Source organism: Streptomyces sp. NPDC055189 (genome assembly GCF_053606765.1).
Map to the genome: position 1 here is coordinate 1 of NZ_JBSGSG010000042.1, position 56,561 is coordinate 56,561.

Below are 56,561 nucleotides of genomic sequence, written 5' to 3' on the forward strand. Positions count from 1 at the left end.
GGGCTGGGATATCCAGCCCGTCCGGCGTTTGAGGACGAACTCGGCGGAGCCGGTGATTTCCGGTGCGCCGGGCCCCAGGCCAGCTGCGGCTCAGTAGGAGCCGTTGGCCTGCCAGTGATTCCACGCGCCGACCGGGCTGCCGTAGCGGTCGTTCATGTAGTCGAGGCCCCACTTGATCTGGGTCTCGGGGTTGGTCTTCCAGTCCGAGCCCGCCGAGGCCATCTTCGAGGCGGGCAGCGCCTGGACCAGGCCGTAGGCGCCGGAGGAGGAGTTCGTGGCCGTGGCGTTCCAGCCGCTCTCGTGCTCCACGATCTTGCTGAACGCCTTGTACTGCGCGGGGTCCTTGATCATCTTCTTCGCGATGGCCTTCGCCGACGAAGGCGCCGCGGCGGGAGCGGCGGCCGGAGCCGCGGCCTTCGCCTCGGACGGGGCGGCGGCCTGGGCCGCGCCCGCGCTGAACACCATGCCGGTCGTGGCGACGGCCACGGCGGCACCGGCGAGGGCCTTCTTCGGGGTGGCGATGCGGCGGATGAGCGTGGCGGACAAAGCGTGACCTTCCGTGGGGAACATGGTGTCGCGGGCATGCCGTGGGCCACGGGGGTGTGGCTCGGGGGGCTGCTCCCGCGCCGCTGTTCGAACCTGCGGCGCTGTGCGACTCGATCCAGAGAAGCAGGGCTGTTGCGCCTCCGCAATGCCCCTTTTTACTAGTGGATGTCGCATCCGGGCGAAAGGTCCTTCGTGTGACGTGGCTCTCAATCCGCAGGTCAGAGGCGGTTTTGACGCGTGCGCGACAAGACGGGTGAGCTACGGCCCTCCTTCGTAGAGGACCTTGGTCCTGTGGGCCGCCTCACCCCGAACGGCGCTCCATGTAACGGAGAGCCAGTGGCCGCCTACGCCTTGGGCCCCTCGAAAGTGATCTGCGCCTCGAAGGCGGCCCGGCGCGTGGCCCGGCGCAGCGCCTTCAGTACGGCGGGGCCAAGCGCGAGGCTCAGCAGGACGGTCACGACGGCGCGGGGCAGGTCCCAGCCGAGCGAGGTCGCAAGGCAGTACGCGATGAAGCGGCCGAGGTTGTCGCCGACGGGATCGCCGGGCACGAACGAGACGCCGGTGGCGAGGCCGCCGATGTAGGGCCAGCCCTGCAGATTCATGACGGTGCCGTAGAGGACGGACGAGACCGCCCCGTAGGCGGCAAGGAGCCACAGCTCGCGCCGCCCGCGGATACTGTCGGCGCCCGGCAGCAGCCCCGCGCCCATGCAGACCCACCCCATGGACAGCATCTGGAACGGCATCCACGGCCCGACACCCCCGGTGAGCAGCGCGGAGGCGAACATGGACACCGCGCCGAGCACGAACCCGAAGCCGGGTCCGAGCACCCGCCCGCTGAGCACCATGAGGAAGAACATCGGCTCGATCCCGGCCGTCCCCGCGCCCAGCGGCCGCAGCGCGGCACCGGCGGCGGCGAGCACCCCGAGCATCGCGATGGCCTTCGCGTCGAGCCCGACATCGGCGATGGTCGCCACGACGACGGCGAGCAGGAGCGGCAGCAGCGCCGCGAACAGCCATGGCGCGTCCCCGGCATGCGCGCTCAGCCCCGATTCCCCGCTCGCGATGAGCGGCCACCCGAAGGCCACGACGCCGACCGCGCTGACGAGCGCGAGGGCGCCGACGGAGCGCGGGCCCAGGCGGATGGGGCGGGCCTGGCGGCCGGCGGACTTGCCCGCGGCGGGAGCGGAGCTCACGGGGTATCGCCCTCCGTGCGCAATGCCTCCCGTACCTCCGTGACCGTCAGCCACTTCTGCGGGGCGAGGATCTTGGTGGTCTGCGGGGCGAAGGACGGGGACGAGACCACGATCTCGGGGGTCGGGCCGTCCGCGACGATCTCGCCGTCGGCGAGGATCGCCACCCGGTGGGCCAGTTCCGCCGCCAGTTCCACGTCGTGCGTCGCCAGGACGATCGCGTGGCCGTCGGCGGCCAGTCCGCGCAGGAGCGTGACCAGGCGCGCCTTGGCCGCGTAGTCGAGGCCACGGGTCGGCTCGTCGAGGAGGAGCAGGGGAGGGCGGGCCGTCAGAACGACCGCCAGGGCCAGGGTGAGGCGCTGGCCCTCCGAGAGGTCGCGGGGGTGGGTGTCGTCCGTGATGCCGGGGAGCAGCTCCGACACCAGCGCGCGGCAGGTGCCGGGCTCCGCCGCCGCGTCGTGGTCGGCCGCCGCGCACTCGGCGGCCACCGTGTCCGCGTAGAGGAGGTCCCGCGGCTCCTGGGGGACCAGGCCCACGTGGCGGATCAGCTCGCGCGGGCCCGTGCGGTGCGGGACCTTGCCGCCGACGCGGACCGAGCCCGCCGCCGGTTCGAGCAGGCCCACCAGGGTGGAGAGGAGCGTGGACTTCCCGGCGCCGTTGCGGCCCATCAGGGCCACGGTCTCGCCCGCGCTGACGGTGAGGTCGACGCGGCGCAGGGCCTCCACACGGCCCCGGCGGACGGCCAGGCCGGTCACGCTCGCAGCGGCTGCTTCCGGCGCCTGAGTCTTCGTACGCCTGCGCAGGACGGACCGGCGGGGCGCCGGGGGTGCCTCGTCAGGCTCGGTTCCGGCGGGGGCCAGGCCGGTCAGCCGCTCCCGCAGCGCCCCCGCCCTGCGCCGCGCGTCGCGCACCGTCAGCGGCAGCGGCGACCAGCCCGCGATGCGGCCCAGGCCCACCACCGGCGGGTAGACCGGCGAGATCGCCATCAGCGAGGCGGGATCGCCGAGTACGGGCGGCTCGCCGGGGGCCGCGAGCAGCAGCACCTGGTCCGCGTACTGCACGACCCGCTCCAGGCGGTGCTCGGCCATCAGGACCGTCGTGCCCAGGTCGTGGACGAGGCGCTGCAGTACGGCGAGTACCTCCTCGGCGGCGGCCGGGTCCAGGGCCGACGTCGGTTCGTCAAGGACGAGCACCCGGGGGTGCGGCGTGAGCACCGAGCCGATCGCGACGCGCTGCTGCTGGCCGCCGGAGAGCGTGGCGATGGGACGGTCGCGCAGGTCGGCGAGGCCGAGCAGGTCGAGCGTCTCCTCGACCCGGCGCCGCATCACGTCGGGGGAGAGGCCGAGCGACTCCATGCCGTACGCGAGCTCGTCCTCGACCGTGTCCGTCACGAAGTGCGAGAGCGGGTCCTGGCCCACCGTGCCGACCACATCGGCCAGTTCACGCGGCTTGTGGGTACGGGTGTCGCGCCCCGCCACGGTCACCCGGCCCCGCAGCGTGCCCCCGGTGAAGTGCGGCACGAGCCCGCTCACCGTGCCGAGCAGCGTCGATTTGCCGACCCCGGAAGGCCCGACGAGGAGCACGAGCTCGCCCTCGGGCACGGCGAGATCGACCCCGCGCACGGTGGGCCCGGCGACCCCTTCGTACGTCACGGAGACATCCTCGAAGCGGATCATGAGGGCTCCTCGGAGCGAGCGGGGGCGGAAACAGGGGCGGTGGAATCGGCGGGCACCGGCGCCACGAAGGCGGGCAGCAGGCCGATGAGCACGGCTGCCGCGGGCCACAGCGGCAGCGTCGGCGCCGTCAGGGGGACGACTCCCGGGTGCAGGGCGGCAGCGTCGTACGAGGCGGCCCAGATCATCAGGCCCGCCACCGCGATGCCCGACCCGGCGACGAGCCAGGCGCGCACGCCCCAGGGGTCGGGCCGGTAGCGGGTGCGCACGGAGCGCCGCCCGCCCAGGCGCAGTCCCGCGAGGGCGGCGAGCAGACCGGCGGCCAGGACCGGCAGACCGTAGCCCGTACCGCCGGCGGTGAGCAGGCCGTATGTTCCCGCGCAGACGCCCATCAGACCGCCGAGCGTCAGTACCGCCGTGGTCCTGCGCACCCGTGCGGGGACCGGCGCGCTGCGGCCGAAACCGCGCGCGTCCATCGCCGCGGCAAGGGCGACCGACCGTTCGAGGGCGCCCTCAAGGACCGGGAGTCCGACCTGGAGCAGCCCCCGGATGCCCTTGTCCGCACGCCCGCGAAGGCGCCGCGCGGCACGCAGGCGCTGCACATCCATGATCAGGTTCGGCGCGAACGTCATCGCCACGACGATGGCGACCCCCACCTCGTACAGCGCGCCCGGCAGCGACTTGAGCAGCCGGGCCGGGCTCGCGAGGGCGTTGGCCGCGCCGACGCAGATGAGGAGCCCCGCGAGGCGCACCCCGTCGTAGAGCGCGAAGAGCAGCCCCTCGGCCGTGACCCGGCCGCCGATCCGCACGCCCTTCGCCCAGTCGGGCAGCGGCACTTCGGGCAGCGTCACGATGACGTGCGAACCGGGGATGGGGGAGCCGAGGACGACGGCGAAGACGAGCCGGATCGCGATCACGACGAGGCCCAGCTTCACGAAGGCGCCGTACGACCGTGCCCATGGCGCGGACGTCTTGCGGGCCGCGACGACATAGCCCGCGACGCCGATCAGGAGGCCGAGCAGCAGGGGATTGGTGGTGCGGGACGCCGCGACACCGAGCCCCAGCGCCCACACCCACCAGGCGCCCGGGTGCAGGGCGTTGCTCCGGTGCGCCTCGGGGGCCAGCCGCCGCCGCAGCGCACCGGGAGCGGTGCTCGGGTGATCGTTCATGGTGCGGTTCAGCCGCGTCGGCGGCGTGCCTGCCAGAGGGCGGCCCCGCCGAGCAGGGCGATGGCGGCCACGCCTGCGATCAGGCCGACGGAGGGACCGCCGGAGCCGCTCTCCTTGTCTCCGGCCTCGCTCGCGGTGGACTTCTTCCCGGACTCGCCGTCGCCCGCGACCTGCTCCCCGCAGCCCGACTTCGGGTAGTCGGCGATGGCGCACAGGAGCGCGTTGCTGTCGTAGCGCAGCGGCTTCGCGACCGCGGCGAGGGCGTCCGCGCTCGTCGCGTCGTCCGCGATCAGCGCGCAGGCGGTACGGGACTTCGGCGGCCTCTCGCCTTCGGGAGCGTCACCCGGCGTACCGAAGTCGATGACCAGGGCGATCCGCTTGCGGTCGTCCTCGGCGGGAGTCTTGGCGCAGATCGTGTCGAAGTCCGCGGCGGCGCCGCGCGGCTTCGCGGCGTCCTTGGAGTCCTCGGACACGGAGAACCGGAAACCCTGCACGGCACCGTCGTCGGGGCGCGCGGTGCTCGGCCCCTGGCTCGCGTACACCCACGCGGAGCCGTCCCGGTCCCAGAAGGACCAGTAGCGGTAGCCGGCGGCCTGGGCGGGGGCGGCGGCGAGGACACCGAGCAGGGCGGCGACGAACGCCCCCGCGAGCAGGCGCCCCCACCGCGCGCGACCCCGCGTCACAGCTGCTGCTTCTTCTTGTTGCCGCTGTACAGGAAGCCGATGCCGATACCGGCGACCATGCCGACGCCGATGATCCACCAGATGCTCACGCCGCTGCCGTCGTCGCTGTCCTTCTTCTCGTCGGCGGCCTTCTCGGTGGCCTGCGGGGCGGGGCCCGTCGCGTTCAGCTGCTTGACCAGGTCCGCGCCGCCGAAGTCGCGCGGGTCCATGCCCGCCGCGTGGGCGGCGAAGATCAGCTGGGAGTAGGCGGCGGGGCCGGACGTCTTCGCCCAGTCCGCCGAGTTCTTCGCCAGCCACTCGGCCGACTTCTTGGCCTGCTCCTGCTGACCGGCCGCGGCGAGCGCGAGCACCGAGTCGGCGGTGTTGCCGAGGTCGGGCATGTTCTTGGCGCCGGGCAGCGAGGACATCAGGTGATCGTCGCCCTTGGCGAGGGTCTTCAGGAGGTAGCCGGTGCCGTTCGACGCTGCCTGCTCGGCGGTGTCGGCCTTCGCGCACTTCGGGGCAGCGGCCTGCTTCTTCGCCTCGTCCACGACCAGGCCCTTGCCGTGGCCGCCGAGGACGCCTGCCGCCGTGGCGTCCGCGTTCGGCGAGAGCTTGCCGGTCTTGGCGTCCGCGAGGCCGAAGGCGCCGCCGTCCTTGTCGCAGCTCATGGAGAGGGCGGGCAGCGCGTCGTACGCGGACTTGCCGTCCTGCGACTTCACCGACTGCGGCTTCAGACCGGCCCCGGCGAGGGCGCCGATGACGATGCCGGTGGAGTTGGCGTCGGAGTCCATGCCGGGGCTGTAGCCCCAGCCGCCGTCGCTGTTCTGCACCGACTTCAGCCAGTCGACGCTCTTCTTGACCGTCTCCTTCTCACCGCCGAGCGCGGTGAGCGCCTGCACGGCGGCGGCGGTCGAGTTGCTGTCGACCATGGTCTTGGAGTCGCACGGCTCGCCCGCGTCGGCCCGGTACGCGGCGAAACCGCCGCTCGCGCACTGCTGCCCCGTGAGCCAGTCGACGGCCTTGGCGGCGGGCTTCACACCGGCCGAGTCCTGGGCGAGCAGGGCGTACGACTGCCGGAACACCCCGTCGAATTTGGGGTCGGAGTCGCCGTACAGGCCGGAGGGGAGCGCGGCGGAGGGCGACGGGGACGCGGTGTCCGCGAAGGCGGCCGGGGCGGCGACCGAACCGAACACGGCGACGGCGGCCAGGACCGCTGCGCTGCGGCGAACGTTCATGATGCGGCGGGTGCCTCTCCCTGCGGGGAGCGGGGCAGCACGGGCGCGTAGCTGGGCACGGGCACCGGGCGGCTCCGGCTCCGTATACCTCGACGGTGCCGGTCATCGGCGGTTCCGATGACGCGAGCCGGTCATGCTCCGTACCAGGCATTCCGGCTCACCGCGCGGATGCGGTATACGGCTGCGGGTCAGCGCCGGATTCGCACCGGCTTCCCCCCGTACGGGCATGATGACGACGGGCCCACTCTACCGGCCCGTAGGGGAGCGGCCCTGGCTGCCCGCCCCCGGCCGGAGGTCGCATCGCCCCGCCACGGAGGTCACACAGCCCGGTAGCGGACAGGATCGCTGCCCACCGCCTCCGCGCGCCCCAGCTTCACCAGGCGCCGCACATGTGCCTCGGCCTCGGAGACGGCGATGTTCCGCGAGCCGTAGCGGATCTGGTCCCAGGGGCGGTTCCACTCCATCTGCGTGGCGAGCTGCCAGGGGGTGAGGGGCTCGGCGAGGAGGGCGAGCAGGTCGGTGAGGCGCTCCTCGTGGTGGGCCAGGATCTCCCGGACGCGGGCCGGGGCGTCCGTGAACGCGTACTGGTGGGCGGGCAGCACCTCGGCGGGGCCAAGGCGGCCGATGCGCTCAAGGGAGTCGATGTAGTCGCCGAGCGGGTCGGTGACGGTGTCGTCGTCGGGGTCCTCGTACAGGCCGATGTGCGGGGTGATGCCGGGGAGCAGATGGTCGCCGGAGAACAGGCGGCCGTGCCCGGCAAGGCGTGCCGGGTGCTCCTCCTCCAGGTGCAGGCAGACGTGGCCCGGCGTGTGGCCGGGGGTCCAGATCGCGCGGAGCCTGCGCCCCGGCAGTTCGAGCAGTTCGCCCGGCGTGATGTCGCGGTCGGGGAGCGCGGCGGCCAGTCCCGGCAGCCGGGGCGTGCGGCCCGCGTCACGGGCGGCGATGAGCGGAGCGAGATGCTCGGCGGGGGCGCCCGCGGCCGTCAGCTTCTCCATCATGTAGTCGAACCAGCGCGCGGGCGGCCCGGTCCGCGTGCGGCGTACGACCGACGCGTCCGCCTCGTGCATCGCGATCCACGCACCCGAAGCCTCGCGGACCTTGGCCGACAGGCCGTGGTGGTCGGGGTGGTGGTGGGTGATGACGACGCCGTGCACCGCTTCGGCGGAGGTGCCGCAGGCGGCGAGGCCGGTGGCCAGAGCGTCCCAGGACGTCGGGTCGTCCCAGCCCGTGTCGATGAGGACAGGGCCCGCGTCGGTGTCCAGCAGATGGACGAGGGTGAACCCCAGGGGGTTGTCGGGGATCGGGACCTTGATGCTCCACACGCCCCCGCCGTGCTCGGTCACCTGCGGTTCGGTCACCTGCGTCATCGGGCGCCCTCTTCTTCTCTCGTTCTTCCCTCGGCCGTAACTAGAACTAGTTCCAATGATCGCCCAAGTCGACCGTTTCGTCAGGCTACTTGAGTCTTGCCCTTCGTGGACTAGTGGAACTAGAACTGGTATCAGTTCTGAAACAGTGTCAGAAAGCGTGCCGCGCAGGCGGAATCCCGCAGGAGGCAGTCAGCCATGACCGAGATCGTGGAACACGGGCAGCTTTTCATCGGCGGGGAGCTGGTGGACCCCCTCGGCAAGGACGTCATCGAGGTGATCTCGCCGCACACCGGCCAGGTCTTCGCGCGCGTGCCGCACGCCGCGCCCGCCGACGTCGACCGGGCCGTCGCCACCGCGCGCAAGGCGTTCGACGAGGGGCCCTGGCCCCGGATGACGCTCGACGAGCGGATGGAGGTCATCACAAAGATCAAGGACGCGTTCGCCGTACGGCACGAGGAGATCGCCCGCGTCATCAGCTCCGAGAACGGCACCCCGTACACCTCCAGCATCATGGTGCAGGCCCTCGCCGCGATGATGGTCTGGGACTCGGCGCTCACGGTCGCCCGTAACTTCACGTACGAGGAGCAGCGCGACGGAGCGCTCGGCAAGATCCTCGTCCGGCGCGAGCCGGTCGGTGTCGTGGCGGCCGTAGTGCCGTGGAACGTCCCGCAGTTCACCGCGGCGGCCAAGCTCGCGCCCGCGCTGCTCGCCGGCTGCCCGGTGATCCTCAAGACCTCCCCCGAGGCGCCGCTCGACGCCTACATACTCGCCGAGATCGCCACCGAGGCGGGTCTTCCGCCAGGCGTGCTCTCGATCATCTCGGCGGACCGCGAGGTGAGCGAGTACCTCGTCGGGCACCCCGGCATCGACAAGGTGTCCTTCACGGGCTCCGTCGGCGCGGGCAAGCGCGTCATGGAGGTCGCGGCCCGCAATCTCACGCGCGTGACCCTGGAGCTCGGCGGCAAGTCCGCAGCGGTGATCCTGCCGGACGCGGACGCGGCGTCCGCGGTGGCCGGCATCGTGCCCTTCGCCTGGATGATCAACGGCCAGGCGTGTGTGGCCCAGACCCGCATCCTCGTGCCGCACTCGCGCCACGACGAGTTCGCCGAGGCCTTCGCCGCAGCGGCCGGAGCGCTCAAGGTCGGCGACCCGCTCGACCCGGCGACCGAACTCGGCCCGCTGGTCGCGCAACGCCAGCAGCAGCGCTCGCTCGACTACATCCGCATCGGGCAGGAGGAAGGCGCCAAGATCCTTGCCGGTGGCGGGCGTCCGGCAGGGCTCGACGAGGGCTGGTACGTCGAGCCGACGCTCCTGGGCGGCGTGGACAACTCGATGCGCGTGGCCCGCGAGGAGATCTTCGGCCCGGTCATCTGCCTTCTCCCGTACGGCGACGAGAGCGAGGCCGTGAAGATCGCCAACGACTCCGACTACGGGCTCAGCGGCAGCGTCTGGACGGCGGACACGGAGCGCGGCATCGACATCGCGCGGCAGGTGCGCACCGGGACGTACTCCGTGAACACCTTCAGCCTCGACATGCTCGGCCCGTTCGGCGGCTACAAGAACTCCGGTCTCGGGCGGGAGTTCGGGCCCGAGGGGTACGGCGAGTACTTCGAGCACAAGATGATCCACCTCCCGGCCGGATATGAAGGGGCGGGTGCCTGATGGGTGACCGCTGGCACGTCGAGGTGGACCGCTCCGTCTGCATCGGCTCCGGGATGTGCGTGATCACGGCGCCGGGCGGTTTCTCGCTCGACTCCGCCCGCCAGTCGCACCCCGTGGATCCCGAGACCGACGCCAACGAGAAGGTGCTCGAAGCGGCCGAGGGATGTCCGGTCGAGGCGATCACGATCACGCTGTCCGGCAGTGGGGAGGTCGTCTTCCCGCCGGAGGACTGACCGGTTCGGAGCCGGGCGGCTGGCCGGTCCGGAGTTGGACGACTGGCCGGTTCGTTGCCGGAGGGCCGACCGGCCCGGCAGCGGCGGCGGACTTTACGTCCGCGACGCCGCCCGTACCGATTCGTATACATCTTGTACGTATCGTGTTCGATCGAACAGGTGCGAACACGAAGTTACCCGTGCGTTCCGCATGGCTGATCGATGACATCCGTGACTGTCCGCCCCCTTTGCGGCCTGGAAATCTCATTGCCAGACCACATGGGGAGGGGACGCCGTGGACAAGCGGTACGAGGTCTACTGTCTGGCCGACAGGCACTTCTACGAGACTCCGGACCGCTTGTCCGTGGGCGGCAGCGCCCCCGAATTCGGGACGGCACAGCGCCCGGTCCCGCAGGGATGGCGCTCGGCGCGCCAGGGCGACTGGCTGACCTTCGTCCCCGTCGACGAGGACGGGCACGCCAGGCCCGCGCTCCAGCAGGGCTGGAAGATCCACGTCTCCGCCACCCTGGAGAACGCCGACCGGATCGCCGCGGCGGTCACGGACCACTGTGTGCCGCGCTCCGTCCCCTTCAAGTTCATCGCGGGACGGCGCCTGCTGCACCTGCGCAACAGCAAGTACGCGGGACGCGACGGCAGCGGGAAATTCGCCACGATCTACCCCGCCGACGAGCTCCAGCTGAAGTCCCTGCTCGAAGAGTTGGGGCAGACGCTCGCAGGGCACGAGGGTCCCTACATCCTCACCGACCTGCGCTGGCAGGAAGGCCCGCTCTACGTCAGGTACGGCGCCTTCACCCGCCGTATGTGCGCCGACGAACACGGCGGTCTCGTCCCCGCGATCGAGGACGACCAGGGCCGCCTCGTCCCCGACTCGCGGGACCCGGCCTTCCGGGTCCCCGACTGGGTGACGCTGCCGCCGTTCCTCGAATCGCAGCTGGCGGCGCGCAACAACACGACGGTCACCGACCTGCCGTACCGCATGGAGAAGGCGCTGCACTTCTCCAACGGCGGCGGGGTCTACGCGGGCACCGACACCCGGGACGGCCGCAAGGTCGTCCTGAAAGAGGGCCGGCCGCACGCGGGCCTGGCATCCGACGGGGCCGACGCCGTGGCCCGCCTGGAGCGCGAGCGGGACGCGCTGGGGAAACTGGCGGGCCTCGGCGTCGCGCCCGAAGTGCGGGACTGGTTCGAGCTCGGCGGCCACCGCTTCCTCGTCATGGACTTCCTGGAGGGCCGCCCCCTCAACTCCTTCTTCGCCGACCGTCATCCGCTCCTTGTCAGCGAGCCGGACGCCGACGCGATCGCCGCGTACACGGCCTGGGCGCTGCGGATCCACCGCGCCGTCGAGGAAGCCGTCGCGGCCGTGCACGAGCGGGGCGTCGTCTTCAACGACCTCCACATGTTCAACATCATGGTCGCGCCCGACGAACAGTCCGTCTCCTTGCTCGACTTCGAGGCGGCGGGGCGTGTGGGGGAGAGCGGCAGGCAGGTAGTGGCCCACCCGGGGTTCATCGCGCCCGCGGACCGGGAGGGGGTCGACGTCGATCTCTACGCCCTCGCCTGTCTGCGCCTCGCCCTCTTCCTGCCGATCACCACGCTGCTCGCCGTCGACCGGGGCAAGGCCGCCCATCTCGCGACGGTGATCGCGGCCGAGTTCCCCGACGTGCCGCGGGAGTTCCTCGCCGAAGCGGTGGCGGAGATCGAGCGGGACGGGACCGGCAGGGGCGGGACCGGCCGCGGGGTGGGCGCCGCCAAGAGGACCACCGCGGGGTCGGCCACGGCACTCGTCGACGTCGCCGACTGGCCCGCGAGCCGGGACTCGATGGTCAAGGCCATCCTCGCCTCGGCCACTCCGGAGCGCGACGACCGGCTGTTCCCCGGCGACATCGCGCAGTTCGCCGACGGCGGCGGGCTCGGCCTCGCGCACGGCGCGGCCGGAGTGCTCCTCGCCCTCGCCGAGAGCGGCGCCGAGCGCTACGAAGAGGGCGAGCGCTGGCTCCTGAAGCACACCGAGTCCGCCCCGCCGGGTACGCCTCTGGGTCTCGACGACGGCCTCGCGGGCATCGCCCACGTACTCGAACGGCTCGGTCACCGCACCCGCGCGCTCGACCTGATGGAGAGCATCCTCCAGGAGAACTGGCAGCGGCTGCCCTCCGATCTGGACGGCGGTCTCGCCGGTCTCGGCCTCGCCCTCGACGCCCTCGCGCACAGCGCCGGCGAGGAAGGTCTTGCGCAACACGCGTTTCGTGCAGCCGAGTTGATCGGCGAACGGCTCACCGCCGGGGCCGGGACCCCGCCGAAGGGGCGGCCACGGGCCGGTCTGTTGCACGGGTCGACCGGCCCGGCACTCCTCTTCCTGCGGCTCTACGAGAGGAACGGCGACCCCGCGCTCCTCGACCTGGCGGCACGGGCCCTGCGCGCGGACCTCGACCGGTGCGTGGCGCGGCCCGACGGCAGCATCGGCGTGGACGAGGGGTGGCGCACGATGCCGTACCTCGGCGACGGCAGTGTCGGCATCGGGATGGTCATCGACGACTACCTCGCGCACCGCGACGACGCCGGGTTCGAGGCCGCGAGGCCGGGCATTCTGGCCGCCGCGCGCTCACGCTTCTGCGTACAGCCGGGCCTCTTCCAGGGGCGGGCCGGCTTCCTGCTGCACCTCAACCGCAGCACCGCGCCCGGCATCACGCCGGGGGACGGTGCCGCGCAGATCGAGGGGCTCGGCTGGTTCGCGATGCCGTACGAGGGGCAACTCGCCTTCCCCGGCAACCAGATGCTGCGCCTCTCCATGGACCTGCACACCGGAACGGCGGGCTGCCTTCTCGCGCTCGCCGCCGCCCTGGGGGACGGCGGAGCACACGTCCCCTTCCTGCCGCCCCTCGGGCGGCCCCGAACCCGGTCCCGCCACGCGGCGGGGTCGTGACACCACCCATAAGGACACTACGTCCCCAAATGAGAGGGAAGATCATGGCGCTTCTCGACCTGCAGAGCATGGAGTCCGACGAGATGACCGGTGGCGGCCACGGTGGCGGCGGCAGCAACGTGAGCCTGCTGCTGTGCTGGAGCGACGCGAGTGTCCTCCTCTGTCTCTGATGCCGGTCCGTGCCGTCTGACCGGCACGTCGTGAGGGACCGGGCGGCGCCTCTGCCCAGAGGCACCGCCCGGATCCGTCCCCCACCCCGCCACGGACAAGAGGACTGCGAGGACCCGGATCGCATGGCGACCACGACCACCCGTCCTCACCCACCCGACCCACCCGACGACGACGCCGGCCTGCTGAAGGCCGTGACCCGTCACAACGCCGTCCGCTGCGCGGCCCTGGCGCTCTGCAGTGTCGGGGGTGCGGGCGCGAGCCTGCTCCTGCCGTTCGCGATCGGCCGTGCCCTGGACGCCGTCCTCGCGGGGCACGCCGCGGGCCACGTCGGCGCCGACGCCGGCCGCTGGATCCTCCTGTGCACGGCGCTCGTCGGTGCGAGCGCACTCCTTGACGCGTTCGACGGCGTCCTCACCGGAACCACCAACGCCCGCGCCACCGCCTGGCTGCGGGGCCGTGTCGGACGCCATGTGCTGGCCGTCGGGCCGCGCGCCACTGCCCGCTTCGCCCCCGGCGACCTGGTGGCCCGCCTCGTCGACAACGCGGCACACGCGGGCGTCGCGCCCGCCACGCTCGCCGCGCTGCTCGCCGCCCTCGTGGCGCCCGTGGGCGCCGTGGTGGCCCTCGCCCTGATCGACGGCTGGCTCGCCGTGGTGTTCGTCGCGGGGGCACCCGTCCTGGTCCTGCTCCTGCGGGCGTTCGTGCGGGTCTCGTCCGACTGCGTGGCGCGCTACCAGCAGGTCCAGGGGGACATCGCGGGCCGCCTCGGGGAGGCGATCGGCGGGTCCAGGACCATCGCCGCCGCGCACACCGAGGACAAAGAGGCGGAGCGCGTGCTCGGGGCGCTGCCCGAACTCTCCCGGCAGGGACACCGCATGTGGCGGGTCCAGGGCCGCTCCCAGGCGCAGGCCGTCGCGGTCGCGCCGCTCCTGCAGATCGCGGTCATCGCGGTCGCCGGCCATCTCGTCGTCCAGGACCGCATCACCGTCGGCGAACTCCTTTCCGCCTCCCGGTACGCGGTCCTCGCCACCGGCATCGGGATGCTCGTCGGCCAGCTCGGCGGCCTTGTCCGGGCGAGGGCCGCGGCGCGCCGCCTGGGGGAGGTGCTCGCGGAACCCGCGACCTCGCACGGCCACGCGGAACTCCCTCCGGGGGAGGGGTTGTTGGAGCTACGAGGGATCAAGGCGGCCCGTGGCGGACGCACCGTGCTCGACGGTGTCGACCTGACGGTGCCCTCGGGGAGCACGCTCGCCGTGGTCGGCCGTTCCGGCGCGGGCAAGTCACTGCTCGCGGCCCTCGCGGGCCGGCTGGCCGACCCCGACGAAGGCGACGTACGCCTCGACGGCGTCCCTCTGGGTTCGCTCAGCCGCGAGGAGCTGCGCCGCGAGGTCGGCTACGCCTTCGAACGGCCCGCGCTGCTCGGCGCGACCCTGGAGGACACGATCGGCTTCGGCGCCCCGCGCCCGGCGCCGGGCCGCGTCCGCGAGGCGGCCCGCGCCGCCCGCGCCGACACGTTCATCACCCGCCTCCCCGACGGTTATGCCACGCCCTGCGCCGAAGCGCCCCTCTCCGGAGGTGAGGCCCAACGCCTGGGCCTGGCAAGGGCGTTCGCGCGCGGCGGCCGGATCCTGATCCTGGACGATGCGATGTCGAGCCTGGACACGGTGACGGAACACCACATAGCCGAGGCCCTCCTCCACCACACCCCGCACCGCAGCCGCCTGATCATCGCCCACCGCGCGGCGACGGCGGCCCGCGCGGACGTGGTCGCCTGGCTGGACGGCGGCCGGATCCGGGCGGTGGGAACGCATACGGAGCTGTGGGAACGGGCGGAGTACCGGGAGGTGTTCGGCGAGTGAGGCACGAAACATCCGACGCCGTGGCTCCGCCCGGCCCCTACCGCCGGGGTGTCCGCTTCCTGTGGCGCAGGTGGCCGGTGGTGCTGCGGCTCGCGCTCTGGTCGGTCCTGGAGACCGGGCAGACCTTCCTCACCGGATACGCCCTCGCGCGCGCCCTGGACGACGGTTTCCTCGCGGGGCGTGCGGCGGTGGGCCTCGGGTGGCTCGGCGGGGCCGGGCTCGGCGTGGTCGTGGCGGCTTACGGCACGGGGCGGGTGTTCCGGGCGGTGGCCGACCTGGTCGAGCCGCTGCGGGACAGCCTGGTGCGCCAAGTCGTCGGCCGGGGGCTGCGGGACGCGGACGGCGCCTCGGTCTCACGGCTCACCCAGCAGGTGGAGATCGCCAGGGACACGTTCGCGGGCCTGGTGCTCGTCTCCCGCTCCTTCGTCTTCACCGCGGCGGGCGCGCTGATCGGCCTGTTCTCGCTGGCCCCGCTCCTCCTCCTGGTGGTCGCACCACCGCTGCTCGCCGGTGTGGCCCTGTTCGCGGCGAGCCTGCGCCCGCTGGCCCGACGCCAGGAGAGGTTCCTGGTGGCGGACGAGGGGATCGCCGCACAACTGGGCTCCATGGCGCCGGGGTTGCGGGACGTGACTGCTGCCGGCGCCGAGCAGGAGGCGGCCGGGGATCTCGACCGGGGCGTAGCCGCCGAGTACGCGGCGGCCGGAGCCCTCGCCCGCTGGGGCATCCTGCGCACGGCGGCCCTGGTGACCGGCGGCCAACTGCCGCTGGTCCTGCTCCTGGTCACGGCCCCCTGGCTCCTGAACCGCGGGGTAACACCGGGCGCCCTGGTAGGCGCGATCGCCTACGTCACCCAGGCCCTGCTCCCGGCCCTGAACAACCTGATCCACGGCCTGGGCACAAGCGGCGCCCGCCTGGCCATAGTCCTACGCCGCCTGACCTGGACCCCACCGTCCCCCGAGGCCGACCGGGCTGACGAGGATCCCGGCACGGCGTCGGACGGCGGGGGGCCCGCAGGCGACACCGAGTCCGTGCGGGGTGATCGGCCGGCTCCCGGGGTCCCGGCGGCGGCTCCCGGCGGGCGCCCCGTCCCCGCCGCGGGCGGGGTTGGCGACGCGGCGCTGCTCGGCGTCGGGCCGGGTGGCCGCGCGGGTCCCGGCACCGCGTCGGACGGCGAGTGGCCCGCAGGTGACACCGAGCCTGTGCGGGGAAAGCGGTCTGGTCCCGAAGTCCCGGCGGCGGCTCCCGGAGTGGGCGCCGTCCCCGCCGCCAGGTCCGGCGGCAGTTCGGGGCCCGGCACCGCGTCGGACGGCGGGTGGCCCGTGCGTGGTGTCCGGCCCGTGCAGAGCGACCGGCGCGCTCCCGTGGGCCCGGGCGCCCCCGCCCTCCAGCTTTCCTCCGTCACCTTCGCCTACGGCCCCGTCGCCGAACCCGTCCTACGGGATCTGTCGCTCACCGTCCCGCGCGGCGGGCACCTCGCGGTTGTCGGGCCCAGTGGGATCGGGAAGTCGACGCTGGTCGGGCTCGTGGCCGGGGTGCTTGAGCCCGGGAGTGGTGTCGTGCGGGTGGACGGGCGGGGTGTGCGGGGGGCGGAGGCCGTTGGGCGGCGGGTGTTGATTCCGCAGGAGGCCTACGTCTTCAGCGGGACCGTGCGGGAGAATCTGGCGTATCTGCGGGGGGACGGCGTAGACGACGCGGAGTTGCTCGCCGCCGCCGAGGCCGTCGGGCTGGGCGGGGTCATCGAGCGGCTCGGCGGGATCGACGCCCCCGTCGACCCCGCCGCGCTCTCCGCGGGCGAGCGCCAGCTCGTCGCGCTGACCCGCGCCCATGTCTCGTACGCGCCCCTCGCCCTGCTCGACGAGGCCACCTGCCACCTCGACCCGGCGGCCGAGGCCCGCGCCGAGCGGGCGTTCGCGGCGCGGCCCGGCGGCACCCTCGTGGTCATCGCCCACCGCATCAGCTCGGCCCGCCGCGCCGACCGGATCCTGGTGATGGACGGAACGCACACCCTGTGCGGCGGACACGAGGAGCTCCTGGAGAGCTCCCCGCTCTACCGTGAACTGTCCGGCAGTTGGGGCCCGGCGAACGGGGCGGCGTCACACCCAGCCCTCCACGCGCGAGATCCGTATGGCGTCGATCCTGTTGCGCGCCCCGGTCTTGCGGGTGATGGCGGCCATGTAGTTGCGCACCGTCCCGTTGGTCAGATGCAGTCGGTTCGCGATCTCGGCGATGGGCGCGCCCCCGGCGGCGAGCGCGAGGACCAGTAACTCCCGGTGAGTCAGCGGCATCTGAGAGGCCTTCAGGAAGCCGAAGCCAAGTGACTCGTCCACGAACCGACCGCCTGCCGCCACCTGCCTGATCCCGGCGAGCAGCCGGTCCGGCGGGCTGGCCTTGTCCACGTAGCCGAGGGCGCCCGCCTCCATGCAGCGGCGCAGCAGTCCCGGCCGGTTGCCGGACACCAGGACGAGCAGCGGGCTGCCGAGGCCGCCGGTCACCGGATGGGACTGCTCCCCGAACTCGGTGGGCGACCCCGAGTCGCCGTCGGGGTCGACCACGCAGACGTCGGGTCGCGCGGCGCCGATACGTTCACGGGCTCTGCGCCACGGTGCATGGAACACCTCCAGGTCCGGCTCACGGGCGAGGCGTTCGGCCAGAGCCGATCGCAGTAGACAGGCGTCATGCACGAGAAGAACCCGGATCACGTTCCGATCCTCCAGCTCTCCGCTTTTGGTCCGATGGCTTCGTACGGCACGTAGACCATTCATAGCTGCGCCGACCGCCTATACGGACGCGGAGAACTGGCCAAGCGGGACCGGACGAGGCTCAGGGGCGCAAATGCCGGGCGAGTGTGCGCCCCCCATGCAACTGTTCAGAGGTTGTGTTCGAGTGGCTGCGGGCGCCGCGCCACTCGCTATGACCTGCCTCGCGGACCGGCGCGCTACGCGGACTCGGGAGACGTCAGGTCGATCAGCCGGCACACCATCTCGATGTCGATCTTCACCTGCGCGATCGACGCCCGCCCCGAGAGCCAGGTGATCAGCGCGGAGTGCCAGGTGTGCTCGATGACCCGGACCGCCGAGAGCTGCTCGGGCGTCGGCGCCTCCGCAAGACCCATCGCGTCCAGGATGATCGCCGTGGTCAGCCGCGAGACCGTGTCCACCTCGGGGCTCACGGAGCGATCGGCGAAGGTCAGCGCCCTGACCATGGCGTCCGCCAGGTGCGGCTCGCGCTGCAGGGCGCGGAAGGCCCGCATCAGCGTCTCGGCGCACCGCTCGGCGGGCGTCTCGCCGGCGGGCGGGCGCTTGCGGATCGTCGTGTGCATGTGCTGGAGCTGGTCCTGCATGGTGGCGACCAGCAGATGCACCTTCGAGGGGAAGTAGCGGTACAGCGTGCCGAGCGCGACGCTGGAGGACTCGGCGACCTCGCGCATCTGCACCGCGTCGAACCCGCCCCGGCTCGCTAGCTGGGCGCTGGCGTGCAGGATGCGGCGACGGCGCGCCTCCTGCCGTTCGGTCAGGGGCGGCGACGCCGGATCAGCTGCTGCGACTTCCGCTGCCTTGGCTTCCGCTGTCATATGTCCCGTTGTTCCGTCGTCCCGGTCCAGTGAGGTGGTCGGCCAGCATGGCAGGGGACCAGCCGTGGCGCGAATCACCTGATCCGGGCCTTACAGCGCGGCTACCTGCCGGTAGATTCAGACCTCGTTCAGCGATCATTCAACGATCAAGTCTGAAACTTGTTCTAGATTACCGTCCCGGCGTAACCTCGCGGACAACCGCGTGCAGAAGGGGGCCGAGAGTGACCGCTGAGGCCATGGAGGCGGGCCCCCGGACGGGCCCGCAGGGCTCCGATGGTGACCGACCGTTGCGCATCGCTCTCCTCACGTACAAAGGGAACCCGTTCTGCGGGGGGCAAGGCGTCTATGTACGTCACCTCTCCCGCGAACTGGCCCGCCTCGGGCACAGCGTCGAAGTGATCGGCGCGCAGCCCTACCCCGTCCTCGACGAGGGCCTCGAAGGACTCCGGCTCACCGAGCTGCCGAGCCTCGACCTCTACCGCTCGCCCGACCCGTTCCGCACGCCCAAGCGCGGCGAGTACCGCGACTGGGTCGACGCGCTCGAAGTGGCGACGATGTGGACCGGCGGCTTCCCCGAGCCCGCGACGTTCAGCCTGCGCGCACGCCGTCATCTGCGCGCCAGGCGGGGCGAGTTCGACGTCGTGCACGACAACCAGACGCTCGGCTACGGCCTGTTGGGCGACCTCGGCGCCCCGCTCGTCTCGACGATCCATCACCCCATCACCGTGGACCGCCGCCTCGACCTCGACGCCGCGCCCGACTGGCGCCGCCGCATGTCGGTGCGCCGCTGGTACGCCTTCACGCGCATGCAGAAGCGCGTCGCCCGCCGGCTGCCCTCCGTGCTCACCGTCTCCGGCACGTCACGCCAGGAGATCATCGAGCACCTCGGCGTACGCGACGACCGCATCGACGTCGTGCACATCGGCGCCGACACCGACCTCTTCTCGCCGGACCCGGCGGTCGCCGAGGTGCCCGGCCGGATCGTCACGACGTCCAGCGCGGACGTCCCGCTCAAGGGTCTCGTGTACCTCGTCGAGGCGCTTGCCAAGGTCCGCGCCGAGAACCCCGCCGCGCACCTCGTCGTCGTCGGCAAGCGCGCCGAGGACGGCCCCGTCGCGCAGGCCATCGAGAAGTACGGCCTCGCGGACGCCATCGAGTTCGTCAAGGGCATCACCGACGAGGAGTTGGTGGACCTGGTCCGCTCGGCCGAGGTGGCCTGCGTGCCTTCGCTCTACGAGGGCTTCTCGCTCCCGGCGGCCGAGGCGATGGCGACGGGGACGCCGCTGCTCGCGACGACCGGCGGCGCGATCCCGGAGGTCGCGGGCCCGGACGGCGAGACCTGCCTGGCCGTACCGCCGGCGGACCCCGGCGCGCTCGCCGCGGGCCTGAACCGCCTCCTGGGCGACCGTGAGCTGCGGGTGCGCCTGGGCGCGGCCGGACGCGAGCGGGTCCTCGCCAAATTCACCTGGGCCCGAGCCGCCCAGGGCACCGCAGAGCTGTACCGCGCGGCGATCGCCGGAAAAAACGCGGCCCCGCAATCCGGCCGCCCCCCGGCCACCACCCCGACGTACTCCGGGAGCCATCGCTGATGCTGACCGTCGACTTCACCCGCTTCCCGCTCGCCGCGGGCGATCGCGTACTTGACCTGGGCTGCGGCGCGGGCCGGCACGCCTTCGAGTGTTACCGGCGGGGGGCTCAGGTGGTGGCCCTCGACCAGAACGGCGAGGAGATCCGCGAGGTCGCCAAGTGGTTCGCCGCGATGAAGGAGGCGGGCGAGGCGCCGGCGGGCGCGACCGCCACCGCGATGGAGGGCGACGCGCTCAATCTCCCCTTCCCGGACGCGTCGTTCGACGTCGTGATCATCTCCGAGGTGATGGAGCACATCCCCGACGACAAGGGCGTGCTCGCGGAGATGGTCCGTGTCCTGAAGCCCGGCGGCCGCATCGCGGTAACCGTCCCGCGCTACGGCCCCGAGAAGATCTGCTGGGCGCTCAGCGACGCGTACCACGAGGTCGAGGGCGGCCACATCCGTATCTACAAGGCGGACGAACTGCTCGGCAGGATGCGCGAGGCGGGCCTGAAGCCGTACGGCACGCACCACGCGCACGCCCTGCACGCGCCGTACTGGTGGCTCAAGTGCGCGTTCGGCGTGGACAACGACAAGGCGCTGCCGGTGCGGGCGTACCACAAGCTCCTGGTCTGGGACATCATGAAGAAGCCGCTGGCGACGAAGGTGGCGGAGCAGCTGCTCAACCCGGTCGTGGGCAAGAGTTTCGTGGCGTACGCGACGAAGCCGCACCTGCCGAAGGCCGACGTGACGTCCGACGCCGGGTCCGACGCGAAGACCGACGTCAAGACCAACGCGTGACGAGCCCGGAGCGGACGGAACACCTGGTCCTGCCGGGCGTCCTGACGGCGGATCAGGCGATGCGAACGGTGCGCGGGATCCTGGCCGTCCAGCGCGAGGACGGCGCGATCCCGTGGTTCCGCGGCCACCACCTGGACCCCTGGGACCACACCGAGGCCGCCATGGCCCTGGACGCGGCGGGCGAGCACGCGGCGGCGGGCCGCGCCTACGACTGGCTCGCGCGGCACCAGAACCCGGACGGTTCCTGGTACGCGGCGTACGCCGACGGGGATCCGCACGACGTGACGGACCGGGGCCGCGAGACGAACTTCTGCGCGTACATCGCGGTGGGCGTCTGGCACCACTACCTCTCGACGGGCGACGACACGTTCCTGGACCGCCTGTGGCCGACGGTGGTGGCGGCGGTGGAGTTCGTCCTCACCCTGCAACAGCCCGGCGGCCAGATCGGCTGGAAGCGCGAGCAGGACGGTGAGCCGGTCAACGACGCGCTTCTGACGGGCAGTTCGTCGATCTACCAGGCGCTGCGGTGCGCCCTGGCGATCGCCGAGCAGCGCGAGGAGGCGCAGCCGGACTGGGAGCTCGCGGCGGGCGCCCTCGCCCACGCCATCCGCAGCCACCCGGAGCGGTTCCTGGACAAGGACCGCTACTCGATGGACTGGTACTACCCGGTACTCGGCGGTGCCCTGACGGGTGCAGAGGCCAAGTCCCGCATGAAGGAGGGCTGGGACCGCTTCGTGGTGCCGGACCTGGGCGTGCGCTGCGTCATCCCCAACAACTGGGTGACGGGCGGCGAGAGCGCCGAACTGGCCCTATCCCTCTGGGTGTTGGGCGAGTCCGACCGCGCCCTGGAGATCCTCCAGTCGATCCAGCACCTGCGGGACCCGGAGTCCGGCCTCTACTGGACGGGCTACGTCTTCGACGACAAGGCGATCTGGCCCGAGGAGCTGACGACGTGGACGGCGGGTTCCCTGCTGCTCGCGGTGGCGGCACTCGGCGGCGACGAGGCCACCTGCGCGGTGTTCTCGGGAGAACGCCTGCCGGTGGGCCTCGCGCCGGAGTGCTGCGTGCCGACTGCGGGGGATCAGTGACTGCAGGAGATCAGTGACTGCGGGGAATCAGTAGCGGCGCAGGCGGCCTGCGATGGCGTGGCCGATGAAGACGTAGACCAGCGCCGCGAGGCCGTAACCGCAGACCACGCGGGCCCAGGCCTCGTCGAACGTGAACAGGTCGTGCGACCAGCCGGCGAGCCAGCGGGCCACGTCGTGGATGAATTGGACGAGGTCGTTGGCGCGGTTCGCGTCCAACAGATACATGAGGATCCACAGGCCGAGGATGATGGCCATCACGTCCGCGACGATGACGATGACCCTCGCTGCGGTGCTGCCACGTGCTTGTCGGGTGGACATGACACCCGAGTACCTGTTTTCGCTTGGATGAAACCCGTACGGACTCGCCCGGGTGGCGGGCTCCGCTGCCGGGGGTGACGCTGCCGGGAGAGCTGTCCACTCCCCGGAGGTCCCCGTGTTGCTGTCCGCCGCGACCGTACGCCGGTCACTCGTCGCCCCTGTGCTGTGCGGCACCCTGTTCGCGGGTACGACCGCGTGCAGCGGTAACGACACCGCCGACGCGGCGTCGTCCACGCCGTCGGCTTCCAGCTCCGCGGAGAAGCAGAAGTTCGCGAAGACACGGTTCGTCGCGAACGCGGGGATCGCCGCCGGAGCGACGTACCAGTGGATCGTGAAGCCCTTCAAGGCCGGAAAGTTCAAGAAGGGCGCCGACGGGCGGAAGTTCGCCCTGATCAAGGCGGGGCTCGCGGGAACGCTCGCGTACAACCGCCTGAAGGCGGCGACGAAGAACGCGAAGGGCGACCCGACGCTTTCCAAGGCGGTGGCACCGCTGACGGCGGGGATCGACTCCCTGAAGGACCTCCCGAAGAAGCTTCGCAAGGGGGACTCGACGGACTCGGTCGTGAACTCCTTCGACGATGTCATCAACAAGGTGAAGGATGCGGGGAAGGGGGCCGGGGCGGAGGTCAAGGACAAGGTGCCGTCGGCGGGGGAACTGGCCAAGGGGTAAGCCCCATGACGGGCTGGGAATCCAGCCCGTCCGGCGTTTGAGGACATCTTGTCGGGGTCCAGGGGGCGGAGCCCCGTGCCACGCGGCGGAGCCGCACATCAGATGCAGCGGGAAGGGGCGGGATTGGGGATGCCCCGCAGGGAACGCCCTAACCGTTCAACTCGGCCAGCACCCGCAACGTATGCCGATCAGGCGCCAGCACCAGCAGATCGGTCACCGGCCCCTTGCGCCACAACTCCAGCCTCTCCGCAATGCGTTCGCGAGGACCCACCAGCGAGATCTCATCGGCGAATGCATCAGGAACCGCAAGGACCGCCTCCTCCCGGCGCCCCGCCAGAAACAGCTCCTGAATTCGCCGCGCTTCCTCCTCGAACCCCATCCGCGCCATCAGATCCGCATGAAAGTTTCGCGCGGAGTGCCCCATTCCGCCGATATAGAACCCCAGCATCGCCTTGACCGGAAGCAAGCCCTCCGCCACGTCGTCGCAGACCTTGGCCCGGGCCATGGGCGCGACCACGAACCCCTCCCGCGCTCCCGCGAGCGACGCCTCGTAGACGTCGGACCGCATCGGCGACCAGTACAGCGGCAGCCACCCGTCCGCGATCCGCACCGTCTGCGCGATGTTCTTCGGCCCCTCCGCGCCGAGCAGCACCGGCAGGTCCGCCCGCAGTGGATGGGTGATCGGTTTCAAGGCCTTCCCGAGGCCGCTTCCGTCCTCCCCCTGGTAGGGGTGGGAGTGGAAGCGTCCGTCGAGGGTGACCGGGCCGTCGCGCCGCAGCACCTGGCGGATGACGTCCACGTACTCCCGCGTGGCGGTCAGCGGCGACTTCGGGAACGGCCGTCCGTACCACCCCTCCACCACCTGCGGCCCGGAAAGCCCGAGCCCGAGCATCATCCGCCCGCCGGACAGGTGGTCCAGGGTCAGCGCGTGCATCGCGGTCGTCACCGGCGACCGCGCCGCCATCTGCACGACCGCCGTGCCCAGCTTGATCCGCGAGGTCTGCGCCGCGATCCAGGTCAGTGGGGTGAAGGCGTCGGAACCCCACGCCTCCGCCGTCCATACGGAGTCGTAGCCGAGCCGCTCGGCCTCCCGGGCGAGTGCCACGTGCCCGGGATCGGGACCGCGGCCCCAGTATCCGAGTGCGAGCCCCAGGCGCATGCCGTTGCCCATGCCCCGATCCTTTCTGACGGTACGTCAGTTCAGTGCAGAGGGGCGACTGTACGACAACGGCCCCCCGCCCGGAAGGGCGAGGGGCCGCGAGGTGCGGGAGGGCGGGCCGGTCAGCCGCGCTGGATCCCCGTGGTGTCCTGCAGTACGCCGCGACGGCCGTCCTGCGTCTGGGCCACCAGGCCGGGGCCGCGCTGCTCGACGGCCAGGTACCAGGTACCGGGCGCCAGTTCGGCGATCGGCGTCGGCGAACCGTCCTCCGCGTACAGCGGACGCGGCACCGGCACGGCGAACCAGAACGGCGAGAAGTCACCGGTGGCCTGCGCCGCCGCGGGAGGCGGCGTCTGCCCCTGCGGCTGACCCGGCTGGGCGCCGTAGGGCTGACCCTGCTGGGGCTGGCCGGGCTGGGCACCGTACGGCTGGCCCTGCTGGGGCTGGCCCTGCGCACCGGGGTAGCCGTAGCCACCCTGCGGCTGACCGCCGTAGGGCTGCGGGGCGGGACGCGGGGCGCCGACGAGGGGGGCCTTGAAGGCCGGGACGGTCAGGGAGAGGATCGCCCCGGCGGCCAGGACCAGCGTGGCGATCAGCGAAAGAATCGTGCCGATGCCGGCGTCGATGCCGCTGTCGCCCTGGCCCATGTTGTCGATGCCGCTGGCCGGGTCGAAGATCTGGCCGAGGGCGCTCCAGAGCGCGGCCACGGAGAAGACGACGCCGAAGTGGCCGAGGTCGATGCCGAGGACCTTCGGGGCCGCGGGCAGGCCGCGGGCCACGATGATGCAGACGGCGCCGATGAGGCCGGCCAGGGTGACGCTCAGCAGGAACGGCCCGCTGTTCCAGGCGTTGGGCATGTCGGCGGAGTCCGAGATGGTGTCGATATCCCAGATGTCCAAGAACGAGGCGATGAACAGCAACACCGCTGCCCCGATCACCACGCCGTCGCCTCGAGTGAGAGAGCGGATATTCACTTCAGGTCCTTCGTAAGTCGTCTCGTCGGTGGAGGCGTCGCTCGCCGCAGGTCTCGGCGCAGAGCGCGGGGATGGCCCCCCATCGTACGGAGGACATTATCGTTCCCACGGGTGGGGTGTCTGCTCGGGATAAAGAGCTACCGACGCGTTATCCCCGCAGAAAACTCACGATTCCGTCCGAGATCCCCCGAGCCGCCTTCTGCCGCCAGGCGTCATTCGTGATCAACGCCTCGTCCTTCGAGTCCCGCATGTTGCCGCACTCGATGAACACCTTGGGGACGGTGGAGAGGTTGAGGCCGCCCAGATCCTTGCGCACGTCGAGTCCGGTGCCGTTACCGATGTAGTTGGACGGGGCGCTGCCCGTCGCCTTCAGGAAATTGCCGGCGATGCGCTCGCCGAGGTCGCGTGACGGGACGACGATCTTGGAGGTGTCCGCGGCGCCGGACTTCACCGACGCGGGCAGGATGACGTGGAAGCCGCGGTTGCCGGCCGCCGATCCGTCGGCGTGCACGGAGACGACGGCGTCCGCGTCGGCTTCGTTGCCGATGCGGGCGCGCTCGTCGACGCAGGGGCCCCAGGGTCGGTCGCCGTCCTGCGTGAACTTCACCGTGGCGCCCTCCTTCTGGAGCAGCGTGCGCAGGTGGCGCGAGACGGAGAGGGTGAACTCGGCCTCGGTGTAACCGTTGTTCGTGGAGGTGCCCGTGGTGTCGCACTCCTTGCGGTGCGTACCGACGTTGACCAGGCGGTTGATCTCGGCCGTGTGCTTGCCGTTGCCGGTGTTGTGACCGGGGTCGATGACGACGACCTTGCCCTTGAGCGGGCCGGAGGCGGCGGGGCGGCCGGAGGACTTCGGGGGCTTCGACGCGCTGGGTTCGTCGCTCGCCTTGTCCTCGTCGCCCTTGCCGTCCGCCTTGTCGTCGTCCTTCTTCCCGGATGCCGACGGCGACGGCCGGGCGGACGAGGGGTCCTGCGCGGACTGGCTCGTGGCGGGCAGCGATCTCGCCGGCTCGTCGCCTCCCGGCCCGCTCGTCGCCTCATAGATGAGCCACCCGGCCAGGCAGGTGGGCACCAGCGCGGCGAGCGTCACGGTGAGGGGGCCGCCGGTGAAACGGCGGGGCGGGCGTGGGGGCTGACTGTCCGGGCCTACGTACGACACGAGAGCGACTCTAACCGGGAGGTCAGATCCCCGCGCCCGTTCGACGCAGGACGCGCAGGGAGTCGGTTGCCGAGACCTCGGTGAACGCGCCGGACTCCAGTGCCCTGAGGTAGACGCGGTACGGGGCCTGGCCGGTCATGATGTCCGCCGGGTCCGGGAAGACGTCGTGGATCACCAGTAGGCCGCCGGTGGCGATGTGCGGGGCCCAGCCCTCGTAGTCGCCCGTCGCGTGCTCGTCCGTGTGGCCGCCGTCGATGAAGACCAGGCCGAGCGGCCCGCCCCACGCCTTCGCCACCTGCGGCGAGCGCCCGACGATCGCGATCACGTGCTCCTCCAGGCCCGCGTGGTGCAGCGTGCGGCGGAAGGTCGGGAGGGTGTCCATGCGGCCGACCTCCGGGTCGACCGTCGCCGGGTCGTGGTACTCCCAGCCCGGCTGCTGCTCCTCGCTGCCGCGGTGGTGGTCCACGGTGATCGCCGTGACGCCTGCCGCGCGTGCGGCGTCGGCGAGCAGGATCGTGGAGCGGCCGCAGTATGTACCGACCTCCAGGAGCGGCAGCCCGAGCGCCGCCGCGTCCGCCGCCGCCGCGTACAGGGCGAGGCCCTCACCGGCGGGCATGAAGCCCTTCGCCGCTTCGAAGGCGGCGAGAATCTCCGGCTCGGGGTGCGGGGCGGCCATGGGGGCCATGCGGGGTTCCTCCCGGTCGTAAATGCGGTGGGGTACGTCTGCGGGCCGCCCTATGCTGCCGCATGGCCCGGCCGTTGAGGGAGGCGGGGCCGTGGATCCGTAGTGAGAGGCAGCTTCCGTGAACGCTTCCATGAACAACGTCCCGGCCGATCCGACGGTGCTGCATCCGTTTCCGGACCAGCCCCGTGTCGTGCTCCTGAAGCCGCTGGTGAAGTCGCCGCTGATCGAGGTGGGGGAGTTCTCGTACTACGACGATCCGGATGACGCGACAGCGTTCGAGACGCGCAATGTCCTCTACCACTACGGGCCGGAGAAGCTCCGTATCGGGAAGTTCTGTGCGTTCGGGACGGGGGTGCGGTTCATCATGAACGGCGCGAACCACCGGATGGACGGGCCCTCGACGTTTCCCTTCCCCATCATGGGGGGTTCGTGGGGCGAGCACTTCGATCTGATCAGCGGGTTGCCCGGGCGGGGGGACACCGTTGTCGGGCATGACGTGTGGTTCGGGTACGGGGTGATGGTGATGCCGGGGGTGCGGATCGGGAACGGGGCGGTCATCGCTTCGGGGTCTGTTGTCGTGGACGACGTTCCCGATTACGGGGTGGTCGGGGGGAATCCCGCCAAGCTGATTCGGCGCCGCTACAGCGAGGACGAGATTGCGCGGCTGCTGGCCGTCGGGTGGTGGGACTGGCCCTCGGAGCACCTGACCGAGCATGTCCGGACTGTGATGTCCGGGACCATTGACGAGCTGGAGAAGGCCGCGCCGCGGGGGTAGGGGTGCGGGGGTCTCGGTGGCCGTCATCACCGGCAACGCCGGCCGGGCCGGGAATCCAGCCCGGCCGGCGTTTGAGGCCATCTTGTACGGGGTCTGGGCCCCGCAGGGCCCGCCCTACGCCAGCACGTCACTCCCGCCCGGCAGCAGCAGGTCCATCTCCACCGCCCGGTCGTCCCCGCGATGCGCCGCCGCGGAGGCAAGCGGCGCATGCCCGGCGGCCGTCGCCGCGAGGACGTAGGAGCCGTCGCCCGGGACGGAGAGCGAATAGCGCCCGCCCTCATCCGTGAGCGCGGACCCCGCCTGCCGCCCCCGGCGGTCGATCAGCGTGACCTTGGCACGGGCGACCGGCACCCCGGAGGGCGCAAGCACCCGGCCGTGGAAACCGGCGAGCGCCTCCGTGGCGGCCCGCAGGTTCGCGTCCTCCTCGCTGCTGGCCCGGAGCTGGGTCTTGACCGAGCGGCGGGCGGAGGGGAGGAAGAGGGCGAAGACCAGGCCCAGGGCGACCGCACCCGTGGCGATCAGGAAGGACGTGCGGAAGCCCGTCATCGTCGGGATCGCGACGCCACCCACGTGGTCCGCGGTGTTGGCGAGGACCATGCCGATCACGGCGCTCGACACCGACGTGCCGATCGAGCGCATCAGGGTGTTCAGGCCGTTCGCCGCACCCGTCTCCGACGCGGGCACGGCGCCGATGATCAGTGCCGGGAGCGAGGAGTACGCGAGGCCGATGCCCGCGCCCACGACCACCGCGATGATGATCGTCTGCCAGGCGGCGCTCATCAGGCCGAGGCCGGCGCCGTAGCCGATCGCGATGATCAGCATGCCGAGGATGAGGGTCACCTTCGGGCCGTACTTCGCCGACAGACGCGCGTACACCGGCGCCGTGAACATCATCGTGAGGCCCAGCGGCGCCACGCACAGGCCCGCGACGACCATGGACTGGCCGAGGCCGTAGCCGGTGGCGGTCGGGAGCTGGAGCAGCTGGGGCAGGACGAGCGAGATCGCGTAGAACGCCACGCCGACCATGATCGAAGCCAGGTTGGTGAACAGGACCGCGGGGCGGGCCGTGGTGCGCAGGTCCACCAGCGGGGCCTTGAGGCGCAGCTCCATCACGCCCCACAGGACGAGGACGACCGCTGCCGCGGCGAACAGGCCGAGCGTCATGCCCGAGGTCCAGCCCCAGTCGCTGCCCTTGGTGATGGGCAGGAGGAAGAGGACGAGTCCCGCGGAGAGGCCGAACGCGCCGATCACGTCGAAGGTGCCCTGGGCCTTCACCTTGCTCTCGGGTACGAAGGCCACCGTCAGGAGCATCGATATGACGCCAAGGCCCGCCGCGCCGAAGAACAGGGCGTGCCAGTCGGCGTGCTGCGCGGTCAGTGCCGCGAGCGGCAGCGCGAGGCCGCCGCCGACGCCGATGGAGGAGCTCATCAGGGCCATCGCGGAGCCGAGCTTCTCGCGGGGCAGCTCGTCGCGCATCAGGCCGATGCCGAGCGGGATGGCGCCCATCGCGAAGCCCTGGAGCGCGCGGCCGACGATCATCACGACGAGGTCATCGGTGAAACCGCAGATCAGCGATCCCACGACCATCACGGCCAGGCTCGTGAGGAGCATCCGGCGCTTGCCGTAGAGGTCACCGAGGCGGCCCATGATCGGGGTCGAGACGGCGCCCGCGAGCAGGGTCGCCGTCATGACCCAGGTGGCGTTCGACGGCGAGGTGCTGAGCAGCGTGGGCAGGTCCTTGATGACCGGCACCAGGAGCGTCTGCATCACCGCGACGACGATGCCGGCGAAGGCGAGTACGGGGACGACTCCGCGGGGGCCGCGTTGGTGGGTCGTCGACTGCGTCATTACGTGGGGCCTCCGGGGGCGGTGCAGAAAACTGGCAGGGGTACGTGCAGTGCGAACCTGTTTCCCCGGGCGACTATTCCGACGGATGTCGTACGAGGGGAATTCTTGACCTGTTGTTAACCAGCCGGATAAGTGGTGCGTCAACCGGCCCCGCATCTGACCTTCCGTCAGATTGGAACGTGTTCTAGTCTGTCGCCGTCCCGGAAGCTGCTACCGGCGAGGACGCGCATGGGCATCGGAATCACGCAGGAACAAGGGGAGTTGGCGGCGGCGGTGCGCGGCTGGACCGCCCGCGCCGTACCGCCAGAGGAGATACGCAAACTGCTCGACGCCCCGCCCGGCACGGGCGGCAGGCCCGCCTACTGGGACGGCCTCGCCGAGCAGGGCCTGCTCGCGGTGCACCTGCCGGAGGAGTGCGGCGGCGGGGGCGGCGACCTGGTGGACCTCGCGGTCGTCCTGGAGGAGGCGGGTCGCGCCGCGCTGCCGGGGCCGTACCTGGCGAGCTCCCTCGCCTCGGCCGTGCTGCACGGGGCGGGCGCCCGCGAGCTCGCCGCCGACCTGGCCTCCGGGGCGCGGATCGGCGCCGTCGCGCTCGACGCGGGCACGCTGACCGCGGTGTCCGTGGCGGACGGCTACGTCCTCGACGGCACCGCGCCGCCCGTGCTCTGCGGAGCCGACGCCGACCTGCTGATCCTGCCCGCGGTCTCTGCGGAGTCCGCGCGCGCGACCGTGTGGCTCGCCGTCGACGCGGCTGAGCTGACCGTACGTACACAGGAGAGCGCCGACCCGACGCGGCCCACCGCCGAGGTGACGGCCGCCGGGGTGGAGGTCCCGGCCGGGCGGGTGCTCGACGTCGACGCGGCACTCGTACGGGACCTGGCGTGCGCCCTGTACGCGGCGGACGCGTGCGGGGTGGCCGGCTGGGCGCTGGAGACGGCCGTCGAGCATGCCAAGGTGCGCGAGCAGTTCGGGCGGCCCATCGGGCAGTTCCAGGCGGTCAAGCACGCTTGCGCCGACATGCTGGTGCGGCTCGAACAGGCGCGGGCACTCGCGTGGGACGCGGCGCGGGCGGCCGGTGAGCCGCCGGAGGTGCGGGGGCTCGTGGCCGCGCTGGCCGCCGGGTCCGCGCTCGACGCCGCGTACTCCTGCGCCAAGGACGCCATCCAGATCCTCGGCGGCATCGGCTTCACCTGGGAGCACGACGCGCACCTGTATCTGCGCAGGTCACTGGTTGCCCGGCAGCTGCTCGGCACCGGCGACGCGCACCGGCTGCGTGCGGTGCGGCTCGCGGAGGGCGGGGCGCGCAGGGAGCTGCGGATGGAGCTGCCGGAGGAGGCGGACGCGTACCGGGAGCGAGCCCGTGAGGTCATCGCGCCCACCCGCGGGCTCGACCCGGCCGCCGCCCGCAAGGCACTCGCCCCGACCGGCTATGCCGCGCCCCATCTGCCCGAGCCGTACGGCCTCGGTGCCGGCCCCGTCCAGCAGCTCGCCGTCCAGCAGGAGCTTGCGGCCGCCGGAGTGCGCGTCAGCGATCTCGGGATCGCCACCTGGGTGGTGCCCTCGCTCATCGCGTACGGGACGCGGGAGCAGCAGGAGCGGTTCCTCGCGCCGACCCTCCGGGGCGAGGTGCTGTGGTGCCAGCTCTTCAGCGAGCCCGGGGCGGGTTCGGACCTGGCATCCCTGCGGACGCGGGCCGAGCAGGTCGATGGCGGCTGGCTGATCAACGGGCAGAAGGTGTGGACGAGCGCGGCGCAGTGGGCCGACCACGGAATCCTCCTCGCCCGCACGGACCCCGAAGCGCCCAAGCACAAGGGGCTGACGTACTTCCTCATCGACATGAAACGCGCCTCGGGCGTCGACATCCGCCCGCTGAAGGAGATCACCGGGGACTCCCTCTTCAACGAGGTCTACTTCGACGACGTCCTGCTGCCCGCCGACGCGGTGGTCGGCGAGGTGAACGACGGCTGGCGGGTCGCGCGCCACACCCTCGGCAACGAACGCGTCCACATGGCCGACCAGCTGACCTTCGACACCGGCCTGGAGGCGCTCATCGGGCGCGCCGCAGATCTCGATGGCGCGTGCCGCGCGCGGATCGGCGCGCTCGCCGCTGAAGCGCACGCGCTCGCCTGCATCGGGCTGCGCACCACGATGCGGCAGGTGTCCGGCGCGGAACCGGGGGCCGGGGCCTCGGTCCGCAAGCTCGTGCAGACCCCGCACCAGCAGAAGGTCGCCGAGCTCGCCATCGAACTGCTCGGTCCGGCGGGTGCGGTCCGCGAGGGCGCGGGGGAGCGGGCGCTGCACGGCTTCTTGATGTCGCGCTGCCTGACCATCGCGGGCGGGACCACGCAGGTGCAGCTGAACGTCGTCGCGGAGCGGCTCCTCGGCCTGCCGAGGGACCCCGAGCCGCGCCCCATCATCTAGCCCCGTCATATAGAAGGAGCCGGACAGTGAAGGCGTACATAGTCGGCGTCGGAATGACGAAGTTCGAGAAGCCCGAGACGCGGGACTGGCAGTACTGGGACATGGCGAAGGAGGCGGGCACCAAGGCGCTCGACGACGCCGGGATCTCGTACGAGGACGTGGAGCAGGTCCCGGTCGGCTACTGCTTCCAGGCCTCGACGGCGGGGCAGCGGGCCGCGTACGAACTGGGCCTGACCGGCGTCCCCGTCTACAACGTGAACAACAACTGCGCGACCGCGTCGACCGCGCTGATGATGGCGCGGCAGTTCGTCGAGGGCGGCATCAACGACTGCGTGCTCGCGCTCGGCTTCGAAAAGATGGCGCGGGGCGCGCTGGGGGGCGGTAGTGACGGCGGGGACTTCAAGACGTCCCCCGTCGCCAGGCACTACGGCGTGATGGCGGCACGGCACGGCTTCGAGATGACCCCGCCCACCGCCCAGATCTTCGGCAACGCGGCGCGCGAGCACATGGAGAAGTACGGGACGACGGAGGCGCAGCTCGCCGCGGTCGGCGCCAAGAACCACCGGCACTCGGTGCACAATCCGTACGCCCAGTTCCAGGACGAGTACACGGTCGACGAGATCCTCGCCGCCAAGACCATCCACCGCCCCCTCACCAAGCTGCAGTGTTCGCCGACCTCGGACGGGTCCGCGGCGGCGGTGGTGGTGTCGGAGCGGTTCGTGGAGCGGCACGGCCTCCAGGACCGCGCCGTGGAGATCGCCGCGCAGGCGATGACGACGGACACGGGGGAGTCCTTCGACTCGGGCTCGTGCATCGACGTCGTGGGGCAGCCGATGTCGAGGGCGGCGGCGCGGCAGGTGTACGAGAGGTCGGGGCTCGGCATCGAGGACGTCGACGTGATCGAGCTGCACGACTGCTTCTCGGTCAACGAGCTCCTCACCTACGAGGCGCTCGGCATGTGCGCGGCGGGCGAGTCCGGGAAGCTCGTGGAGAGCGGGGCGACGACGTACGGCGGGCGGTGGGTGGTGAACCCGTCGGGCGGTCTGATCTCCAAAGGACACCCGCTCGGCGCGACCGGTATCGCGCAAGTGGCGGAACTCACATGGCAGTTGAGGGGAGATGCCGGGGCCAGGCAGGTGGCAGGGGCCCGGGTGGGGATGGCGCACAACATCGGCCTTGGTGGGGCGGCTGTGGTGACGCTGCTGCGGAAGGGATAAAGGGATAGGGGCCAGGGACGGACGGTGGCCGTGAGTCCCGGCGTGAGTCCTAGGACCCGCGGCCGAGGATCTTTGCGCCGAAACCCCGATGCACGGGGCACGCAATCCCTGAGAACATTCCCGTCATGGTCCAAACGCCCCCCGACACTTACATAGCCGCGACCGCGCGGAAGTCCGCACCCGTATGGGCGGTGCTGCTCGCCGCCTGCGCGGGGCAGTTCCTGGTCGTGCTCGACGTGTCGGTGGTGAACACCGCGCTGCCTTCCATGCGGTCAGACCTGGGCATGAGCGCGGTCGGACTGCAGTGGGTGGTCAACGCGTACTCGATCGCCTTCGCCGGTTTCATGCTGCTCGGCGGGCGGGCCGGGGACCTCTTCGGACGCAAGCGGATGTTCCTGGTCGGGCTCGGGCTCTTCACGGTGGCCTCGCTCGCGGGCGGGCTCGCGCAGGCCGAGTGGCAGCTGCTCGTGGCGCGGGCCGTGCAGGGCCTCGGCGCGGCGGTCCTCGCCCCTTCCACCCTGACGATCCTCACCTCGGCGGTGCCCGAGGGACCCGCCCGGATACGGGCGATCGGCACCTGGTCCGCGGTGGGCGCGGGCGGCGGTGCCGCGGGCGGTCTCGTCGGCGGTGTCCTCACCGACCTGCTCTCCTGGCGCTGGGTGCTCCTGATCAACGTGCCGATCGGCGCCCTCGTCGTCGTCGCGGGCGTGGCCTGGCTGACCGAGAGCCGGGCCGGCGAGGCGCGCCGGCTCGACGTGCCGGGCGCGGTGCTCGTGACGGCGGGGCTCGCCACGCTCGCGTACGGGATCGTGCAGACGGAAGAGAAGGGCTGGACGGCTTCGGCGACCCTGGTGCCGCTGGCCGCCGGGCTCCTGCTGCTCGGCCTCTTCCTCCTGGTGGAGGCGCGTACGAAGGTGCCGCTGATGCCGCTCAAGCTGTTCAGGGTGCGGTCCGTTTCGGCGGCGAACGCGGCGATGTTCGTGTGCGGCGGCGGCATGTTCGCCATGTGGTTCTTCATGACGCTCTACGCGCAGAACGTGCTCGGCTACTCGGCCCTCAAGGCGGGCCTCGCGCTGATTCCCTCCTCGCTCACCATCGTCTTCGGGTCGAAGCTGGCGCCTCGGCTGATGCGGGTGCTCGGGGCGAAGAACGTGTCCGTGCTGGGGATTCTGGTGGCGGCGGCCGGGTTCGGCTGGCAGTCCCTGATGACCGCCGACGGCGACTACGTCACCTCGATCATGCTGCCCGGCATCATGATGATGTTCGGCGCCGGGCTCGCCACCACCCCGCTGGCCTCCCTCGGCACCTCGGGCGCCGACCCCGCGGACGCGGGGCTCGTCTCGGGGCTCATCAACACCTCGCGCACGATGGGCGGCGCGCTGGGCCTCGCGGTGCTCTCGACGGTTTCCGCGTCGCGGATGGGTGGTTCCACTACTCCGGAGGCGCTTACCGCGGGGTACTCGATGGCGTTCCGGACGAGTGGGTGCATTTTGCTGGCCGGGGTCCTTGTGCTGCTGCTGTGGATGCCGCGGGACGGGCGTGTCAGCCCGTCCGGCGTTTGAGGACGAACTCGGCGGAGCCGGTGATCGGCGGTGCTCAAGGCCAGGGGGCCCGCTAAAGCCAGCCCCGCTGCCGAGCCTCCCGTACCGCCTCCATGCGATTCCGCGTCCCCGTCTTCCCGATCGCCCCCGAGAGATAGTTCCGCACCGTCGACTCCGAGAGATGCAGCTTCGACGCGATGTCGGCGACCGTCGCTCCGTCCACGGAGGCCCGCAGGACATCCGCCTCCCGCGTCGTCAGCGGGCTGGGCCCCGCGCTCAGGGCGGCCGCGGCCAGCGCGGGGTCGATCACCGTCTCGCCCCGCAGCGCCTGCCGGATCGCCTCCGCGAGGTCCTCGACGGGGCCGTCCTTGACGAGGAAGCCCACCGCGCCCGCCTCCATCGCCCGGCGCAGATAGCCGGGCCTGCCGAAGGTCGTGAGGATGAGGACCCGGCACTCGGGGCACTCCTCCCGCAGCGCCGCCGCCGCGTCGATCCCGCTGATGCCCGGCAGCTCGATGTCGAGGAGCGCCACATCGGGGCGGGAGTTCAGCGCCGCACCCACGATCTCGTCGCCCGCGCCGACCTGCGCGACGACCTCGATGTCCTCCTCCATGCCGAGCAGCAGCGCGAGGGCGCTGCGCATCATGCCCTGATCCTCGGCGAGCAGGACTCTGATCATGGGGTGCGCTCCTCCACAACGGGACCGGTCACGGCGGGGCCGGTGCTGAACTCGGTGACCGGCAGCTCCGCCGTGACCCGGAAGCCGCCGCGCGGTCCGGGCCCTGACTCCAGGGAGCCGCCCGCCGCCGCCAGGCGTTCGGCCAGGCCCTTCAGCCCGCTGCCGGGCGCTGTCGAGCCTACGCCGCGGCCGTCGTCGGTGATCAGCAGCCGAGTCCGTTCGGCGGTGCCGCTCACCTCGATCTCGCAGCGGGTCGCCTCGGAGTGGCGTACGACATTCGTGGCTGACTCGCGGACCACCCAGCCGAGCAGCGCCGCCGTCTGGGGGGCGAGCGGCGGCCCCGACTGGCGTACGACCGACTCGATGCCCGCCGCGTCCAGGAGGTCGCGGGCCCGGTCGAGCTCCGTGGCGAGGCTGCCCTCGCGGTAGCCGGTCACCGCCTCGCGGATCTCGGTCAGGGCCTGGCGGCCGACGGACTCGATGTCGGAGACCTGGCCGAGCGCCGCCTCCAGGTCGCGGGGCGCGAGACGCCGCGTCGCCTCCGCCTTGACCACGATCACCGAGAGGGTGTGGCCGAGCAGGTCGTGCAGGTCCCGGGAGAAGCGAAGGCGCTCCTTCTCCACGGCGCTGCGGGCCAGCTCCTCGCGGGTGGTGCGCAGTTCCTTGACCGTCTCGGAGAGGGCCAGGATCGCCGCCGTCACCATGACGGAGAGGAACGTGCCGTACGCGATGCCCGCCGCGTCCCAGCCGTCCTTCAGGCCGCCGACCACCGCCGCCGCGATGCTCAGGGCGAACCCCGCGGGAGCCAGCTGCTTGCCCCGCAGGACCGAGCCGGTCGCCAGGCCCAGCAGCGGGAAGAACATCAGCCAGCTGCCGCCGTAGCCGATGGCGAGGGCGAAGGTGACCGCGGTGAGGCCGAGCAGCGAGTACTTGGTCGCGCGCGCCTCCCTGGCCTGCTTGGTGAAGGCGCGGAACACCACGGAGATGTAGAGGGAGTTGAAGGTCAGCAGGCCGATCCCGGCGAGCCAGGGGTTGCCGGTCTTGCCCTGGAGCAGGTTGGAGAAGGAGCCCATGCCCATCAGGAGCCAGGGCAACATCGCGAAGCCGTTGGGCGGGCCCAGGTCCTCCGGCTTGCTCCGGCCCGACTTCTCGTGCGCCCGCATCTCGGCGAGCTGCTCCTTGCTGCTGTGCTTCCATCCCGCGAGACGTGTGTGCCTCTGCCAGAAGCTCTTCACCGGCATTGCTTCTCCTGTCGCGCCGTGGCGCCTCGTCGTCGGCGGGAACGCCTTCGTCACGGTGATGACGTTACGAATCCCGGGCGGGACGGGGGCAGAAGCGGTTGTACGGACTCGGCCGGTACAAATGTCACACGCGTGATCGGCGACTGCCCCGCACCGCCTATCTGACGTGACGTCAGGAGTCTTCACAACTACCGGACGCTCGGCTATACATGGGATCGCCGGACTGGAACGCGTTCTAGAACGGGCTCCTTCCGGCCCTGTTGCGACCTCGGTGCGACCGACGGTGCGGACGGCCGCACCGAGGTCTTCAGACAGTCTTCAGTCAGTCTTCAGACCGGCCAAGGAGCTGCCAACCACATGCCCATCGACGCCGCGAAAGCACTGGCCGCGGAGCCCCGGTCGGCCGAGATCGGCTGGGATCACAAGGACATCCAGCTCTACCACCTGGGTCTGGGCGCGGGCGTCCCCGCCACCGACCCCGACGAGCTGCGCTACACCCTGGAGTCGAAGCTGCACGTCCTGCCCAGCTTCGCGACCGTCGCGGGCGCCGGCATGGGCGTCGTCGGCGGGCTCTCGGCTCCCGGCATCGAGGTGAATCTGGCCGCGGTCCTGCACGGCGGCCAGAGCATCACGCTGCACCGCCCGATCCCGGTCAAGGGCAAGGCGGTCACCACCTCCAAGGTGGCCGCCGTGTACGACAAGGGCAAAGCCGCGATCCTCGTCCTGCGCACCGACGTGGCGGACGGCGACGGCCCGTTGTGGACCAGCGACGCCCAGATCTTCGTACGAGGCGAAGGCGGATTCGGCGGCGAACGCGGCCCCTCCACCCGCCTCCCGGCACCCGAGGGCGAGCCCGACAGGACCGTCGAGCGCGCCGTCCGCGAGGACCAGGCGCTGCTCTACCGCCTCTCCGGCGACTGGAACCCGCTGCACGCCGACCCCGAGTTCGCCAAGCTCGCGGGCTTCGACCGGCCGATCCTGCACGGCCTGTGCACCTACGGGATGACGCTCAAGGCCGTCGTCGACACGCTGCTCGGCGGCGACGTCTCGCGGGTGCGCGGCTACAGCACGCGCTTCACCGGGATCGTCTTCCCCGGCGAGACCCTGCGGATCCGGATGTGGCGCACCGAGGGCCGCGTCCAAGTGGCGGTGACAGCGGTCGAACGGGACGACGCTCCGGTCCTCGCCGACACGATCGTCGAGCACAACTGAAGCCAGGGCCACTCCTGAAGCCACGGACACGCCTGAATCTTCGTACGAGAGGAGCCGCACCATGCGCGCAGCCGTACTGCACGAGATAGGCCAGGACAAACTCGAGGTCCTCGACGACGTCGAGACGGTGGGCTTCGGCCCCGGCAAGGTGAAGATCCGGGTGCGGGCCACGGGCCTGTGCCACTCCGACGTCTCCGCGATGAACGGCGTACTGCCGCAGCCAGGACCGTTCATCCCCGGCCACGAGGGCGCGGGCGAGATCATCGACGTCGGCGAGGGCGTGAGCGGGGTCAGCCGGGGCGACCGGGTCCTGGTGTGCTGGCTGCCGGCCTGCGGTCAGTGTCCGGCGTGCAAGCGCGGCCAGAGCCAGCTGTGCCTGGCCGGCTTCATGAACGCGGGCACGCCCAACTTCAAGCGCCCCGCCGGCGATGTCTTCGGCTTCGCGGGCACGGGGACGTTCACCGAGGAGGTCGTGGTCGACGCGGGCTGCGCCGTGCCGATCCCGGACGACGTGCCCTTCGACATCGCCGCTCTCATCGGCTGCGGAGTGACGACGGGGCTCGGGGCCGCCATCAACACCGCCGACGTGAAGGCCGGTTCGTCGATCGCCGTCATCGGCTGCGGCGGCGTCGGCATCTCCGCGATCCAGGGCGCGCGGCTCAAGGGCGCCGCGCAGATCGTCGCGGTCGACCCGGTCCAGTCGCGGCGCGAGGCCGCGCTGCGGTTCGGCGCCACGGAGGCGGTCGCGCCGGACGCCCTCGATGACGCCAAGCAGCGGATCACCGGGGGCGAGGGCTTCGACTACGTCTTCGAGGTCGTCGGCAAGTCCGCCACCGCCCGCACCGCGTACGAGACGACGCGACGCGGCGGCACGCTCGTCATCGTCGGCGCGGGCGCCATGGACGACAACCTCCAGCTGAACATGTTCGAGCTGTTCTTCGACGAGAAGAAGATCCTGCCGTCCATGTACGGCGGCGGCGACGTCCTGCAGTCCTACGAGCGGGCCATCGCCCTGTGGCGGGCGGGCCGGATCGACCTGGAGAGCATGATCACCCACCGGGTGCCGCTCTCCGAGATCAACGAAGCGCTTGACCAGATGCGTACGGGCGTCGCGCTGCGTACGTGCATCGAGATCTGAGAGGACTTCGATCCCTGATGGCACAGCCACAGCCACAGCCATTGCCACGGCCACTGGACGGTTTGGCCGCGATCGTGACAGGAGCGGGCCGGGGTCTCGGGCGTGCGGAGGCCCTGGAACTGGCCCGGCTCGGCGCGAGTGTCGTCGTCAACGACTTCGGACAGCCGGGCCGCGACGGCTCGGGCGAGGCGTCGGCGACGCCCGCCGAAGAGGTCGCGGCGCAGATCCGGGCGGCGGGCGGGCAGGCGGTCGCGCACCTGGGCGATGTCGCGGACCACGAACAGGCGCGCGGGCTCGTCCAGTTGGCGATCGACACGTACGGCAAGCTCGACATCCTGGTCAACAACGCGGGGATCCTGCGGGACCGGATGATCTTCTCCATGAGCGAGAGCGAGTGGGACTCGGTCATCCACGTCCACCTCAAGGGCCACTTCAACACGACGCACTTCGCGTCCGTGCACTGGCGCGCCCGCTCCAAGGCGGCGGGCGAGCCGGTCTACGGCCGGATCGTCAACACCTCCTCCGAGGCGTTCCTCGCGGGGTCCGCCGGCCAGCCGAACTACGCGGCGGCGAAGGGCGGCATCGTCGGCCTGACCACGTCGAGCGCGCTCGCCCTCGGCAAGTACGGGGTGACGGCGAACGTCATCTGTCCGCGGGCGCGGACGCGGATGACCGAGGACGTCTTCGCGGGCTTCCAGGAGCCGGGAGACGGCGAGCTAGACGCGCTCGCTCCCGAGCACGTGGCCCCGCTGGTGGGCTACTTGGCCTCGCCCGCGGCGGCCGGGGTCAACGGCCAGCTGTTGGTGGTCCACGGCGGGATGGTGGCGGTGGTCGAGCGGCCGAAGGTGGCGGCGAAGTTCGACACGGCGAAGGGCGTCTTCACTTACGAGGAGCTCGACGGGGTTCTGTCGTCTTATTACGCGGGGCGGCCCGCGAATGAGACCTTCGCGGCGTCCGAGGTGCTGGGCTTGAAGCGGGGCTGATTTATCCCCAACCCCGCCCCGGGACCCGGACGGGCTGACATTTGTCAGCCCGTCCGGCGTTTGAGGACGAACTCGGCGGAGCCGGTGATTGCCGGCGCCCAAGGCCAGGGGGCCTACTCGTCGCCCGGCCGACGGTGCCGCCCCTGCGGCGCCCCCGCCTCGTCATGCTCGGCCACAGGTCCCCGGTGCTTACCCGCACCGGAGGTGTCCGCCGCCTCACGCGGCTCGGGATTCCGCTCGGAATCCGTATTGATCTCGGTCTGCATCGACATACTCACCCCGTATAACCGGTAACTCTGTAACTCTGTAATTCGGTAACTCTGTATAGAAGATCGTTCGGTGTGGCCGGGCGAGTCTAACCAACGCCCCCGCGCCCGGTGAGAGGCGCCTGCTGCAACGGAACGGGCCGCGCGGCAACCGCCGCGGGCGCCGCCGCCGGAGCCGGCGGCGCCACCTCCGCGACCCCGCAGGGCACCGCCTCCGTCACGTACGGAAGACGAAGGGCCCCCTCCCGCGTCCACCACCCCGAGCCGGCCAACCAGCCCGCAGGGGCGGCCAGTTGATGCAGGCGCCGCTCGGCGGGGCGCCATATCCCGAGCCAGCTGCCCGCCACCCCGTCGATCCGCAACGCCACGGCGCAGTTCTCCGGCATCAGCGTCTGCCCGGGCTGGATCGCGAACGGCGTCACCGCGAGGTCGGGCAGGCGCAGGCACTCGGGGAAGCGCACCGGGCGCGTACCGCCGAGGACTCCCCAGCCGAGCCGCTCGTGGCCCGGCGCGTCCGAGCGGATCAGGAGCAGCCCGCTGTCGGCGTCCGCGAGCAGCAGCCGGTCGTTGCTCTCGTCGGCGATCTGGAGCAGGGGCGACACCTCGCCGCCCCGCTCCAGGTCCACCGCCACCGCCTTGACCCGGCCTTCCGACTCCCGGTCCAGGGCCAGCATCCGGCCCTCGCCGTCCAGCCAGACCCCGCCCGAACAGCGCCCGGGGATCTCGGCGACGTGCTCGGGCCCGAAGGCGCCGCCCGCCACCAGCCACAGGGCCGTCGAGTGCGTGCCCACCGCGAGCGCGTACGCCTGGCTGCCGACCGGTGACGGCGGAAGCAGCGCGAGCCGTGACTCGCCGCACTCCACGGCGCCCAGCGGCACCTCGCCGGTCTCGGGCCCCGTCGGGTACAGCAGCGTGAACAGGTGCCGCCGGTCGGCGACGCGGTGGATCAGGACCCGCCCGTCGGCCATCGGGAGCACCTCCGTGCCGGGCTCCTCCGGCTGGCTGCCGGGCAGGGGTACCGCGTAGGGCTCGGGGGAGTCGAGGGTCCAGCGCTCGGGGAACCAGGAACCGCCGGTGTGGGCGAGACGGGCGGCGTACGCGCCGTTCGTGGTGATCACCGGGGGCGTCGCGGGGGCCGGGCGGGACGTGGGCACGGTCATGGGCTCGGGCTCAAGAGTGGGCGCTGTCATGGGGGGTACCTCCGGGCCACGAAGCTAGTTTTCGCACGCACTGCCGTGGCACCTGTGGCCGCCCGCTTCACACAGAAGGGTGGCGATGTACCGATTCGACTGAGGGGGCGGGGGTGGTTGTGCTGCGCCGGAGGTGCGCGCTTAAAGTAAGGCGAACCTAAGTGGTTGTGGAGCGGTCCGGTCGGCACATCCGCCGGGCGGCAGACCGACCAGCGCACCCCTGGAGCACGCCGATGTCCCCGTCCGTCCGGTCCGTACGATCCGTCCGCCCCCGCCGCCAACGTGCCACCGCCGCCCTCGCCCTCGCCGTGGCCGGGGCACTCTCCCTCGCGGCCTGCGGCTCCGGCGACAGCTCCGGCAAGTCCGACGACGGCAGCGGCAGCAAGGCCGTCGCCCAGGGCGGCGACGACTTCTCCAAGGCCGCCGAGCAGACCGCGAAGATGGGCACCACGGCCAAGCCCGGCGAGTTCCCGCGCACCATCACGCACGCCCGCGGCAAGACCGAGCTCAAGGCGCAGCCGAAGCGGGTCGTCGTCCTGGACGTCGGTGAGCTCGACAACGTCGTCTCGCTCGGCGTCAAGCCCGTGGGCTACGCCCCCACCGAGGGCGACGACGGCATCCCCGGCTACCTGAAGAAGGACGCGGGAGAACCCAAGAACGTCGGCACGATCAACGCCCTCAACCTCGAAGCGATCGCGAACCTCAAGCCGGACCTGATCCTCGGCAGCGAACTGCGCGCCGCCAAGCTCTACCCGCAGCTCGAAAAGATCGCCCCGACCGTCTTCTCCATCCGCCCCGGCTTCACGTGGAAGGAGAACTACCTCCTGAACGCCGCCGCGCTCGACAAGACCGCCGAGGCGAAGACGGAGCTCGCCGCGTACGAGAAGAAGGCGGGGTCCCTGGGCCGCGACCTCGGCGACGACAAGCCGACGATCACGATGCTCCGCTACATGCCGGACCGCGTCCGCCTCTACGCGAAGGCGTCCTTCATCGGCACGATCCTCGACGACACCGGCCTGCCCCGCCCCAAGAACCAGCAGGTCAACGACCTCGCCACGGAGATCAGCACCGAGAAGATCGACGACGCCGACGCGGACTGGATCTTCACCGGCGTCTACGGCGACGCGAAGAAGACGGGCCGCTCCGAGGCCGAGAAGAACCCCCTCTGGAAGAAGCTCGACGCGGTCAAGAACGGCCGGGCCAAGGACGTACCGGACGAGACCTGGTACCTGGGCCTCGGCGTGACCGCGGCAAATGCGGTCCTGGACGACCTCAGGTCCACCCTGGCCCCGTAAGGGGCGCGGGGAACTGCGCGAGCAAGCACAAAGAAGCCGCAGACGCATCTGCTCGGTACTCGGCAGACGCGTCTGCGGCTCTTTCGTGGCCGAGCACAGTTCCCCGCGCCCCTGAGGGAACGCTCACCATCAGCCGACATGCCGAGCGCAGCGGGAAGGTAGCCTTTCCCCGTGCCCCGTCTGTCTGAAGTCATCGCCGCCCTCGACGCCCTGTGGCCCGCCGAACTGGCCGAGAGCTGGGATGCGGTCGGCACCGTCTGCGGAGACCCCGACGCCGAGGTCTCCCGCGTCCTCTTCGCCGTCGACCCCGTCCAGGACATCGTCGACGAAGCGGTGAAGCTGGGCGCCCAGCTCCTGGTCACGCACCACCCGCTCTATCTGCGCGGCACGACGACCGTCTCGGCCGGCACCTTCAAGGGCCGCGTCGTCCACGACCTCATCAAGAACGACGTCGCGCTGCACGTCGCGCACACCAACGCGGACCGCGCCGATCCGGGCGTCTCCGACGCCCTCGCCGGGGCACTCGACCTCCGGATCGTCCGTCCCCTCGTACCGGACCCGGCCGACGCGCAGGGCCGCCGCGGTCTCGGCCGTATCTGCGAACTCGAACACCCGCTGACGCTCCGCGAACTCGCCGCCCGCGCGGCCGAGCGGCTGCCCGCCACCGCGCAGGGCATCCGGGTCGCGGGCGACCCGGAGCAGCTCGTCCGCACTCTCGCGGTCAGCGGCGGCTCGGGCGACAGCCTCTTCGACGACGTACGGGCAGCAGGCGTGGACGCCTTCCTCACCGCCGACCTGCGCCACCACCCGGTGTCCGAGGCCCGCGCACAGACCCCGCTCGCGCTGCTCGACGCCGCGCACTGGGCCACCGAGTGGCCGTGGTGCGAGCTGGCCGCGGCACAGCTCGATCAGATCTCCGACCGTCACGGATGGGGACTTCGCGTCCACGTCTCCAAGACGGTCACCGACCCCTGGACCGCCCACGCGGCCTCGACTACCGACACAACAGGAGCCCCCAATTAACGCCGCGCCCGCCGACCAGATCCGACTCCTCGACGTCCAGGCACTCGACGTACGCCTCCAGCAGCTGGCGCACCGGAAGAAGTCCCTGCCCGAGCACGCCGAGATCGAGTCCCTGAACAAGGACCTCGCGCAGCTGCGCGATCTGCACGTCGCCTCGACGACCGAGGAGAGCGACTGCGCCCGCGAGCAGACCAAGGCGGAGCAGGACGTCGACCAGGTGCGCCAGCGCGCCAACCGCGACCAGCAGCGCCTTGACTCGGGCGCCGTGACGTCCCCCAAGGACCTGGAGAACCTCCAGCGCGAGATCGCCTCGCTCGCCAAGCGCCAGGGCGACCTGGAGGACGTGGTCCTCGAGGTCATGGAGCGCCGCGAGTCCGCCCAGGAGCGCGTCTCCGAGCTGACGGAACGTGTCTCCTCCGTCCAGGCGAAGATCGACGACGCGACGGCACGCCGTGACGCGGCCTTCGAGGAGATCGACGGCGAGGCCGCCACGGTCAGCAAGGAGCGCGAGGTCGTGGCGGGTTCGGTCCCGGCCGACCTGCTCAAGCTCTACGACAAGCTTCGCGTCAAGGAGGGCGGCGTCGGCGCGGCCAAGCTCTACCAGCGGCGCTGTGAGGGCTGCCGCATCGAGCTGGACATCACCGGGGTCAACGAGGTGAAGGCGGCGTCGCCCGACACGGTCGTGCGCTGCGAGAACTGCAGCCGCATCCTGGTCCGTACGTCCGAGTCCGGCATCTAGGAGCCTTGCCCGTGCGGGAGTTCATCGTCGAGGCCGACGGCGGGTCGCGGGGCAACCCGGGCCCCGCGGGCTACGGCTCGGTCGTCATCGACGCGGCCACGGGGGAGACCCTGCGGGAAGCCGCCGAGTACATCGGCGTCGCGACGAACAACGTCGCCGAGTACAAGGGGCTCGTGGCCGGCCTGAAGGCGGCCCGCGAACTCGACCCGGACGCCTCGGTCCACGTCCGGATGGACTCCAAGCTCGTCGTCGAGCAGATGTCGGGCCGCTGGAAGATCAAGCACCCGGACATGAAGCCGCTCGCCGCCGAGGCCGCGCGGATCTTCCCGCCGGACCAGGTGACGTACGAGTGGATCCCGCGCGCGAAGAACAAGCACGCCGACCGTCTCGCCAACGAGGCGATGGACGCGGGCAAGCGGGGCGAACAGTGGTCCGCGTCGGACTCCACGGCGGAACTTGACGCGCGGGCGGCACGGTCCGCCGCGGAGGCTCCCGCGGGGCCGCCGGGTGACGCTGTCGCCGGGGCGGCGAAGGCGCGGGCGGCGCTGGCGGCGGGCACGGCTACTGCCGACGTGCGCGCCGCGAGCAACGCGGCGGAGACCCCGCAGGTCGGCTGGGCGGCACCGGCGGATCTCGGCGCTCCGGCGACCTTCGTGCTGCTGCGGCACGGGGAGACCGCGCTGACGCCCCAGAAGCGCTTCTCCGGCAGCGGGGGCTCGGACCCCTCCCTCTCCGACGTGGGCCGGGAGCAGGCCGAGCGCGCGGCGGCGGCGTTCGCGGCGCGGGGCACGATCCAGGCGATCGTGTCCTCGCCGCTGAAGCGCTGCCAGGAGACCGCGCAGGCCGTCGCCGCCCGCCTCGGCCTCGACGTACGCATCGAGGACGGGCTGCGCGAGACGGACTTCGGGGCCTGGGAGGGCCTCACCTTCGGCGAGGTGCGGGCGCGCCAGCCCGAGGAGCTGAACGCGTGGCTGGCCTCGCCCGACGCGGCGCCTCCCGGTGGCGAGTCCTTCGCCTCGGTGGCCCACCGGGTGTCGGCGGCGCGGGACCGTCTCACCGCCGAGTACGCGGGCCGCACGGTCCTCCTGGTCACGCACGTCACGCCGATCAAGACCCTGGTACGGCTCGCGCTGGGCGCACCGCCGGAGTCCCTGTTCCGCATGGAACTCTCGGCGGCGTCCGTATCGGCGGTGGCGTATTACGGGGACGGCAACGCGTCGGTGCGCTTGCTGAACGACACGTCACACCTGCGGGCCCCGTAAGGGGCGCGGGGAACTGCGCGACCAGCCACGACGCACCCGCAGAGGTGTACTCGCCCGAGGCCCAGGGGCCAGGGTCAGCGCAGGGCAGCCGCCTCGCGGGCGAGGGACTCGATGCGGTCCCAGTCCTTCGCCGCCACGGCATCCGCGGGAAGCATCCAACTGCCGCCCACGCAACCGACGTTCTTCAGCGCGAGGTAAGACGGCGCGGACGCCAGACCGATGCCGCCCGTCGGGCAGAAGCGGGCCTGCGGCAGCGGGCCGCCGAGCGACTTGAGGTAGGCGGTGCCGCCCGCGGCCTCCGCCGGGAAGAACTTCATCTCGTGCACGCCGCGCTCGATCAGCGCCACGACCTCGGACGTCGTCGAGACACCCGGCAGGAACGGCACCCCGGACGCCTTCATCGCGGCGAGCAGCGTGTCCGTCCAGCCCGGGCTGACCAGGAAACGGGCCCCGGCGTGCACGGACTCCTCGACGCCACGGGGCGAGATGACCGTGCCCGCGCCGACGACCGCGTCCGGCACCTCCGCGGCGATGGCCCGGATCGCGTCGAGCGCGGCGGGCGTCCGCAGCGTCACCTCGATCGCGGGCAGCCCGCCCGCGACAAGGGCGCGCGCCAGCGGCACGGCGTCGGCGACGTCCTCCACGACGACTACGGGAACGACGGGGGCGAGATCGAGCACGGAGCCGGAGCGGGAGGCGGCGGAGGGGGAAGTCATGGAAGCATCCTGCCTCGCTCCATGCAGCATGCGCAAAGGGCGTTGCGCATGCTGCAACCGGGGGCCCGGAGTTTCAGTGGATCTCCCGGACTACCACGTCAAGCGCCCACGGCTTACCCGCCTTAGCGGGGGCCTCGGCTTCCACCACATGCCCGAGGTCCCGCAGCGCCTCGACCAGCTCGGCCGGGTCCTTGGGCTGGGTGCCGGTCTCCAGGAGCGAGCGGACGATCCGGCCCTTGGTCGCCTTGTTGAAGTGCGAGACGACGGAGCGCTTCTCGACCCCGTCGACCATCTGCGCGTGCAGCACCCGTACCGTCGCCGTCCGTTCGGCGACCTCGCCCTTCGGCTTCCACGCCGCCGCGTACGCGGACGACCGCAGGTCCAGTACGAGTCCGTCGCCCGCGGCATCGGGCATCGCCGAGGCCATCGGCGTACGCCAGTAGGCGCCCAGGGCGCCGAGGCCCGGCAGCTTCACGCCCATCGAGCAGCGGTAGGAGGGGATGCGGTCGGTGATGCCGACGGCGCCCCAGAGCCCGGAGAACACGAGCAGCGAGCGGGCCGCGCGGCGCTTGGCGGCGGCGTCCAGGGTGGCGAGGTCCAGGGCGTCGTAGAGGACGCCGGTGTAGATCTCCCCGGCGGGGCGTGCGCCCGCCGTCCGCAGCTCCGTGTTCTTGGCGACCTCGCCGCGCAGGCCCTCGCTCAGCCCGAGCACGTCACGGGCCTTCTCCTCGTCCGCCACGCAGAGCTCGACCAACTCGTCGAGAACCGCCTCCCGCGCGTCCGCGAGCGCCGGCAGGGAGAGCGACTCCGGCTTCAAGGGAGCTCCGCGGCCGGAGGGCGCCTTGCCTTCGGAGGGCGGCAGCAGGACGAGCATGGGTCTCCTTCGGAGGGCAACGGGGTGGGGGTGCGGGCCCTGCGCCAGGGTAATCGCCCCGGGAAGCGGGGTCCGCCTGCGGTGCGCGTGCCGTGCGCGCCTGTGGTGCCGCCGCGTTGCCGCCGAAGCTCCCGGCGGTGGCACCTCCTCCGCCGCTCCGCGGCGGCTTTCCCACCCGCCCACCCGATACTCGGCGGTGCGCCGGTGCCGTGTCGGCGGTTCTGGTGGCCCGGTCCGTTACTCGGCCATGCGCCGGTGCCGTGCCGGCGGCTCCAGCGGCCCCGCACGTTGCCCGGCGCTGCCCCGCCGCCGCCCCCGGGTCCTGCCGCCCCGCCCCCTCCACCGTGCCGCCGCGCCTCCTGCGCCCTGCCGCCCCGCCCCCTCCACCGTGCCGCCGCGCCTCCTGCGCCGTGCCGCCGCGCCTCCTGCGCCCTGCCGCCCCGCCCCTTCCACCGTGCTGCCCCGCCCCTTCCACCGTGCTGCCCCGCCTCCTCCGCCCTGCCACCCCATCCCCTCCACCGTGCCACCCCATCCCCTCCACCGTGCCGCCCCGTCCCCTCCGCCCTGCCACCCGCCCCCTCCACCGCGCCGCCCCGCCCCCCGCGGCCTACGCTCGACCCATGCCACGTCGTCATCTCAGCGTGACCGGCGCAGCCGAAGCTCCGTTGCGGGGTGTGCTGCGTGAGCTGCGTGCGAAGTTGGATGTTCCCGAGGGGTTTCCGCAGGACGTTCTCGCCGATGCGGAGAGGGCCCTCGCCGCGCCACGGCTGCCCGCGCACGACGCCACCGACATCCCCCTCTTCACCATCGACCCGCCCACCTCCGTCGACCTCGACCAGGCGATGCACCTGTCCCGGCGCCGGGGCGGCGGCTTCCGGGTGCGGTATGCCATCGCCGATGTCGCCGCGTACGTCACGCCGGGGGCGCCGCTCGACGCGGAAGCCCACCGGCGGGTCACCACCCTCTACTTCCCCGACGAGAAAGTGCCGCTGCACCCCACCTCCCTGAGCGAGGGCGCGGCCAGCCTCCTGCCGGGGCAGGACTGCCCGGCGGCCCTCTGGACCATCGACCTCGACACGGAGGGCCGCGCCGTCTCCACCGACGTGCGCCGTGCCCTCGTACGCAGCCGCGCCAAGCTCGACTACGACGGCGTGCAGCGGGCCATCGACGGCGGCACGGCCGAAGAGGCCCTCGCGCTGCTCGCCGACATCGGGCGGCTGCGCGAGCAGCTGGAGGTGGAGCGGGGAGGCATCTCCCTCAACGTGCCCGAGCAGGAGATCGTCGAGCGGAACGGGGCGTACGAGCTGGACTTCCGCGCCCCGCTCCCCGCCGACGGCTGGAACGCCCAGATCTCCCTGCTCACCGGCATGGCAGCCGCCGAGCTCATGATCCAGTCGGGCGCCGGCATCCTGCGCACCCTGCCCACCGCCCCCGACGGCGCGGTCGGCCGGCTCCGCCGCACCGCGAAGGCCCTGCACGTCGACTGGCCGCACCACGTCCCGTACGCCCAACTGGTCCGCTCCCTCGACCCGCACCAGCCCCACCACGCCGCGTTCCTCCAGGAGTGCACGACGCTGCTGCGCGGCGCCGGTTACACCGCGTTCAGCGGCGGCGAGATCCCCGAGCTCACCACGCACGCCGCCGTCGCCGCCCCCTACGCCCACTGCACTGCCCCGTTGCGCCGCCTCGTCGACCGCTACGCCGCCGAGCTGTGCCTGGCGGCGGTCGCCGGGGACGAACCGCCCGAGTGGGTGCTCGCCGCGCTGCCCGAGCTGCCCAAGGAGATGGCGGACGGGACGCGGCGCGGGAACACCGTGGAGCGCGAGTGCGTGGATCTGGTCGAGGCCGCGCTGCTCAAGGACCGGGTCGGCGAGCTCTTCGACGCGGTGGTGGTGGACGTCCAGGAGCGTGAACCGGCCGTCGGTACCGTCCAGTTGACCGAGCCTGCGATCGTCGCCCGCATCGAGGGCGGCACGGGCGGTCTCCCGCTGGGGGAGCGGCTGCGGGTACGGCTCACGCAGGCTGATCCAGGGTCGGCGAAGGTGCGGTTCGCGCCTGCCTGAGCTCCGGGGCCTGCCCGAGTTCCGGGGACTGCTTGTCATCCAGGGCCCGCGCGTGTTCCAGGGCCCGCTTGAGCGCGGCCCGCAGCTTCTCCGGCTCGTCGGAGTGCAGCCGTACCGTCGTCACCGCCTGACGCCTGCCGAGCAGACCGACCGCCGTGACGGGCGCCGCCAGCTCCAGAGTGAGGGAGGTCTGCGCGGCGACGGGCAGGTCGAGCACCCCGTCGGCGGGCTCGTGAGTGAAGCGCCGCTCACCACTGACCTTGGCGATCCGCTCCAGCGGTATCAGCAGATCCCGGTGGGCGCCCTTGCGCACGCGCAGCGCGTCGGCGGACAGCACGTGCGGCCGAGTCACGGACGCCGCGTGCACGCCGAGCATGAGCACCACGCTGTAGACGTCGACGAAGAGCACCACGGCGTGGACGGCGGGCCAGTTCCGCAGCAGTACGGAAAGACCCACGGTCTCCACGACGGAGACGAAGACGATGCCGTACATCAGCACGGCCTGGTCACGGGCGTGCCCGAACCCCAGATCCCCCTCCCGCACGCCGTGCCGCCGCCGGGCCGCCCACAGCGCGAGGCTGCCCAGCACCCGCAGCTCGTGCCCGACGATCCTGCGCACCGGCTCCGGCACGACCTCCCGAACCGCCGCGCGCCCGCCCCGCCGGTACAGGACCGCGAGCCCCGCGCCCTCGACGAGCAGCAGCGTCACGGCGACGGCCTCCACCCCGACGAGCACGTTCGCGGGCAGCGAGACCCCCGCCAACAGGCAGGTCACGAGCACCAGCTCGACGGGCACGAGCACCCAGGCGATGCCCCGCATGGCCCTCTCCAGCCGGCGGCCTCTCACCGCGCACCCCGCTCGATGAGCAGCCGCATCCCACGGCGCACGGCCTCCGCCTGCGCGGGGGCGAACTCGTCGAAGAAGGCCTCCAGGAACCGGTCGTCGCGGCCCCGCCCGAGCCCGTCGGCCACCGCCTGCAAGCTGTCCGTCCCCACCTCCTCCAGAAGGGAATCGGGCAGCGAGTCGGCCAGCGCGCGGGCAGCCTTGTCGACGGCGGCTTCCGTACGCGGATCTGCGAGGTCGGTGTCGTCCGCGAGGGCGTCGAGCAGCGCGTACACCTCGTGCGCGCGCTCCACCGCCTCCGGTGTGGTCAGCGCGGGCCGCATCGCGGCGAGCAGCCTGTCCCGGTCCTCCGGGGGCGCGGTCGTGTCGATGAGAGAGAGCAGCTCCCGGTCCCGCGCGGCCATCGCGGACTCGGGCCCGTCGCGTCCGGCGGTGGAGCGGGCCATCTCGGCGAAGAATTCACCCAGCTCGGGGGAGACGGGCCCTTCGGCGGACAGCACCCCGCGTTCGGCGCCGTCAAGGAGCACCCGCAGCCGCTCGCGCCGCTCACGGATCGCGGCCTCCTGCCGGGCGAGGTCGGCGTCCAGCTCCGCGAGCACCTCGGCGAGCTCACGCCCCGCGTCGTCCGCGAGCACGTCCCGCACCTCGGCGAGCCCGAGCCCCAGCTCGGTGAGCCGCCGGATCCGCGCGAGCACGACGGCATGCCGCAGCCCGTACTCCCGATAGCCATTGGCCCGCCGCTCGGGCTCGGGGAGCAGCCCGAGATGGTGATAGTGCCTGATCGTCCGCGTGGTGACACCGACGATCCCGGCGATCTCACCGATCCGCATCCCGCTGGTCCCGTTCATGGGCCCAGTAGAAACGTTGACGCTGCGACAAGGTCAAGCGCCGCAGGGCCGGGACCCGCCGGGCGGGCGAAGCCTGCCGCCCGCGCGTGTTCCTGTGCCACGATCGAGGGAACAACTCCCGATCTCTTGGACGGCGGATCAAGCGATGTCCCAGTCTGGCGAGCGACCGAGGAAGGGGCGTGACATGACTGCCATGGCACACGAGCCGCTCACGCAGGCAGAGGTCCTCCTGGAGGGCTTCCTCGCGCTGGACACACCGGAGGGTTTCCGGGCGGAGCTGATCGAGGGGGAAATTGTCGTGACGCCGCCGCCGGACGGGGACCACGAGGACTGCATCGAGCTGGTCGTGAGCCAGATCTACAGGCGGTCCGGAACCGATATGCAGTTTTCCGGGAACAAGGGCCTGAAGCTGAAGAGCGGGGGTGCCTGCCCGAAGAACCACGCCATCCCTGACGGCACCTTTGCGCCCAGGAAGCTGCGTCTTTTCCGCGGCGCCGAATCCTGGATGCCTTGTGACGGCGTCGCCATGGTCGTCGAGGTCACCTCTACCAAGCCTCAGGCGGACCGCGAGGCCAAGCGCCGCTGCTACGCCCGCGGCGGCATTCCGCTCTACTTCCTCATTGACCGCGAGAGTTCCTCGGTGACGCTGTTCAGCGACCCGGAGAGGGACGACTACCGCCAGCACTGCACGCTCCCGTTCGGCAAGGCAGTAACCCTCCCCGAGCCGTTCGGCTTCGAGCTGGAGACCGCGGAGTTCGACTGAGCGTCCGCGGGCCGGAGCTGCGGCGCCCGGCGGGTAGCATGGTCGGCACGGCAGACGAGCCGGGCGGACGGCCGCGTGGAGCTTCCCTCACCAGGGGATCTTCCCGAGGAACGTCCGGGCTCCACAGGGCAAGGTGGTGGCTAACGGCCACCCGGGGTGACCCGCGGGACAGTGCCACAGAAAACAGACCGCCGGAGGCTTCGGTCTCCGGTAAGGGTGAAACGGTGGTGTAAGAGACCACCAGCGCCTGAGGTGACTCAGGCGGCTAGGTAAACCCCACCTGGAGCAAGGTCAAAAGGAAACGCCGCTTTGCGAAAAGGGGCGGTTCTGCGCGGATGATCGAGGGCTGCCCGCCCGAGTCCGCGGGTAGACCGCATGAGGTCCGCAGCAATGCGGACCCTAGATGGATGGCCGTCTCCCCGGCCGCCGCGAGGCGACCGGGCGACAAAACCCGGCGTACAGCCCGACTCGTCTGCCCCTTCAGCCTCAGGGGGCCCTCAGGGCAGAACCGCCAGCGTGGCGATGACCGCCCGGTGGTCCGTGTCGGGGATTGTTCGTTCGTCGACCGAGATGCCTGCGAGGCCGGAGCCGTGCAGGACGTGGTCGAGGTGCAGCAGGGGTGGCAGCAGGCCCTTGCCGGTCGGCCAGGTGCTGGTCCAGCCTTCGCCGAGTTCGGCGTGTGTGTCCGTGAGTTCGCCCGATGCCAGCAGGTCGCGCATCGGTGCGTGGTCTAGGGACGCGTTGAAATCGCCCAGGAACACCGTGTCGGGGCCGCTGTCGCGGGCGACCGAGGTGAGGGCGGTCATGTCCCTGGTCCAGCGGTCCGCGTCGCCCAGCGGGTAGTACGTGTGCACCGCCACCAGCCGTACCGCGCGTCCGCCGACCTTTACCTGTGCCGTGGTCTGGGGCCAGGCGGTGTCCGCCCGCAAAGGGCCGCCGTGCGTCAGCGGGAGCCGGGAGTAGAGCGACGAGTCGTTCTCCGGGTGGAGCTCCTGGTGCGGCAGAACCCTGGTCAGGCCCGCCTCGGCGAGTGCCTTGATGCCCGCGGACGGCAGCTCCTGCACTGCCAGTACGTCTATTCGTTCGGACTTCACCAGACTTACCAGCGCACGCGCATCCCCCTGGCCGACGTGCGTGTTGAGCGTGGCCACCCTCAACTCGGCCGCCTGTGACGGGATGTGCTGTTGCTCGTGCGGTACGAAGCGTGGCACCAGCAGTACGACGTAGGCCGCTGCGAGCAGTCCGGCGGCGAGGATCGGCCGGCGGGAGCGGAGGGTGGGGAAGGCGAGCGTGGTTGCCAGGGCGAGCACGCTCAGTACGGCGGCGTAGGGGAAGAGGATTACGGGCACGGCGAGCGGGGTTCCCGTGTCCAGTCCCGCGAGGCGTATGAGCAGGAGGGCGAAGAGTGTGAAGAGTGTGGCGAGCAGCACGCCGTACGCGAGCCGTCCCCAGCCGCGTCCGCGGCGGCGCCCGGTGTCCCGCTTCCCCTCGGCGGCTCGGCGCGAGCGCGTGTCCGTAGATATGTCCGTCATCCTCAGAACACCGAAAGCCCGGTCAGCGTCGTGAACCGGTCGAGTGCCGCGACGCCCGACACCGAGTTGCCCCGTTCGTCCAGGCCGGGGCTCCAGACGCAGATCGTGCAGTGGCCGGGAACGACGGCGATGATGCCGCCGCCGACTCCGCTCTTGCCGGGCAGGCCCACGCGGTAGGCGAAGTCGCCCGCCGCGTCGTACGTTCCGCAGGTCAGCATGATGGCGTTGACCTGCTTGGCCTGGCTGCGGCTCAGCAGGCGGGTGCCGTCGGCGCGGATGCCGTGACGGGCCAGGAAGCCGGTGGCCAGGGCGAGGTCGGCGCAGGATGCCTCTACGGAGCACTGGCGGAAGTACTGGTCGAGGAGGACGGGGACCGGGTTGTCGATGTTGCCGTAGGCCGCCATGAAGTGGCCGAGGGCGGCGTTGCGGTCGCCGTGCGCGGACTCGGACGCGGCGACGGCCTCGTTGATGGCGAGCCGGTCGTTGCCGCTCTCCGCGCGCAGGAAGTCGAGCAGGGTGCCCGCAGCGTCCTCCGTCTGGGTCTGGAGGCGGTCGGTGACGACCAGCGCGCCCGCGTTGATGAAGGGGTTGCGGGGGATGCCGTTCTCGTACTCCAGCTGCACGAGGGAGTTGAAGGGGTTGCCGGACGGTTCGCGGCCCACGTGCTCCCACAGCGCGTCGCCCTCGCGTGCCAGGTCGAGCGCGAGGGTGAAGACCTTGGTGATGGACTGCGCGGAGAACGGCTGCCGCCAGTCGCCCACCCCGTACACCCTGCCGTCCGGCTCCGCGACGGCCATGCCGAACCGGCGCGGGTCGCACGCGGCGAGCGCCGGGATGTAGTCGGCGGGCCTGCCGCGCCCCGGCGTCTTCTCGATCTCGGCCGCGATGCGGTCGAGTACCGGCTGATAGGTCTGGGGCGAGGTCATGATCGCCATTTTGCACCCCTGCGGCCGGCAGGGGGCGCCGTGCGCGTTGCCTCGCGGCTGGAATTGGCCGGTGCATGTCCATTGGCGTGAGGGTGGGCCTTGTGACCTTGTGAGGTCCGTGTCTCAATGGGCAGCGATCCGGGCTGCTGACTGCTCGTCAGTTTCAACCCGGAGTCACTCGTATTCCCCCCGCAATTCCCCCCGCATTCCCCCCACTTGAAGGCAGGACCTCATGAGGCATGGCATGCACGCAATCGGCAGGCAAGGCAGATTCGGCGTCGGCAGGCTTGGTGCCGGGTCGGCGCTCGGCGTCGGTCTGGTCGCCCTGGGTGCGATGGTGATGGCGCCCGCCGCCACCGCCGTCACCCCGGACACCGCGACCATCTCGTTCGACTGCGGGACGTGGGGCTCGGGCTCTGCGACGCTCAAGGCCACCCAGGACGGGACCGCGGCCACCATCAGCGTGTCCACATCGGCGATCAGCGCACCCATCGACATCGGCGCGAACTCGGTCGACTCCACGCTCACCCTCACCAAGAACGGCTCGGACACCGCTACCTTCACCGGCAGCTCGAACCCGGCCATCCCGGCGGGTGGCGAGGTGTCCACCGGTCCGCTCGACGGGACCGTGGCCGCCGGCGACAGCCTGGAGGGCAAGTCGCTGCAGGTCGTGGTTCTCGGCATCACCGCGACCTGTAATGCCACTTCGGCGCAGTCACCGGGGCCGTTCGTCTTCTGACACAGGGAGCACGTGCGGGGGCGGTGGCGCTCACTTCCGAGCGTTGCCGCCCCCTTCGCCCGTCCCGCTCGCCTCCGCCGCCAGCGGACGCCAGTACTGGTCCTTGCCCTCGTCCCGTACGACGTACCCCAGACCCTGCATCGTCTCGCCCAGATCCCGTACGTCCTCCCCGGCCTTGCTCTTCAGCGCGACCTTCCGCGCCGCGAGCACCGCGTGCGCCTCGGCGGGCAGGCCGGGAGCTCCGGGGATCCAGCGGCGGAACAGGGACGCGTGCGGGTCGGCGTCCTGCCACGGGTAGCCGTGCGAGCGGAACGCCCTGGCCAGGACCGGCGCCGCCGCCTCGTGGACGCCGCGCGTGAACTGGCGTGACGTCTCGTCCAGGACCACCAGGTTCTTGCCGTCCAGGAACACCGCCGATACCCGGGCGCGTTCGATGGTCCGCGTCCGGTCGTGCTGCTCGACCGCCAGCTCCTGGTCGGTCAGCTTCAGCTTCAGGGTCTCGGCGATCTCCGTCACGGCGATGAGCAGCCCGGCCACCAGGCCGGCGCCCACCACGATCGCCGTCTGCCACGGCTTGTCCAGCGAACCGACGAACGTGATGCCGTCCCGCCAGGGCAGTACCGGCGATCCGCTCAGCCACCGGGCAAGGGGCGGCAGGGCGAGGCCGAGCACGAGGCCGAGGAGCGGCATGCCGATGACGATGGTCAGCAGGTCAACGCGCGGGTAACCGAGCACCGTCGTACGGTCCTTGCGGAGCGGTACGGGGCCGAGGCTCTCTTCGCTGGTCATGTCCTCGACGCTAGGCGGGCAGGGCGCCGCGGGCAGCGGCCGAAAGTCGATGCGCGGCAGACTTCGGTCGGTATCTCTGTGGGGGTGCACCTCGTCTCCGCGCGGGCGCTGCGTGCGGATCCGGTCCCGGCCCGCGTAAATGCCGGAGGGGCGCGTAACCCCGCGGCCCCCGTAATTCCGTTGCCGCCGCCCCGTCCTCCCCATACCGTGCCGATCATGCTGCCCGCCGTGGACACCGACGAGCAATGGGACGTCATCGTCCCCGACGAGGGCGTCATGCGGCCCGGAGTCGAAGACCTCTGCCGCCGTCTCGGCCTCACCGGCGCGCCGCTCGAACGGTTCACCGAGGGGACACAGCCCGTCTACGCCGTCGGGGACGACCTCGTGCTGAAGCTCTTTCCCGGCGCCGCCGCAGGCGACAGCCTCGTCGAGGAGCGGGTGTTGAGCCATCTTCAGGGGCGGCTCCCCGTACCCACACCGCGGGTGCACGCGTCCGGGGCGTACGAGAACGGCTGGCGCTACGTACTGATGTCGCGGCTGCCCGGCGAAGACCTCGCTGCCGCCTGGCCGCGCATCCCGCGCGCCGACCGGGAGCGCCTCGTCACCGAGGCCGGAGAGACGCTCGCCGCGCTGCACGCCCTGGACCCCGAGCCGCTCGCCGATGTGCTCGGGCCCGGCGACTGGGGCGCCTTCCTCGGCAGGCAGCGCGCCGGAGCCGTCGCGCGGCAGCGGGAGCGCGGGCTGCCGGAGAGCTGGGTGGAGCAGATCCCCGGCTTCCTGGACGCGGTGCCGCCGCGTGCCGACGTGCCGCGTGCCGACGCGCCGCGCGCCCTGTTGCACACCGAGTTCATGCGTCAGCACCTGATGGTGGGGCCCGTCGGCGAACGGCCGGGGCTCACCGGGCTCTTCGACTTCGAACCCGCCATGATCGGGGACAGGGCGTACGACTTCGTGGGCG

At 71.8% G+C, this 56,561-nt stretch carries 49 protein-coding genes, 1 other RNA gene, 1 pseudogene and 1 riboswitch (1 of these 52 running past the window's edge); of the genes and pseudogenes, 26 read left to right on the plus strand and 25 right to left on the minus strand.

The genetic code is table 11. The annotated features are described in order from the left end of the window. Positions 1-90 precede the first annotated feature (90 nt). The 7 genes from ACWFR3_RS26515 to ACWFR3_RS26545 all read right to left on the minus strand — a co-directional run bounded on the left by ACWFR3_RS26515 (position 91) and on the right by ACWFR3_RS26545 (position 7,845). Complete coding sequence (locus ACWFR3_RS26515; protein WP_453737131.1) at positions 91-546, minus strand: aggregation-promoting factor C-terminal-like domain-containing protein; 456 nt, start codon at positions 544-546, stop codon at positions 91-93. A 344-nt stretch (positions 547-890) separates the two neighbouring features. Beyond that, positions 891-1,739 carry an ECF transporter S component gene (locus tag ACWFR3_RS26520; protein WP_453737132.1) on the minus strand — a complete coding sequence of 283 codons (849 nt, stop codon included), beginning with the start codon at positions 1,737-1,739 and terminating at the stop codon, positions 891-893. Further along, on the minus strand, positions 1,736-3,412 hold the full coding sequence (locus tag ACWFR3_RS26525; RefSeq protein WP_453737133.1) for an ABC transporter ATP-binding protein: 1,677 nt from the start codon (positions 3,410-3,412) through the stop codon (positions 1,736-1,738). The genes ACWFR3_RS26520 and ACWFR3_RS26525 overlap by 4 nt, the downstream gene beginning before the upstream one ends. After that, entirely contained in the window at positions 3,409-4,578 is a 1,170-nt protein-coding gene (locus tag ACWFR3_RS26530; protein ID WP_453737134.1) for an energy-coupling factor transporter transmembrane component T, read from the minus strand. Before ACWFR3_RS26530 ends, ACWFR3_RS26525 begins: the two co-directional genes overlap by 4 nt. A gap of 8 nt (positions 4,579-4,586) precedes the next feature. After that, complete coding sequence (locus ACWFR3_RS26535) at positions 4,587-5,261, minus strand: SCO2322 family protein (RefSeq protein ID WP_453737135.1); 675 nt, start codon at positions 5,259-5,261, stop codon at positions 4,587-4,589. Then, complete coding sequence (locus ACWFR3_RS26540; RefSeq protein WP_453737136.1) at positions 5,258-6,478, minus strand: prenyltransferase/squalene oxidase repeat-containing protein; 1,221 nt, start codon at positions 6,476-6,478, stop codon at positions 5,258-5,260. Before ACWFR3_RS26540 ends, ACWFR3_RS26535 begins: the two co-directional genes overlap by 4 nt. Before the next feature lie 146 nt (positions 6,479-6,624). Next, a riboswitch (cobalamin riboswitch) is annotated at positions 6,625-6,693 on the minus strand. A 102-nt stretch (positions 6,694-6,795) separates the two neighbouring features. Then, positions 6,796-7,845 (minus strand): MBL fold metallo-hydrolase, encoded by a 1,050-nt coding sequence (locus tag ACWFR3_RS26545; RefSeq protein WP_453737137.1) that lies wholly within the window; start codon positions 7,843-7,845, stop codon positions 6,796-6,798. 195 nt (positions 7,846-8,040) lie between these two features. Between ACWFR3_RS26545 and ACWFR3_RS26550 the strand changes: the two genes are divergently transcribed. From ACWFR3_RS26550 to ACWFR3_RS26575, 6 genes and pseudogenes are all read left to right on the plus strand, one after another. Continuing rightward, a complete protein-coding gene (locus ACWFR3_RS26550; RefSeq protein WP_453737138.1) occupies positions 8,041-9,507 on the plus strand; it encodes an aldehyde dehydrogenase in 1,467 nt (488 codons plus the stop codon). Further along, positions 9,507-9,740: a ferredoxin gene (locus ACWFR3_RS26555; RefSeq protein ID WP_453737139.1), complete on the plus strand. Its 234-nt coding sequence runs from the start codon at positions 9,507-9,509 to the stop codon at positions 9,738-9,740. Before ACWFR3_RS26550 ends, ACWFR3_RS26555 begins: the two co-directional genes overlap by 1 nt. 274 nt (positions 9,741-10,014) lie before the next feature. Beyond that, a complete protein-coding gene (gene lanKC, locus ACWFR3_RS26560; RefSeq protein WP_453737140.1) occupies positions 10,015-12,660 on the plus strand; it encodes a class III lanthionine synthetase LanKC in 2,646 nt (881 codons plus the stop codon). Positions 12,661-12,704: 44 nt separating this feature from the next. Continuing rightward, positions 12,705-12,830 carry a SapB/AmfS family lanthipeptide gene (locus ACWFR3_RS26565; RefSeq protein WP_383271570.1) on the plus strand — a complete coding sequence of 42 codons (126 nt, stop codon included), beginning with the start codon at positions 12,705-12,707 and terminating at the stop codon, positions 12,828-12,830. Positions 12,831-12,953: 123 nt separating this feature from the next. Then, entirely contained in the window at positions 12,954-14,690 is a 1,737-nt protein-coding gene (locus ACWFR3_RS26570) for an ABC transporter ATP-binding protein (RefSeq protein ID WP_453737141.1), read from the plus strand. 605 nt (positions 14,691-15,295) lie between these two features. Further along, positions 15,296-16,495: pseudogene (locus ACWFR3_RS26575) on the plus strand (ATP-binding cassette domain-containing protein); the annotation flags it as partial. A gap of 288 nt (positions 16,496-16,783) precedes the next feature. On the opposite strand, the gene ACWFR3_RS26580 reads toward ACWFR3_RS26575, so the two are convergent. Beyond that, the gene (locus ACWFR3_RS26580) at positions 16,784-17,389 is read right to left on the minus strand and encodes a LuxR C-terminal-related transcriptional regulator (RefSeq protein ID WP_453737142.1); all 606 of its coding nucleotides are present in this window, start codon (positions 17,387-17,389) and stop codon (positions 16,784-16,786) included. A 236-nt stretch (positions 17,390-17,625) separates the two neighbouring features. Then, positions 17,626-18,261, minus strand: coding sequence for a TetR family transcriptional regulator (locus ACWFR3_RS26585; RefSeq protein WP_453737143.1), 636 nt, complete (start codon positions 18,259-18,261; stop codon positions 17,626-17,628). Positions 18,262-18,482: 221 nt separating this feature from the next. Here ACWFR3_RS26585 and ACWFR3_RS26590 point away from each other — a divergent pair, with 221 nt between their 5' ends. The 3 genes from ACWFR3_RS26590 to ACWFR3_RS26600 are packed head-to-tail and all read left to right on the plus strand — an operon-like array spanning position 18,483 to position 21,717. Next, positions 18,483-19,850 carry a glycosyltransferase family 4 protein gene (locus ACWFR3_RS26590; RefSeq protein WP_453737144.1) on the plus strand — a complete coding sequence of 456 codons (1,368 nt, stop codon included), beginning with the start codon at positions 18,483-18,485 and terminating at the stop codon, positions 19,848-19,850. After that, positions 19,850-20,629 (plus strand): methyltransferase domain-containing protein, encoded by a 780-nt coding sequence (locus tag ACWFR3_RS26595; RefSeq protein ID WP_453737145.1) that lies wholly within the window; start codon positions 19,850-19,852, stop codon positions 20,627-20,629. The genes ACWFR3_RS26590 and ACWFR3_RS26595 overlap by 1 nt, the downstream gene beginning before the upstream one ends. Then, positions 20,626-21,717: a prenyltransferase gene (locus ACWFR3_RS26600; protein ID WP_453737146.1), complete on the plus strand. Its 1,092-nt coding sequence runs from the start codon at positions 20,626-20,628 to the stop codon at positions 21,715-21,717. Before ACWFR3_RS26595 ends, ACWFR3_RS26600 begins: the two co-directional genes overlap by 4 nt. 27 nt (positions 21,718-21,744) lie before the next feature. Here ACWFR3_RS26600 and ACWFR3_RS26605 read toward each other — a convergent pair whose 3' ends face one another. Beyond that, complete coding sequence (locus ACWFR3_RS26605) at positions 21,745-22,035, minus strand: hypothetical protein (RefSeq protein WP_451203177.1); 291 nt, start codon at positions 22,033-22,035, stop codon at positions 21,745-21,747. Between the two features lie 118 nt (positions 22,036-22,153). On the opposite strand from ACWFR3_RS26605, the gene ACWFR3_RS26610 reads away from it, so the two are divergent. Further along, on the plus strand, positions 22,154-22,705 hold the full coding sequence (locus ACWFR3_RS26610; RefSeq protein WP_453737189.1) for a hypothetical protein: 552 nt from the start codon (positions 22,154-22,156) through the stop codon (positions 22,703-22,705). A 148-nt stretch (positions 22,706-22,853) separates the two neighbouring features. On the opposite strand, the gene ACWFR3_RS26615 is transcribed toward ACWFR3_RS26610, so the two are convergent. The 4 genes from ACWFR3_RS26615 to ACWFR3_RS26630 all read right to left on the minus strand — a co-directional run bounded on the left by ACWFR3_RS26615 (position 22,854) and on the right by ACWFR3_RS26630 (position 26,670). After that, positions 22,854-23,864 (minus strand): LLM class F420-dependent oxidoreductase, encoded by a 1,011-nt coding sequence (locus ACWFR3_RS26615; RefSeq protein WP_453737190.1) that lies wholly within the window; start codon positions 23,862-23,864, stop codon positions 22,854-22,856. Positions 23,865-23,986: 122 nt separating this feature from the next. Next, positions 23,987-24,838 carry a hypothetical protein gene (locus ACWFR3_RS26620; protein ID WP_453737147.1) on the minus strand — a complete coding sequence of 284 codons (852 nt, stop codon included), beginning with the start codon at positions 24,836-24,838 and terminating at the stop codon, positions 23,987-23,989. 148 nt (positions 24,839-24,986) lie between these two features. Continuing rightward, complete coding sequence (locus ACWFR3_RS26625; RefSeq protein ID WP_453737148.1) at positions 24,987-25,994, minus strand: N-acetylmuramoyl-L-alanine amidase; 1,008 nt, start codon at positions 25,992-25,994, stop codon at positions 24,987-24,989. 22 nt (positions 25,995-26,016) lie between these two features. Continuing rightward, entirely contained in the window at positions 26,017-26,670 is a 654-nt protein-coding gene (locus ACWFR3_RS26630; protein ID WP_453737191.1) for a class I SAM-dependent methyltransferase, read from the minus strand. 139 nt (positions 26,671-26,809) lie between these two features. Between ACWFR3_RS26630 and ACWFR3_RS26635 the strand changes: the two genes are divergently transcribed. After that, on the plus strand, positions 26,810-27,454 hold the full coding sequence (locus ACWFR3_RS26635) for a CatB-related O-acetyltransferase (protein WP_453737192.1): 645 nt from the start codon (positions 26,810-26,812) through the stop codon (positions 27,452-27,454). Between the two features lie 114 nt (positions 27,455-27,568). On the opposite strand, the gene ACWFR3_RS26640 is transcribed toward ACWFR3_RS26635, so the two are convergent. Continuing rightward, a complete protein-coding gene (locus tag ACWFR3_RS26640; RefSeq protein WP_453737149.1) occupies positions 27,569-29,302 on the minus strand; it encodes an MFS transporter in 1,734 nt (577 codons plus the stop codon). Between the two features lie 228 nt (positions 29,303-29,530). Between ACWFR3_RS26640 and ACWFR3_RS26645 the strand changes: the two genes are divergently transcribed. The 3 genes from ACWFR3_RS26645 (at position 29,531) to ACWFR3_RS26655 (ending at position 34,502) form a co-directional block, all read left to right on the plus strand. Beyond that, positions 29,531-31,723, plus strand: coding sequence for an acyl-CoA dehydrogenase (locus ACWFR3_RS26645; protein WP_453737150.1), 2,193 nt, complete (start codon positions 29,531-29,533; stop codon positions 31,721-31,723). Between the two features lie 26 nt (positions 31,724-31,749). After that, positions 31,750-32,940: a lipid-transfer protein gene (locus ACWFR3_RS26650; RefSeq protein WP_453737151.1), complete on the plus strand. Its 1,191-nt coding sequence runs from the start codon at positions 31,750-31,752 to the stop codon at positions 32,938-32,940. A gap of 125 nt (positions 32,941-33,065) precedes the next feature. Beyond that, complete coding sequence (locus ACWFR3_RS26655) at positions 33,066-34,502, plus strand: MFS transporter (RefSeq protein WP_453737152.1); 1,437 nt, start codon at positions 33,066-33,068, stop codon at positions 34,500-34,502. A 52-nt stretch (positions 34,503-34,554) separates the two neighbouring features. Here ACWFR3_RS26655 and ACWFR3_RS26660 read toward each other — a convergent pair whose 3' ends face one another. Both ACWFR3_RS26660 and ACWFR3_RS26665 read right to left on the minus strand, forming a co-directional pair. Beyond that, positions 34,555-35,160, minus strand: coding sequence for a response regulator (locus ACWFR3_RS26660; protein WP_453737153.1), 606 nt, complete (start codon positions 35,158-35,160; stop codon positions 34,555-34,557). Continuing rightward, positions 35,157-36,401: a histidine kinase gene (locus ACWFR3_RS26665; protein ID WP_453737154.1), complete on the minus strand. Its 1,245-nt coding sequence runs from the start codon at positions 36,399-36,401 to the stop codon at positions 35,157-35,159. The genes ACWFR3_RS26660 and ACWFR3_RS26665 overlap by 4 nt, the downstream gene beginning before the upstream one ends. Before the next feature lie 357 nt (positions 36,402-36,758). Between ACWFR3_RS26665 and ACWFR3_RS26670 the strand changes: the two genes are divergently transcribed. The 3 genes from ACWFR3_RS26670 to ACWFR3_RS26680 all read left to right on the plus strand — a co-directional run bounded on the left by ACWFR3_RS26670 (position 36,759) and on the right by ACWFR3_RS26680 (position 39,734). Further along, a complete protein-coding gene (locus ACWFR3_RS26670) occupies positions 36,759-37,613 on the plus strand; it encodes a MaoC/PaaZ C-terminal domain-containing protein (protein ID WP_453737155.1) in 855 nt (284 codons plus the stop codon). Between the two features lie 61 nt (positions 37,614-37,674). After that, the gene (locus ACWFR3_RS26675; protein ID WP_453737156.1) at positions 37,675-38,751 is read left to right on the plus strand and encodes a Zn-dependent alcohol dehydrogenase; all 1,077 of its coding nucleotides are present in this window, start codon (positions 37,675-37,677) and stop codon (positions 38,749-38,751) included. Between the two features lie 17 nt (positions 38,752-38,768). Then, positions 38,769-39,734, plus strand: a complete 966-nt coding sequence (locus ACWFR3_RS26680; protein ID WP_453737157.1) for a 3-oxoacyl-ACP reductase — start codon at positions 38,769-38,771, stop codon at positions 39,732-39,734. A 355-nt stretch (positions 39,735-40,089) separates the two neighbouring features. Here ACWFR3_RS26680 and ACWFR3_RS26685 read toward each other — a convergent pair whose 3' ends face one another. Then, positions 40,090-41,190: a hypothetical protein gene (locus ACWFR3_RS26685; RefSeq protein WP_453737158.1), complete on the minus strand. Its 1,101-nt coding sequence runs from the start codon at positions 41,188-41,190 to the stop codon at positions 40,090-40,092. 233 nt (positions 41,191-41,423) lie between these two features. On the opposite strand from ACWFR3_RS26685, the gene ACWFR3_RS26690 reads away from it, so the two are divergent. The 4 genes from ACWFR3_RS26690 (at position 41,424) to ACWFR3_RS26705 (ending at position 45,509) form a co-directional block, all read left to right on the plus strand. Further along, entirely contained in the window at positions 41,424-42,485 is a 1,062-nt protein-coding gene (locus tag ACWFR3_RS26690; RefSeq protein ID WP_453737159.1) for an ABC transporter substrate-binding protein, read from the plus strand. Positions 42,486-42,656: 171 nt separating this feature from the next. Continuing rightward, entirely contained in the window at positions 42,657-43,508 is an 852-nt protein-coding gene (locus ACWFR3_RS26695; RefSeq protein WP_453737160.1) for a Nif3-like dinuclear metal center hexameric protein, read from the plus strand. Further along, entirely contained in the window at positions 43,504-44,247 is a 744-nt protein-coding gene (locus tag ACWFR3_RS26700; RefSeq protein WP_453737193.1) for a zinc ribbon domain-containing protein, read from the plus strand. Before ACWFR3_RS26695 ends, ACWFR3_RS26700 begins: the two co-directional genes overlap by 5 nt. 11 nt (positions 44,248-44,258) lie before the next feature. Then, positions 44,259-45,509 carry a bifunctional RNase H/acid phosphatase gene (locus ACWFR3_RS26705; protein ID WP_453737161.1) on the plus strand — a complete coding sequence of 417 codons (1,251 nt, stop codon included), beginning with the start codon at positions 44,259-44,261 and terminating at the stop codon, positions 45,507-45,509. A gap of 74 nt (positions 45,510-45,583) precedes the next feature. On the opposite strand, the gene eda is transcribed toward ACWFR3_RS26705, so the two are convergent. Further along, a complete protein-coding gene (eda, locus tag ACWFR3_RS26710; RefSeq protein WP_453737162.1) occupies positions 45,584-46,225 on the minus strand; it encodes a bifunctional 4-hydroxy-2-oxoglutarate aldolase/2-dehydro-3-deoxy-phosphogluconate aldolase in 642 nt (213 codons plus the stop codon). A 73-nt stretch (positions 46,226-46,298) separates the two neighbouring features. Next, positions 46,299-47,099, minus strand: a complete 801-nt coding sequence (gene yaaA, locus ACWFR3_RS26715; protein ID WP_453737163.1) for a peroxide stress protein YaaA — start codon at positions 47,097-47,099, stop codon at positions 46,299-46,301. A 620-nt stretch (positions 47,100-47,719) separates the two neighbouring features. On the opposite strand from yaaA, the gene ACWFR3_RS26720 reads away from it, so the two are divergent. Further along, on the plus strand, positions 47,720-49,162 hold the full coding sequence (locus tag ACWFR3_RS26720; protein WP_453737164.1) for an RNB domain-containing ribonuclease: 1,443 nt from the start codon (positions 47,720-47,722) through the stop codon (positions 49,160-49,162). On the opposite strand, the gene ACWFR3_RS26725 is transcribed toward ACWFR3_RS26720, so the two are convergent. Together ACWFR3_RS26725 and ACWFR3_RS26730 are read right to left on the minus strand one after the other, a co-directional pair. Then, positions 49,113-49,982, minus strand: coding sequence for a hypothetical protein (locus tag ACWFR3_RS26725; RefSeq protein ID WP_453737165.1), 870 nt, complete (start codon positions 49,980-49,982; stop codon positions 49,113-49,115). The genes ACWFR3_RS26720 and ACWFR3_RS26725 overlap by 50 nt on opposite strands. Before the next feature lie 23 nt (positions 49,983-50,005). Further along, positions 50,006-50,836 (minus strand): MerR family transcriptional regulator, encoded by an 831-nt coding sequence (locus ACWFR3_RS26730; RefSeq protein WP_453737194.1) that lies wholly within the window; start codon positions 50,834-50,836, stop codon positions 50,006-50,008. 211 nt (positions 50,837-51,047) lie between these two features. On the opposite strand from ACWFR3_RS26730, the gene ACWFR3_RS26735 reads away from it, so the two are divergent. Continuing rightward, a complete protein-coding gene (locus ACWFR3_RS26735; protein ID WP_453737195.1) occupies positions 51,048-51,617 on the plus strand; it encodes a Uma2 family endonuclease in 570 nt (189 codons plus the stop codon). Positions 51,618-51,672: 55 nt separating this feature from the next. Next, positions 51,673-52,092, plus strand: an RNA gene (gene rnpB / locus ACWFR3_RS26740) — RNase P RNA component class A. 22 nt (positions 52,093-52,114) lie between these two features. Here the strand turns inward: rnpB and ACWFR3_RS26745 are convergent. Together ACWFR3_RS26745 and ACWFR3_RS26750 are read right to left on the minus strand one after the other, a co-directional pair. Further along, positions 52,115-53,149, minus strand: a complete 1,035-nt coding sequence (locus ACWFR3_RS26745) for an endonuclease/exonuclease/phosphatase family protein (protein ID WP_453737166.1) — start codon at positions 53,147-53,149, stop codon at positions 52,115-52,117. Positions 53,150-53,151: 2 nt separating this feature from the next. Continuing rightward, positions 53,152-54,084: a glutaminase gene (locus ACWFR3_RS26750; protein ID WP_453737167.1), complete on the minus strand. Its 933-nt coding sequence runs from the start codon at positions 54,082-54,084 to the stop codon at positions 53,152-53,154. A 235-nt stretch (positions 54,085-54,319) separates the two neighbouring features. On the opposite strand from ACWFR3_RS26750, the gene ACWFR3_RS26755 reads away from it, so the two are divergent. After that, positions 54,320-54,814, plus strand: coding sequence for a hypothetical protein (locus ACWFR3_RS26755; protein ID WP_453737168.1), 495 nt, complete (start codon positions 54,320-54,322; stop codon positions 54,812-54,814). Positions 54,815-54,844: 30 nt separating this feature from the next. Here ACWFR3_RS26755 and ACWFR3_RS26760 read toward each other — a convergent pair whose 3' ends face one another. After that, complete coding sequence (locus ACWFR3_RS26760; RefSeq protein WP_453737169.1) at positions 54,845-55,603, minus strand: YqeB family protein; 759 nt, start codon at positions 55,601-55,603, stop codon at positions 54,845-54,847. A 216-nt stretch (positions 55,604-55,819) separates the two neighbouring features. On the opposite strand from ACWFR3_RS26760, the gene ACWFR3_RS26765 reads away from it, so the two are divergent. Continuing rightward, a protein-coding gene (locus ACWFR3_RS26765; RefSeq protein WP_453737170.1) for a phosphotransferase family protein crosses the window boundary here: on the plus strand, positions 55,820-56,561 show its 5' portion. The gene runs 209 nt beyond the window's last position; the window shows 742 of its 951 coding nt (coding positions 1-742); it begins with the start codon at positions 55,820-55,822; the stop codon falls past the right edge of the window.

Bases quoted from the DNA above. Each gene is read 5' to 3' on its own strand.
- ACWFR3_RS26545 (WP_453737137.1), bottom strand. From the start codon at position 7,845: ATGACGCAGGTGACCGAACCGCAGGTGACCGAGCACGGCGGGGGCGTG.
- ACWFR3_RS26665 (WP_453737154.1), bottom strand. From the start codon at position 36,401: ATGCCGGTGAAGAGCTTCTGGCAGAGGCACACACGTCTCGCGGGATGG.
- ACWFR3_RS26570 (WP_453737141.1), top strand. From the start codon at position 12,954: ATGGCGACCACGACCACCCGTCCTCACCCACCCGACCCACCCGACGAC.
- ACWFR3_RS26755 (WP_453737168.1), top strand. From the start codon at position 54,320: ATGCACGCAATCGGCAGGCAAGGCAGATTCGGCGTCGGCAGGCTTGGT.
- ACWFR3_RS26595 (WP_453737145.1), top strand. From the start codon at position 19,850: ATGCTGACCGTCGACTTCACCCGCTTCCCGCTCGCCGCGGGCGATCGC.
- ACWFR3_RS26670 (WP_453737155.1), top strand. From the start codon at position 36,759: ATGCCCATCGACGCCGCGAAAGCACTGGCCGCGGAGCCCCGGTCGGCC.
- ACWFR3_RS26640 (WP_453737149.1), bottom strand. From the start codon at position 29,302: ATGACGCAGTCGACGACCCACCAACGCGGCCCCCGCGGAGTCGTCCCC.
- ACWFR3_RS26615 (WP_453737190.1), bottom strand. From the start codon at position 23,864: ATGCGCCTGGGGCTCGCACTCGGATACTGGGGCCGCGGTCCCGATCCC.
- ACWFR3_RS26730 (WP_453737194.1), bottom strand. From the start codon at position 50,836: ATGCGGATCGGTGAGATCGCCGGGATCGTCGGTGTCACCACGCGGACG.
- ACWFR3_RS26745 (WP_453737166.1), bottom strand. From the start codon at position 53,149: ATGACGGACATATCTACGGACACGCGCTCGCGCCGAGCCGCCGAGGGG.
- ACWFR3_RS26630 (WP_453737191.1), bottom strand. From the start codon at position 26,670: ATGGCCGCCCCGCACCCCGAGCCGGAGATTCTCGCCGCCTTCGAAGCG.
- ACWFR3_RS26525 (WP_453737133.1), bottom strand. From the start codon at position 3,412: ATGATCCGCTTCGAGGATGTCTCCGTGACGTACGAAGGGGTCGCCGGG.
- ACWFR3_RS26760 (WP_453737169.1), bottom strand. From the start codon at position 55,603: ATGACCAGCGAAGAGAGCCTCGGCCCCGTACCGCTCCGCAAGGACCGT.
- ACWFR3_RS26720 (WP_453737164.1), top strand. From the start codon at position 47,720: ATGCCACGTCGTCATCTCAGCGTGACCGGCGCAGCCGAAGCTCCGTTG.
- ACWFR3_RS26585 (WP_453737143.1), bottom strand. From the start codon at position 18,261: ATGACAGCGGAAGCCAAGGCAGCGGAAGTCGCAGCAGCTGATCCGGCG.
- ACWFR3_RS26530 (WP_453737134.1), bottom strand. From the start codon at position 4,578: ATGAACGATCACCCGAGCACCGCTCCCGGTGCGCTGCGGCGGCGGCTG.
- ACWFR3_RS26660 (WP_453737153.1), bottom strand. From the start codon at position 35,160: ATGATCAGAGTCCTGCTCGCCGAGGATCAGGGCATGATGCGCAGCGCC.
- ACWFR3_RS26635 (WP_453737192.1), top strand. From the start codon at position 26,810: ATGAACAACGTCCCGGCCGATCCGACGGTGCTGCATCCGTTTCCGGAC.
- ACWFR3_RS26735 (WP_453737195.1), top strand. From the start codon at position 51,048: ATGGCACACGAGCCGCTCACGCAGGCAGAGGTCCTCCTGGAGGGCTTC.
- ACWFR3_RS26690 (WP_453737159.1), top strand. From the start codon at position 41,424: ATGTCCCCGTCCGTCCGGTCCGTACGATCCGTCCGCCCCCGCCGCCAA.
- ACWFR3_RS26565 (WP_383271570.1), top strand. From the start codon at position 12,705: ATGGCGCTTCTCGACCTGCAGAGCATGGAGTCCGACGAGATGACCGGT.
- ACWFR3_RS26645 (WP_453737150.1), top strand. From the start codon at position 29,531: ATGGGCATCGGAATCACGCAGGAACAAGGGGAGTTGGCGGCGGCGGTG.
- ACWFR3_RS26555 (WP_453737139.1), top strand. From the start codon at position 9,507: ATGGGTGACCGCTGGCACGTCGAGGTGGACCGCTCCGTCTGCATCGGC.
- ACWFR3_RS26685 (WP_453737158.1), bottom strand. From the start codon at position 41,190: ATGACAGCGCCCACTCTTGAGCCCGAGCCCATGACCGTGCCCACGTCC.
- ACWFR3_RS26750 (WP_453737167.1), bottom strand. From the start codon at position 54,084: ATGGCGATCATGACCTCGCCCCAGACCTATCAGCCGGTACTCGACCGC.
- ACWFR3_RS26540 (WP_453737136.1), bottom strand. From the start codon at position 6,478: ATGAACGTTCGCCGCAGCGCAGCGGTCCTGGCCGCCGTCGCCGTGTTC.
- ACWFR3_RS26550 (WP_453737138.1), top strand. From the start codon at position 8,041: ATGACCGAGATCGTGGAACACGGGCAGCTTTTCATCGGCGGGGAGCTG.
- ACWFR3_RS26605 (WP_451203177.1), bottom strand. From the start codon at position 22,035: ATGTCCACCCGACAAGCACGTGGCAGCACCGCAGCGAGGGTCATCGTC.
- ACWFR3_RS26655 (WP_453737152.1), top strand. From the start codon at position 33,066: ATGGTCCAAACGCCCCCCGACACTTACATAGCCGCGACCGCGCGGAAG.
- eda (WP_453737162.1), bottom strand. From the start codon at position 46,225: ATGACTTCCCCCTCCGCCGCCTCCCGCTCCGGCTCCGTGCTCGATCTC.
- yaaA (WP_453737163.1), bottom strand. From the start codon at position 47,099: ATGCTCGTCCTGCTGCCGCCCTCCGAAGGCAAGGCGCCCTCCGGCCGC.
- ACWFR3_RS26680 (WP_453737157.1), top strand. From the start codon at position 38,769: ATGGCACAGCCACAGCCACAGCCATTGCCACGGCCACTGGACGGTTTG.
- ACWFR3_RS26725 (WP_453737165.1), bottom strand. From the start codon at position 49,982: ATGCGGGGCATCGCCTGGGTGCTCGTGCCCGTCGAGCTGGTGCTCGTG.
- ACWFR3_RS26675 (WP_453737156.1), top strand. From the start codon at position 37,675: ATGCGCGCAGCCGTACTGCACGAGATAGGCCAGGACAAACTCGAGGTC.